General features: G+C 39.3%; 52 protein-coding genes and 1 tRNA gene (2 of these 53 cut by a window edge). 33 read left to right on the top strand and 20 right to left on the bottom strand.

Annotated features, from left to right (window positions below):
* Both PSF42_RS12215 and pabB read right to left on the bottom strand, forming a co-directional pair.
* Window positions 1-473, bottom strand: the 5' portion of a protein-coding gene (locus tag PSF42_RS12215; RefSeq protein WP_213912653.1) for a CoA pyrophosphatase. The gene continues 88 nt to the left of window position 1, outside the view; 473 of the gene's 561 nt are visible here — the first part of the coding sequence; it begins with the start codon at window positions 471-473; the stop codon falls past the left edge of the window.
* Complete coding sequence (gene pabB, locus PSF42_RS12210) at window positions 466-1,836, bottom strand: aminodeoxychorismate synthase component 1 (protein ID WP_125892998.1); 1,371 nt, start codon at window positions 1,834-1,836, stop codon at window positions 466-468. Before pabB ends, PSF42_RS12215 begins: the two co-directional genes overlap by 8 nt.
* A gap of 124 nt (window positions 1,837-1,960) precedes the next feature.
* On the opposite strand from pabB, the gene PSF42_RS12205 reads away from it, so the two are divergent.
* The gene (locus tag PSF42_RS12205; RefSeq protein ID WP_213912655.1) at window positions 1,961-2,140 is read left to right on the top strand and encodes a YoaH family protein; all 180 of its coding nucleotides are present in this window, start codon (window positions 1,961-1,963) and stop codon (window positions 2,138-2,140) included.
* Between the two features lie 180 nt (window positions 2,141-2,320).
* On the top strand, window positions 2,321-2,686 hold the full coding sequence (gene yebF, locus PSF42_RS12200) for a protein YebF (protein WP_125893000.1): 366 nt from the start codon (window positions 2,321-2,323) through the stop codon (window positions 2,684-2,686).
* Window positions 2,687-2,762: 76 nt separating this feature from the next.
* Here yebF and PSF42_RS12195 read toward each other — a convergent pair whose 3' ends face one another.
* Window positions 2,763-2,993 (bottom strand): DNA polymerase III subunit theta, encoded by a 231-nt coding sequence (locus PSF42_RS12195; protein ID WP_004253885.1) that lies wholly within the window; start codon window positions 2,991-2,993, stop codon window positions 2,763-2,765.
* A gap of 289 nt (window positions 2,994-3,282) precedes the next feature.
* Here PSF42_RS12195 and ftnA point away from each other — a divergent pair, with 289 nt between their 5' ends.
* The 4 genes from ftnA to PSF42_RS12175 all read left to right on the top strand — a co-directional run bounded on the left by ftnA (window position 3,283) and on the right by PSF42_RS12175 (window position 5,717).
* Entirely contained in the window at window positions 3,283-3,786 is a 504-nt protein-coding gene (gene ftnA / locus PSF42_RS12190) for a non-heme ferritin (protein ID WP_102138686.1), read from the top strand.
* A gap of 234 nt (window positions 3,787-4,020) precedes the next feature.
* Window positions 4,021-4,407, top strand: a complete 387-nt coding sequence (gene copC, locus PSF42_RS12185) for a copper homeostasis periplasmic binding protein CopC (RefSeq protein ID WP_125893002.1) — start codon at window positions 4,021-4,023, stop codon at window positions 4,405-4,407.
* A 1-nt stretch (window position 4,408) separates the two neighbouring features.
* The gene (gene copD / locus PSF42_RS12180; RefSeq protein ID WP_125893004.1) at window positions 4,409-5,305 is read left to right on the top strand and encodes a copper homeostasis membrane protein CopD; all 897 of its coding nucleotides are present in this window, start codon (window positions 4,409-4,411) and stop codon (window positions 5,303-5,305) included.
* A gap of 64 nt (window positions 5,306-5,369) precedes the next feature.
* On the top strand, window positions 5,370-5,717 hold the full coding sequence (locus tag PSF42_RS12175; RefSeq protein ID WP_272680077.1) for a DUF2511 domain-containing protein: 348 nt from the start codon (window positions 5,370-5,372) through the stop codon (window positions 5,715-5,717).
* Window positions 5,718-6,138: 421 nt separating this feature from the next.
* Here PSF42_RS12175 and PSF42_RS12170 read toward each other — a convergent pair whose 3' ends face one another.
* From PSF42_RS12170 to yebS, 3 genes are all read right to left on the bottom strand, one after another.
* Window positions 6,139-6,372, bottom strand: a complete 234-nt coding sequence (locus PSF42_RS12170) for a DUF1480 family protein (RefSeq protein WP_102138682.1) — start codon at window positions 6,370-6,372, stop codon at window positions 6,139-6,141.
* Window positions 6,373-6,520: 148 nt separating this feature from the next.
* Window positions 6,521-8,860, bottom strand: a complete 2,340-nt coding sequence (locus PSF42_RS12165; RefSeq protein ID WP_272680076.1) for a PqiB family protein — start codon at window positions 8,858-8,860, stop codon at window positions 6,521-6,523.
* Window positions 8,835-10,061 (bottom strand): membrane integrity lipid transport subunit YebS, encoded by a 1,227-nt coding sequence (gene yebS / locus PSF42_RS12160; RefSeq protein WP_125893010.1) that lies wholly within the window; start codon window positions 10,059-10,061, stop codon window positions 8,835-8,837. The genes PSF42_RS12165 and yebS overlap by 26 nt, the downstream gene beginning before the upstream one ends.
* A 132-nt stretch (window positions 10,062-10,193) precedes the next feature.
* On the opposite strand from yebS, the gene PSF42_RS12155 reads away from it, so the two are divergent.
* The 7 genes from PSF42_RS12155 (at window position 10,194) to PSF42_RS12125 (ending at window position 18,025) form a co-directional block, all read left to right on the top strand.
* The gene (locus PSF42_RS12155; RefSeq protein WP_213912660.1) at window positions 10,194-10,676 is read left to right on the top strand and encodes a GAF domain-containing protein; all 483 of its coding nucleotides are present in this window, start codon (window positions 10,194-10,196) and stop codon (window positions 10,674-10,676) included.
* 110 nt (window positions 10,677-10,786) lie between these two features.
* Window positions 10,787-11,476, top strand: coding sequence for an RNA chaperone ProQ (gene proQ, locus PSF42_RS12150; RefSeq protein WP_272680075.1), 690 nt, complete (start codon window positions 10,787-10,789; stop codon window positions 11,474-11,476).
* Between the two features lie 19 nt (window positions 11,477-11,495).
* Window positions 11,496-13,538 (top strand): carboxy terminal-processing peptidase, encoded by a 2,043-nt coding sequence (gene prc / locus PSF42_RS12145; RefSeq protein WP_125893016.1) that lies wholly within the window; start codon window positions 11,496-11,498, stop codon window positions 13,536-13,538.
* Between the two features lie 284 nt (window positions 13,539-13,822).
* Window positions 13,823-14,518 (top strand): cell envelope biogenesis protein TolA, encoded by a 696-nt coding sequence (locus tag PSF42_RS12140; protein ID WP_272680074.1) that lies wholly within the window; start codon window positions 13,823-13,825, stop codon window positions 14,516-14,518.
* A 419-nt stretch (window positions 14,519-14,937) separates the two neighbouring features.
* Window positions 14,938-15,819: a protease HtpX gene (htpX, locus tag PSF42_RS12135; protein WP_125893020.1), complete on the top strand. Its 882-nt coding sequence runs from the start codon at window positions 14,938-14,940 to the stop codon at window positions 15,817-15,819.
* Window positions 15,820-16,164: 345 nt separating this feature from the next.
* Window positions 16,165-17,547 (top strand): alanine/glycine:cation symporter family protein, encoded by a 1,383-nt coding sequence (locus PSF42_RS12130; RefSeq protein ID WP_125893022.1) that lies wholly within the window; start codon window positions 16,165-16,167, stop codon window positions 17,545-17,547.
* 199 nt (window positions 17,548-17,746) lie between these two features.
* A complete protein-coding gene (locus PSF42_RS12125) occupies window positions 17,747-18,025 on the top strand; it encodes a hypothetical protein (RefSeq protein ID WP_213912662.1) in 279 nt (92 codons plus the stop codon).
* Window positions 18,026-18,201: 176 nt separating this feature from the next.
* Here the strand turns inward: PSF42_RS12125 and PSF42_RS12120 are convergent, their stop codons facing one another.
* Window positions 18,202-18,423, bottom strand: coding sequence for a DUF2594 family protein (locus PSF42_RS12120; RefSeq protein WP_125893026.1), 222 nt, complete (start codon window positions 18,421-18,423; stop codon window positions 18,202-18,204).
* Between the two features lie 368 nt (window positions 18,424-18,791).
* Between PSF42_RS12120 and PSF42_RS12115 the strand changes: the two genes are divergently transcribed.
* From PSF42_RS12115 to PSF42_RS12100, 4 genes are all read left to right on the top strand, one after another.
* Entirely contained in the window at window positions 18,792-19,991 is a 1,200-nt protein-coding gene (locus PSF42_RS12115) for a sugar transporter (protein ID WP_125893028.1), read from the top strand.
* Between the two features lie 109 nt (window positions 19,992-20,100).
* Complete coding sequence (locus PSF42_RS12110; RefSeq protein ID WP_125893030.1) at window positions 20,101-20,433, top strand: DMT family transporter; 333 nt, start codon at window positions 20,101-20,103, stop codon at window positions 20,431-20,433.
* A 58-nt stretch (window positions 20,434-20,491) separates the two neighbouring features.
* On the top strand, window positions 20,492-20,779 hold the full coding sequence (locus tag PSF42_RS12105; protein ID WP_272680073.1) for a DUF333 domain-containing protein: 288 nt from the start codon (window positions 20,492-20,494) through the stop codon (window positions 20,777-20,779).
* A 285-nt stretch (window positions 20,780-21,064) separates the two neighbouring features.
* Window positions 21,065-23,347, top strand: a complete 2,283-nt coding sequence (locus PSF42_RS12100) for an FdhF/YdeP family oxidoreductase (protein ID WP_125893034.1) — start codon at window positions 21,065-21,067, stop codon at window positions 23,345-23,347.
* A 58-nt stretch (window positions 23,348-23,405) separates the two neighbouring features.
* On the opposite strand, the gene dsbB is transcribed toward PSF42_RS12100, so the two are convergent.
* Together dsbB and nhaB are read right to left on the bottom strand one after the other, a co-directional pair.
* Window positions 23,406-23,921 carry a disulfide bond formation protein DsbB gene (gene dsbB, locus PSF42_RS12095; RefSeq protein WP_272680072.1) on the bottom strand — a complete coding sequence of 172 codons (516 nt, stop codon included), beginning with the start codon at window positions 23,919-23,921 and terminating at the stop codon, window positions 23,406-23,408.
* 152 nt (window positions 23,922-24,073) lie between these two features.
* Window positions 24,074-25,624: a sodium/proton antiporter NhaB gene (nhaB, locus tag PSF42_RS12090; RefSeq protein WP_125893038.1), complete on the bottom strand. Its 1,551-nt coding sequence runs from the start codon at window positions 25,622-25,624 to the stop codon at window positions 24,074-24,076.
* Between the two features lie 221 nt (window positions 25,625-25,845).
* On the opposite strand from nhaB, the gene fadR reads away from it, so the two are divergent.
* The 4 genes from fadR to PSF42_RS12070 all read left to right on the top strand — a co-directional run bounded on the left by fadR (window position 25,846) and on the right by PSF42_RS12070 (window position 30,354).
* On the top strand, window positions 25,846-26,562 hold the full coding sequence (fadR, locus tag PSF42_RS12085; protein ID WP_125893216.1) for a fatty acid metabolism transcriptional regulator FadR: 717 nt from the start codon (window positions 25,846-25,848) through the stop codon (window positions 26,560-26,562).
* A 460-nt stretch (window positions 26,563-27,022) separates the two neighbouring features.
* Window positions 27,023-28,324 carry a D-amino acid dehydrogenase gene (locus PSF42_RS12080; protein ID WP_213912664.1) on the top strand — a complete coding sequence of 434 codons (1,302 nt, stop codon included), beginning with the start codon at window positions 27,023-27,025 and terminating at the stop codon, window positions 28,322-28,324.
* 61 nt (window positions 28,325-28,385) lie between these two features.
* Complete coding sequence (alr, locus tag PSF42_RS12075; RefSeq protein WP_213912665.1) at window positions 28,386-29,465, top strand: alanine racemase; 1,080 nt, start codon at window positions 28,386-28,388, stop codon at window positions 29,463-29,465.
* Between the two features lie 136 nt (window positions 29,466-29,601).
* The gene (locus PSF42_RS12070) at window positions 29,602-30,354 is read left to right on the top strand and encodes a MipA/OmpV family protein (RefSeq protein ID WP_125893045.1); all 753 of its coding nucleotides are present in this window, start codon (window positions 29,602-29,604) and stop codon (window positions 30,352-30,354) included.
* A gap of 115 nt (window positions 30,355-30,469) precedes the next feature.
* Here the strand turns inward: PSF42_RS12070 and PSF42_RS12065 are convergent, their stop codons facing one another.
* Both PSF42_RS12065 and gapA read right to left on the bottom strand, forming a co-directional pair.
* A complete protein-coding gene (locus PSF42_RS12065; RefSeq protein ID WP_272680071.1) occupies window positions 30,470-31,351 on the bottom strand; it encodes a D-hexose-6-phosphate mutarotase in 882 nt (293 codons plus the stop codon).
* Window positions 31,352-31,634: 283 nt separating this feature from the next.
* Entirely contained in the window at window positions 31,635-32,630 is a 996-nt protein-coding gene (gene gapA / locus PSF42_RS12060; protein ID WP_004911198.1) for a glyceraldehyde-3-phosphate dehydrogenase, read from the bottom strand.
* 355 nt (window positions 32,631-32,985) lie between these two features.
* On the opposite strand from gapA, the gene msrB reads away from it, so the two are divergent.
* Window positions 32,986-33,399: a peptide-methionine (R)-S-oxide reductase MsrB gene (gene msrB / locus PSF42_RS12055; protein WP_125893049.1), complete on the top strand. Its 414-nt coding sequence runs from the start codon at window positions 32,986-32,988 to the stop codon at window positions 33,397-33,399.
* Between the two features lie 114 nt (window positions 33,400-33,513).
* Complete coding sequence (locus PSF42_RS12050; protein WP_125893051.1) at window positions 33,514-33,819, top strand: YeaC family protein; 306 nt, start codon at window positions 33,514-33,516, stop codon at window positions 33,817-33,819.
* A 154-nt stretch (window positions 33,820-33,973) separates the two neighbouring features.
* On the opposite strand, the gene pncA is transcribed toward PSF42_RS12050, so the two are convergent.
* The 3 genes from pncA to sppA form a co-directional block, all read right to left on the bottom strand.
* Window positions 33,974-34,600, bottom strand: coding sequence for a bifunctional nicotinamidase/pyrazinamidase (pncA, locus tag PSF42_RS12045; RefSeq protein ID WP_125893053.1), 627 nt, complete (start codon window positions 34,598-34,600; stop codon window positions 33,974-33,976).
* A 22-nt stretch (window positions 34,601-34,622) separates the two neighbouring features.
* Window positions 34,623-35,642, bottom strand: a complete 1,020-nt coding sequence (gene ansA / locus PSF42_RS12040; protein WP_125893055.1) for an asparaginase — start codon at window positions 35,640-35,642, stop codon at window positions 34,623-34,625.
* Between the two features lie 167 nt (window positions 35,643-35,809).
* Window positions 35,810-37,666 carry a signal peptide peptidase SppA gene (sppA, locus tag PSF42_RS12035; RefSeq protein WP_125893058.1) on the bottom strand — a complete coding sequence of 619 codons (1,857 nt, stop codon included), beginning with the start codon at window positions 37,664-37,666 and terminating at the stop codon, window positions 35,810-35,812.
* A 470-nt stretch (window positions 37,667-38,136) separates the two neighbouring features.
* On the opposite strand from sppA, the gene PSF42_RS12030 reads away from it, so the two are divergent.
* Genes PSF42_RS12030 through PSF42_RS12020 form a run of 3 tightly spaced genes read left to right on the top strand, consistent with a single transcriptional unit; the run spans window position 38,137 to window position 41,672 of the window.
* Entirely contained in the window at window positions 38,137-38,688 is a 552-nt protein-coding gene (locus tag PSF42_RS12030; RefSeq protein ID WP_125893060.1) for an NAD(P)H nitroreductase, read from the top strand.
* An 11-nt stretch (window positions 38,689-38,699) separates the two neighbouring features.
* Window positions 38,700-39,743 carry a selenide, water dikinase SelD gene (selD, locus tag PSF42_RS12025; RefSeq protein ID WP_125893062.1) on the top strand — a complete coding sequence of 348 codons (1,044 nt, stop codon included), beginning with the start codon at window positions 38,700-38,702 and terminating at the stop codon, window positions 39,741-39,743.
* A 3-nt stretch (window positions 39,744-39,746) separates the two neighbouring features.
* Window positions 39,747-41,672: a DNA topoisomerase III gene (locus PSF42_RS12020; RefSeq protein ID WP_272680070.1), complete on the top strand. Its 1,926-nt coding sequence runs from the start codon at window positions 39,747-39,749 to the stop codon at window positions 41,670-41,672.
* Between the two features lie 65 nt (window positions 41,673-41,737).
* Here the strand turns inward: PSF42_RS12020 and xthA are convergent, their stop codons facing one another.
* A complete protein-coding gene (gene xthA, locus PSF42_RS12015) occupies window positions 41,738-42,550 on the bottom strand; it encodes an exodeoxyribonuclease III (protein WP_125893066.1) in 813 nt (270 codons plus the stop codon).
* A gap of 558 nt (window positions 42,551-43,108) precedes the next feature.
* Between xthA and PSF42_RS12010 the strand changes: the two genes are divergently transcribed.
* Window positions 43,109-43,984, top strand: coding sequence for a LysR family transcriptional regulator (locus PSF42_RS12010; protein WP_125893068.1), 876 nt, complete (start codon window positions 43,109-43,111; stop codon window positions 43,982-43,984).
* Here the strand turns inward: PSF42_RS12010 and PSF42_RS12005 are convergent.
* From PSF42_RS12005 to PSF42_RS11995, 3 genes are all read right to left on the bottom strand, one after another.
* Window positions 43,985-44,069 (bottom strand) — tRNA-Tyr (locus tag PSF42_RS12005). It abuts the gene before it with no gap.
* Between the two features lie 159 nt (window positions 44,070-44,228).
* Window positions 44,229-45,077: a formyltetrahydrofolate deformylase gene (gene purU / locus PSF42_RS12000; RefSeq protein WP_102138653.1), complete on the bottom strand. Its 849-nt coding sequence runs from the start codon at window positions 45,075-45,077 to the stop codon at window positions 44,229-44,231.
* 99 nt (window positions 45,078-45,176) lie between these two features.
* Entirely contained in the window at window positions 45,177-45,656 is a 480-nt protein-coding gene (locus tag PSF42_RS11995; protein ID WP_125893070.1) for a YchJ family protein, read from the bottom strand.
* Window positions 45,657-45,781: 125 nt separating this feature from the next.
* On the opposite strand from PSF42_RS11995, the gene rssB reads away from it, so the two are divergent.
* Entirely contained in the window at window positions 45,782-46,792 is a 1,011-nt protein-coding gene (gene rssB / locus PSF42_RS11990) for a two-component system response regulator RssB (protein ID WP_272680069.1), read from the top strand.
* A 159-nt stretch (window positions 46,793-46,951) separates the two neighbouring features.
* The gene (galU, locus tag PSF42_RS11985; protein ID WP_125893074.1) at window positions 46,952-47,872 is read left to right on the top strand and encodes a UTP--glucose-1-phosphate uridylyltransferase GalU; all 921 of its coding nucleotides are present in this window, start codon (window positions 46,952-46,954) and stop codon (window positions 47,870-47,872) included.
* A gap of 461 nt (window positions 47,873-48,333) precedes the next feature.
* On the opposite strand, the gene hns is transcribed toward galU, so the two are convergent.
* Window positions 48,334-48,744: a histone-like nucleoid-structuring protein H-NS gene (gene hns, locus PSF42_RS11980; RefSeq protein WP_125893077.1), complete on the bottom strand. Its 411-nt coding sequence runs from the start codon at window positions 48,742-48,744 to the stop codon at window positions 48,334-48,336.
* 531 nt (window positions 48,745-49,275) lie between these two features.
* Here hns and PSF42_RS11975 point away from each other — a divergent pair.
* Window positions 49,276-49,905: a thymidine kinase gene (locus tag PSF42_RS11975; RefSeq protein WP_125893080.1), complete on the top strand. Its 630-nt coding sequence runs from the start codon at window positions 49,276-49,278 to the stop codon at window positions 49,903-49,905.
* Between the two features lie 199 nt (window positions 49,906-50,104).
* On the opposite strand, the gene adhE is transcribed toward PSF42_RS11975, so the two are convergent.
* The gene (adhE, locus tag PSF42_RS11970) at window positions 50,105-52,810 is read right to left on the bottom strand and encodes a bifunctional acetaldehyde-CoA/alcohol dehydrogenase (RefSeq protein WP_125893083.1); all 2,706 of its coding nucleotides are present in this window, start codon (window positions 52,808-52,810) and stop codon (window positions 50,105-50,107) included.
* Window positions 52,811-53,294: 484 nt separating this feature from the next.
* On the opposite strand from adhE, the gene PSF42_RS11965 reads away from it, so the two are divergent.
* From PSF42_RS11965 to oppA, 3 genes are all read left to right on the top strand, one after another.
* Window positions 53,295-53,939 (top strand): YchE family NAAT transporter, encoded by a 645-nt coding sequence (locus tag PSF42_RS11965; RefSeq protein WP_004254112.1) that lies wholly within the window; start codon window positions 53,295-53,297, stop codon window positions 53,937-53,939.
* A 529-nt stretch (window positions 53,940-54,468) separates the two neighbouring features.
* Complete coding sequence (locus tag PSF42_RS11960; protein ID WP_272680068.1) at window positions 54,469-56,070, top strand: ABC transporter substrate-binding protein; 1,602 nt, start codon at window positions 54,469-54,471, stop codon at window positions 56,068-56,070.
* 93 nt (window positions 56,071-56,163) lie between these two features.
* Window positions 56,164-57,671, top strand: the 5' portion of a protein-coding gene (gene oppA, locus PSF42_RS11955) for an oligopeptide ABC transporter substrate-binding protein OppA (RefSeq protein WP_125893087.1). The gene runs 133 nt beyond the window's last position; only the first 1,508 of its 1,641 coding nucleotides appear in the window; it begins with the start codon at window positions 56,164-56,166; the stop codon falls past the right edge of the window.

The following is a 57,671-nucleotide window of genomic DNA, read 5'->3' as shown; positions in this document are numbered from 1 at the left end:
TTATGTCGCCCTGAACGCTTAATATCGACATACTTATGACGCTGTAATGAAAGCGCATCAAATAAGGGAACTTCAAAGATAGCAGCGACTTCACTCGGGTTGGCTTGGTATTGAATGTTATTTGGCACCAAGCCAACGATTGGCGTAACTTCATAGCCACCGTAACTTTGTAAAGGGCTTAATTGGCCCAGTACCGTGACTTTTTCTGGGGGGATAGCCACTTCTTCATAAGCTTCACGCAAGGCGGTATTCACGAGCGTGCCATCTTCTGGGTCACTTGCGCCACCTGGAAAGGCGACTTGGCCTGCATGGGAGCGTAAAAATGGAGAGCGTTGCGTGAGAAGTAGCGTCGGATTTGGTTTATTAATAATAGGCAAAAGAACAGCCGCCGATTTACCCGCCTTGCGTTCAGGCTGGCGGGTGGCCGGTAAAGTAAACTGAAAACGACTGATAAAGTTATTCAGTTCAGTCATCGGTATTGAGCGCTCCTAATAACGGTAAGATCAGGCTTAATTTATCAAAAGTTTCTTGGTACTCTTTGTCTGCTTGGCTATCTGCAACGATACCGCCGCCAGCCCAACAATAAACCTGCTTTTTATACGTCAGTAAAGTACGAATAGTGATATTGCTATCCATATTACCACTGAAACTAATATAGCCGATTGCGCCACAATAGCCATGCCGGCGATGGGGTTCTAACTCTTCGATAATTTCCATTGCGCGAATTTTAGGGGCTCCGGTTATTGAACCGCCAGGAAAGCACGCACGTAACAAGTCAGTTGCACGGTATGGGGTATCGAGTTTTGCCGTGATAGTACTGACTAAGTGATGCACTGCAGGAAAAGCTTCAACAGCGAATAATTCAGGAACACTGACAGTGCCAGGTTTTGCAACGCGGCCAATATCATTACGTAGTAGGTCGACAATCATCAAGTTTTCTGCGCGGTCTTTGACTGAGTTCGCCAGTTTTTCTGCTTGTGCAAGGTCATCTTGTTCATTATCTAGGCGAGGTAGCGTCCCTTTTATTGGACGAGTTTGGATATTCCCATCTTGTAAACTGATAAAACGCTCAGGCGAAATACTGATAACTGCGTTTTCGGGGAGACGTATAAATGAAGAGAAAGGGGCGCCGTTACGTTCAAGTAGCGCTAAAAATGCATTCCATTCATCTCCCTTATATTTAGCTTTGAATCTTTGCGCTAAGTTGATTTGATAACAATCACCATTATGTAAATACTCATGGATACGGGCAATATTATGATGATATGCCTCTTCTGACATATTTGACTGCCATGAGGTAGTTAATTGAAACTTGTTTTTACGCGGTTTTTTTTGGGTTTGCAGCCAAGCCAGTCGGGCATCAACATCATCATAACTAATTAATGTAGTTGTTTTATTATGGTGATCAACAATGAGTGCCCACAAGTAGATCCCAATAGCCATATCTGGAAATTGCAATTCTGTTGTTGCAATTTCAGGTAATTTTTCAATGCGTCGACCTAAATCGTAACTCCAAAGACCGAGGGCACCGCCGTTGAAGGGACATTCAGTCTCTTCCTGATGTTTCGGTTGGTATTTATCAAGCAATCCTTGAAGAAGTTCAAAAGGATCTGATTCAGAAACGATAGGAGCCTGATTTGGCTCTGAGATGGTTGTTTCAAACTGATTAGTCGTCAGCGTTGCAATGGGGTCAGCAACAATAATGTCATACCGATTATGGGGGTGTTTTGCATTACCTGAATGCAGTAACATCGCCCATGGTAGGTGTGCCAGTGGGGTAAAATAATCAATGGCTGTGCTTGGGCTATAAGGTAATTGGATTTTTTTGATAACCATAATGATGAGTCTAAATTTCCGCAAGTGAATCAATACAGATTAACATATATTCTTATCTTAATAGACGAAGAGATGTTAAAATCTTAATCATTGATTTTAGTCTTTTATACATGAGGTTTAAACCATGTTTTCTGGTATGCCAGCACTTAATCACCAAGAACAGCAAGAAGCAGTTGAAAAAATTCATCAATTGATGGCGGAAGGGATGAGTAGTGGTGAGGCTATTGCATTAGTCGCTCAAGAAATTAGAGAAAAGCACCAAGATAAAGAGCAGATCCATGTTCGTTTTGATGATGAAAATTAATAATTTGTAAACATACTATTAACATCCATGCATAAATCTGATAGATTAATATTAGTTAAGTCATTCTATTTATCAATGAAGACTAAATAATAACCAGAAGATAACGGGTATCTGATAGGCTGAAATAAGCCGCTAAACTAATCAAAAGTCTTTACCTATTAATAGGTATCGGAGGATGGTATGGAAGCGAATCAAAAAATTGCTGTGGTTTTAGGTGCTTGTGCGCTGGTTTTTAGCTCTTTTGCGTTAAGCGCAAATAGTGAAGAAGGTAAAGCTGCTCCTTTCGTCAGTTGTGGCACGTTAACTGAGCCACAAATTGCAGCACAAGTGAAAAGCGATTTTATGAATAATCGTTTACCTCGCTGGACAGATGAAAAAGCGGCTTTAGGCAAGAAAGCGGTTGCATGGGTCAATGATAGTGAAGTCACTAAAACCGAAACAGGTTATAGGGTCCCGCTAGTTGTTCGTGGTGCAAAATCTGACTTACATTATTCAGTTGCGGTAGACTGCCAAAATAATACTGTGACATATAATACGTCGAAATAAATTTTTTAATCTTGATAATCAAGGGGTAACCATTCAGGTTATCCCTTTTTTGCATCATTTTTGTGTGTTTGTAAGGCTAGCGATTTCGCGGCTCATAGGGCATACGTGCAAAATTCTGAGATAGTTGGCGGTAGTATACTAGTCGCTCCCTGAAGTATTCCCTTAAGTGTTCAGGTTGTTCTCGCTCAACAGCTTCAGCAATGATGGCAATGTTATAGCGTTCTTTAAATGCAACACCGGAAGCCAAAAGGTCGACATTGACCTTATCCATTTCATCTTTAGGCAATAAAGCAAGATTATGACTCATATTTGATCTCTACGGTTAAATTCATCCCTTATTATTGTAACTGGATAATGAGAAAAAATCTCAATACATTAATTGAAATAATGAAATATAAGGATTAAATTTATCTTTTTATATATTTAGTTATTAAGAAAAACAGGAAAAGATAATGAGATTGATTATTATTGTTTTTAACAAAAGTTATTAATTATCAGTAAATTGTGTTTTTTTGTTTTAAGATTGTTTTAGGGTTTTAATTATTGTAATACTGTGCATAATATACACATCAATGATTAACCGATAAGGCATAAATATGTTAACTACAGACATGGTCAAAAAATTAAACGAACAATTAAACCTTGAATTTTACTCAGCAAACCTTTATTTGCAAATGAGTGCTTGGTGTAGTGACAAAGGCTATGAAGGCGCTGCGGCGTTCTTAAAAGCACACTCGCAAGAAGAAATGGAACATATGCAGCGTTTATTTGATTATCTTAGTGACACAGGTGCACTGCCACTGTTAGGGCAAATTGCTGCGCCACCCGTTGATTTCAAATCAATTAGCGATGTATTCAACCAAACTTACGAACATGAGCAATTAATCACCCGTGAAATTAATAAATTGGCTCATTTAGCAATGACGACACAAGATTATTCTACATTTAACTTCTTACAATGGTATGTTGCAGAGCAACATGAAGAAGAAAAATTATTTAAATCAGTACTGGATAAACTGGATATGGTGGGTGAGTCTGGTAAGGCACTCTTCTTGTTAGATAAAGACTTGAAAAACCTGTCAGCGGCAACGCATGTTTAATCTAAACACCGCAGATAAATAGAAACATCGTTTTTATTTCAACTTGATATATAAGCTCCCTAGACTTATGGACACGAATACGGTAATTCAATGTTCATAAGTCTTTTTCTTTTCATTTTGTGTGAAAACTCACAGGATAGGGCGATAAAACCCATTTTTAAGCGGTAAAATGGTTTGTTTTCCGTATAATGATTGGCAATTATTCTAAATTCACCTGCAAATTAAGAGGTTACTATGCCAATTAACCCTATTAAATCTTCATGGCGCAAAATCAGCGCAGTTGCCGTTCTTTTTTTAGGAATGTCTTTCCAGCAAGCATTTGCACATGCGCATTTAAAAGACCAGCTTCCTGCTGAAGGTACAGCAGTAGAACAAGCGCCTGAGTCCATCACATTAAGCTTTTCTGAAGGTATTGAAGTTAATTTTACTAAAGTCAGCATTATTGGGCCTGAAAATAAAATAGTAAAAACCGGTAAAGCAACGTTAGATCCAACTAACGATACTAAAGTGATTGTTCCTGTGGAAGACAAACTCATTGCGGGAAAATATGACGTTAATTGGAGCGTCGTTTCTGTCGACGGACATAAAACAAAAGGAACGTATAGCTTTGCAGTGAAATAATATGTCACTAGAAGCTTTTTACACACTTATTCGCTTTGTTCATTTTATCGCTGCAATATTGATGTGCGGAATGTCAATATTTGCAGTGTTACTTAGCCGCGGGTCATTTAATTATTTACTAAGCCGCTATTTGAATAAAGGCATCTTCTTCTGCGCTATCGTTACTGTATTAACGACCTTTAGCTGGATGCTTGCGCAAGCAGGTTTGATGGGGGATGGTTGGGAAGATAGTATCGACTGGGCGATATGGCAAGGGGTACTCGGGACGTCATTCGGTCAAATATGGCGTTGGGAACTTTTGTCATCGGTATTATTACTCTTGGTTTTATTTGTAAAGCCTACCAAATTACGATTAACGTTAATATTAATCTTTTCGGTCATCTTACTTGGTCTGCATGCTTTTATTGGGCACGCAGCGATGCATGATGGCGCAATCGGGGTGCTTCATCGCATTAATCAGTTTGTTCATCTTATTAGTTCGGCCTATTGGTTTGGTGGTCTGTGGCCATTTTTAATTTGCATTCAATTTTTACGCAATAAAAAAGAAATGGCGGAAGGGATGGATAAACACATTGTGAATACCATGATGCGTTTTTCACGTTTGGGCCATATCGCTGTTGCACTGGTTATTATAACGGGTGTCATCAGTGCGGTAATTCTTTTGCCTGGCTGGCCATTAAACTACTCGGGGTCAGAATACCAATCACTACTTTGGCTTAAGATCATTTTAGTGGGTGGAATGCTTTTGTTAGCTATTATCAATCGCTATTACATCGTACCGAGCATTAGGCAAAAAGGGCGGGTGAATTACCTAATCATTAACAGTTGGGTTGAGTTATTGCTAGGCACTATGGCGATCCTTTCTGTGGCGATTTTTGCAAGCTACCAACCAATCTAGCGAAACTTTTATATTTAATTGATAATATGCAACGATATATTTAATGTTCAATAAGGTCATTATCATGAAACTTAAACTCATTATTTGCTCTCTATTATTGGGTGGAACTGTGAGTACGGCTTTTTCTGCACCGTTAACATCTGTGAGTAAAAAACAATTTGGTGCTGATTGGCCATTTACTCGTGAGGAGGTCATGTTAGAGTGCCGCCATAATGGGGCTTTGGTCGTCATTAACCCTGCCACATTAATGCAATATCCACTCAATGAAATAGCGACTGAGCTGATGAATAAGAAAGAGATCAAAGCGCAACCAATTGATGTACTCCTTAAGCCTATTGATAGCGCCAAGTCAGTAGAGGAAAGAATATTGCCGATAAAAGAAGCGGCAAAAAAATTGTGTGTAGGCAATTAAGTGTATTGCCAATTAAATTATCAGCCTATAAGGGATGTGGAGAATTAGAAAATTATCAATATTATTCAATGCGTTGATTGATTGAAAGGTTTGAGTTATTGCATGCATAGGTTCAACCTATTAAACAAATAGTTCAACTTTAGAAAATTAAGAAATAAATTGTGTTAATAATATGTAAAATTATTGATAATAAACATGGTAAGAACGTGCATTGAAGGCTAGTATTAGAGTGTACTTTGTTACGTCTCAATGGCAATTTTAGCGCACGGCTCTGCCAGAGCCATTTCCCAAGGCCCGGTAATCGGAATCTACCAGGCCTCTTTTTTTGCCTATAATTTTATTCGTTTTCATTTCATATCAGCTTATCAGTTCTTGTCTATTTATATACTTAGCCACTCGCCTAAGCTTACAAACAAAATGATTAAGCTAGTTTCATCACCCAATGATGATTTTCTTTGTCATAACGATCACGGTAGAGTAAGACTGGCTTCTCATCTAAAGTTGCCGGGATACTTGTATGTTCGTCCCATCCATCAAGTTGCATGCAGAAGTCAGTATCAGAATCACACGGAATACTAACGGTATCGCTTTTGTGGGAAGCCATAATCGCATCATTAATTTCATAGGAAGATATTTTCAATTTCACAATACACATAACTGCACCTCACTTTATCCATTTTAACCATATATAATCAGCCCAACGAAGTTAAGAATAGTACAAATGGAATTAATTTCCAAAATAATTTTTATGGTGTGTATTAGGAAAGGGTGCAATATGTGGTTAATATGCACCCTAATAGTGGTTATTTTTTAGGGATAGACGTTCCCCATGCCATGTAATCTTTAGGGGGTTCCAATTTTAGAATGAAATGCTGTTCAGGCTTAGCTTGTGGGGCTAAAGGTACTGACGGCGGGGTTGCGAAGGAGATACCACCACGCACAAACTGTTTGAAAGTTCCGCTTTTAGCAACGCCACCCGTTAAACCAAATGAAAAATTAAAACCGGAGGATTGCCAAAACTCGGTATTGCTGCGAATCAGATATTGGTACTCCTTGCCAATGCGTGTGGCAACATATACACGATCGGAAAGCTCTCCCAAATATAGACCGGTAACAACACCGACCTCTAGGCCTCTAAATAAAATAGGCGTGCCAACTTGAACGGAGCCGACATCACTCGCATCAAGGTAAATAGTTAAACCATCTAGATAACGCGAGTCTGTAATATTTGCAGCTTGTAACTCAAATTGATAACGGCTTTTATTATTACGTCCCGGTTCTGCGCTAATATAGGGTTGTAATATACTATCTAAATTATTTAAACCCGCGGGCGATAATTCAGGGGTTACAACAGCGAAACGACTTCCTAGTTTGGTAAAAGTGCTGACATATTCAGGGTATAGGATCGCCTTTGCTTGCACTTCACGTTTATCAGATGACAATTTTAATGATTCAATTTGGCCAATATTGATGCCCAAATAACGGATAGGCATGCCTTCTGAGAGTTTTGATGCATCAAATGTTGTTAAGGTAATGATGCTTCCTATCGCTTTAGCTGAGGTTTCATTTGGATAAAGTGTGTGTTGGCGAGCGGTATTGGCGACGCTACCATCAAGGTTATCAAAGCTAATAGCACCGCTAATGGCTCGGCTCAGTGGTGCAGCTTGAACGGTTAAACCGTTACTATTAAGCTGAACTTTTGCGCCACCTTCAGCCCAAAATACACTGTTTTCAGTGAGTAAGTGAAGATATTCATTTGAAATATTTACATTGATCGCAAACCCGGATTTAGTTGGTTTAATGGCAATGATTTTACCGACGGCAAATTGGCGATAAAGAACAACAGAGCCCGCTTGGATATCGGGTAGTGTCGTAGTGTTGAGGGTGATAGTGGTAGGCGGTAAAGCCCCCAAAATACCCGCTTTTGCATTATCATCACTACGATATAAAGGAAACGTTTCAGGGAGTTTTTCTTTGCTTTGTCCTGCAATTAAATGAATGCCGCCATCTAGCCATTCTTGAGGGGTAGCGCCTTGGAATTGCAGTCCATTAAGGCCTAATTGGATATCCATTCGGCTATTTGCGATAAATTTACTATCTTCACGGACAAGGTGCTTGAACTCATCATATATTAAGATACTAAAATTGACTTTCTCGGCTTCTAGGTGACGCTGTAACACTTCACCAATCTGGATACCTTTATAAACAATAGGTTGCTCTTTATCGACACCGTAAGTATCGTGTGCCCAAAGTGTTAGCATAAGGGGAGATTTGCCATCTTGTTCTTCGGTTTTAACGATTTTTTTACTACTTTGTAGAACAAATTTTTGCCCTTCTTCCGCTTGTGGGCTGTTTTGTGGTGAGTCAAAAGCAATGGCGCCATTTATAACGGCAGAAAGGCTTTCCATTTTTAGGCTCGCGCCAGACTTAAGGTCAAAATTGCCTTGAAGCCCTGATACATTCCAAAACTGGCTCTCTTTACGAACCAAGTGAACATAAGGTTTTTTTACTACCGCAGAAATGGAAACGCCTTTGTTATCAGGTAAAATAGTGTAGTCCGAAATATAACCAACAGGCACTTTCCGGTAATAAATAGGGGAGTTCTCATTCAATGAGCCTAGATCTGGGGCTGTAAGGTGAATAAGTAACTCACCTTTATCAATATTGAGTTGTGGGGGCGTATCTTGTGCAACAAAAGAGAACTGCTCTGTTCCTGTGCTGGGTAACATGCCAATGTAATTTCCACCAACCAGAGCATCAAGGCCAGAAACGCCAGCCAATGATGCTTTGGGGGTGACTAACCAAAATTTAGTGCCTGAATTTAGGGCCGGCCGCATATCTTTATTCACACTAGCGGTCACAATAATGGTTTTCATATTTTTGCTGATAGCAACGGATTGTACTAAACCAACTTCTACGCCTTGGTATCGGATAGGTGTTCGGTTGGCGACAACACCAGGTGCAGATGTAAATTCAATCGTGATATCTGTACCTCGTTCAGTCCAATGTTGAAACAAAAGCCAGCCTGCGATAAAAATAGCGACCAAAGGCAATAGCCAGAAAGGCGAAATTTGTTTGCGTTTACGCAATATGGCTTCTGATATTTCCTCAGAGGGTTCATTTTGCGGGTTTTGATTTTCCATAAGAATCCCAAATTAAACGGCTATCTAACCACTCAACAGCCAAAATTGTTAAAATAACGGCTGAACCAAAATACAGAGCGGCAGGCCCCATAGTAAAAGACATCAGCTGATCTCGATTAACAAGTGTCATCATTAAGGCAATGACAAATAAATCCAACATGGACCAACGACCAATCCATGAAACAAACTTAAGTAATTTCATACGTAGAATAGGATCAGTATTGCTTTTCAAATGGATAGAAAATAGTAGCAATATCATGATAATAATCTTAATAAATGGAACTAATATACTGGCGATGAATACAATAATTGCGATTGGCCAGTTACCTGTATCAATTAAAGAAACGACGCCAGAATAGATGGTGTCCTCTAAACGCTGTCCATTGAGATAAAAAATAGAGATTGGCATTAAATTAGCAGGAAATAATAACACCATGGCAGCAATTAGTGCGGCCCAGGTTTTTTGTAAGCTATGAGGTTCCCGAAAATGAAGAGGGCGATGGCATCGCCTGCATTTCCCATTCCAATTCGCAGGCCCAGTGTAATGACAGGCAGTACAAGCTAATGTGCTATCTTGAGCTTTTTTATTATTCGTGGGATAAAACTTATGCCATAGCTCATCTAGGTTCATATGGATGAGAATTAATAAGCTGAGAATCGACATGGTAATAAAAGCGACTAAACCATGCCCAATGAATACACTTGCGTAATCTTGCATTTTAATGGCGGCAATACCTAATGCTATCAGGTAAACATCTAACATAACCCACTCTTTGATATGCCCTAGCACTAAAAGGATAGGCCGGAGGTTCAAATTGATGCGCTGACCAATGGATAACAATAAAATTAAAATTGGTAATAACAAGGGGGCGGCAATAGCACAAAAAGCCACTATACTGGCTGTAAATGGGTCCCCCTGTTGGTTAATTAAGCGAATACCTTCAATGACATTTGCGTTGATTTGGCTTCCTAATAAATGAATAGAAATGAGTGGTTGCCAAAATGCAATAGGAGCAAGCATTAATAATGTGACAGCCAATATCGATAAACGGTTAAGTGACCAAGACCGCCCATCATTAAGTTGGCTCTGACAGCGAGGGCAAATAACGACTTGCCGTCTGCTGAATCGAGGAGTTAGTAGTTTCTGATTGCAATGATTACAGCGTTGAAAAAGCAAATCAGTGTGATTAATGTGGCTCATATTGACTCATTTTAGGTGGTTACCTAGATGTAATCTAGTGTAAAAGAATTTACCTCAAAGTGACAAATTGGTAATCTTAGGACTACGCTTACAAATATTTGATTAATTGCTTGATTATTACAAGAAATAATTATGGATAAAAAGAAGTATTATCTTGAACTTTCAGACAATCTCTCTGCTCTACTTGCAGGTGAGTATGATTTAATTGCAACCTTAGCAAATACCAGTGCGTTTTTATATGAATGTTTAGAAGGTGTTAACTGGGCTGGTTTTTATCTCAGTAATGGGCAAGAATTAGTACTGGGGCCTTTCCAAGGTAAGGTTGCGTGTGTGCGGATCCCTTTTGGTAAAGGCGTTTGTGGAACAGCCTTTACCAATAACCAAGTTCAGCGTATAGAAGATGTTCATGCATTCCCAGGTCATATTGCCTGCGATGCAGCTAGTAACGCAGAAATTGTCTTTCCTTTGGTCGTTAATGGGCAAACTATCGGGGTTTTAGATATCGATAGCCCAAATATTAGCCAATTCGACCAAGAGGATGAAAAAGGGTTACTGCACCTTGTAAGCCAGTTGTGTCAACACTTGGCAATGTGTTCTATGCCTAAATATCATTAAATAATGGTCAGTTAAATTAATAGTAACGTGGCAATTGTCAGCAACACGATTATAATGTCAGCTTGTTCATGCCCGTGAGGTTGGCAAAATCGTTGTTATCAGGAAATTTCATGGAAAATCAACCTAAGTTGAATAGTAGTAAAGAAGTTATCGCATTTCTAGCAGAGCGTTTTCCTCGCTGTTTTATCGCTGAAGGCGAAGCACGTCCGTTAAAAGTCGGAATTTTTCAAGATATCGTAGGGTGCTTAAAAGAAGAAGATGGTATTAGTAAAACGCAATTGCGTTCTGCATTACGCATGTATACTTCTAGCTGGCGTTATCTTTACGGTGTTAAAGAGGGCGCTAAACGCGTTGACCTAAACGGTGAAGATTGTGGTGAATTAGACGCAGAACATATTGCTCATGCGCGCCAACAGTTATCTGAGGCTAAAGCTCGTGTTCAAGCACAACGTGCTGAACAAAAAGCACAAAAACGCCCAGTTGCACAAAAAACGGGTGAAAAAACACCGCGTACTCAAAATGCAACTAAAGAAAGAGCGCCTCGCCGCCGTCCAACAGAGAATAAAGAACGTCCGCAAAATACACCAGCTAAAAACCCTCGCCGTAATACACCAGCTCCAGAGCAAAACCTGAAATCAGTGACTGACATCAACGCACTACAGATTGGCCAAACTTTGAAAGTGAAAGTGGGCACTAGTGTGATGGACGCTTCTGTGCTGGAAATTGCAAAAGATGGTGTCAGGGTTCAATTGCCAACAGGGCTGGCAATGATTGTACGCGCGGAACATTTAAAGTTCTGATACGGAGGTCAATCAGGTCATGAACAAACTTCTTAAAATTGCACTGGTGGTAAGTCTAGCAACTTTCGGCAGTGCGGTCGCTAATACTCAAGCAGTGGCTCCGGTCACTGCGGCTCAGTTACCTGTCTTAAAACAGAGTGTACAACACGGCACTGTGAGTGAAAGAGTCACATCTCGGTTCACTCGCTCACATTATCGTCAATTTGATTTAGACAATGCGTTTTCTGGGAAGATATTTGACCGTTATCTTAATATGCTAGATTTTGGTCATAATGTTTTACTCCAATCTGATATTGAGCAATACGCCAAAGATAAAGGCAAAGTCGGTCAGTGGCTTGAGGATGGCAAATTAGATACGTTTTATGACCTGTATAACCTGTCACAGGAAAGGCGTTTCGAGCGTTTTAAATATGCATTGGCTCGTTTAGAGCAACCTATCGATTTAAATGCGACTGATTCAATTGAAGTTGACCGTTCTAAATCACCGTGGCCCAAAGACAAGCAAGAACTTGATCGTCTTTGGGACCAAAAAGTGCGTTATGACTGGTTGAATTTAAAACTTTCAGGGAAAGATGATAAAGAAATCAAAGAGAAACTGACGAAACGTTATAACTTTGCGTTAAGGCGTTTAACGCAAGCGCAAAGTGAAGATGTGTTTCAATTGATCGTTAACTCTTTCGCCCGTGAAATCGATCCGCACACAAGTTATTTATCGCCTCGTAATACAGAACAATTCAATTCAGAAATGAGTTTATCATTAGAAGGAATTGGTGCGGTATTACAGCAAGATGACGAAAATACGGTTATTAACTCGTTAGTTGCTGGAGGCCCAGCAGCTAAAAGTAAAGAGCTAAAAGTCGGTGATAAAATTATCGGTGTAGGTCAAACGGGTAAGCCGATTGTTGATGTGGTTGGTTGGCGCCTTGATGATGTGGTTGCTTTAATCAAAGGGCCGAAAGGAAGCAAAGTTCGGTTAGAAGTCGTTTCTGATACTAAAGGGGCGAAGCCACATATTGTCACGATAGTTCGGGAGCAGATCCGGTTAGAAGACCGAGCGGTTAAGTTGACTATTAAGCAGCAAGGTAAAGATAAAGTCGCTGTTTTAGATATTCCTGGTTTTTATGTCGGTTTAACGAATGATGTTAAAACACAATTGCAAAACTTGGCAAAAGATAATGTTTCGGCATTGGTTATTGACTTACGTGGTAATGGTGGTGGTGCATTAACTGAAGCCGTTGCGTTATCCGGCCTGTTTATTCCGAAAGGGCCAATTGTTCAAGTTCGTGATAATAACGGTCAAGTTCGCCAAGATATCGATGATGACGATGTTATTTACTATAAAGGTCCTCTCGTTGTTTTAGTCGATCGTTTTAGTGCATCTGCATCTGAAATTTTTGCAGCGGCAATGCAAGATTACGGTAGGGCGATGATTGTGGGCGAGCCGACTTTTGGTAAAGGTACCGTTCAGCAGCACCGTAGTCTGAGCCGTGTTTACGATCAAATGCTAAAACCAGAATGGCCTTCATTAGGTTCTGTCCAGTATACCATTCAGAAGTTTTATCGGGTTAATGGTGGTAGTACACAACGTGAAGGGGTAACCCCTGATGTGGTCATGCCTACAGGCCAAGATCCAGCTGAAACAGGTGAAAGCTTTGAGGATAATGCATTGCCATGGGATAGCATCCCACCGGCAAAATATACGCCTGTTGGTGATGTTGCTTCTGATTTATCACCAATAAAAACGCAACATTTGGCACGTATTAGCAAAGATCCTGAATTCAACTATATTGATGAAGATATTGCGCGCTATAAAGTTAACAAAGAAAGTAAGAATCTTATTTCACTCAACTATGCTGAGCGACAAAAAGAAGATTCAGAAATTGAAGCGACAAAATTGAAACGTATAAATGAACGTAATACTAGAGAAGGTAAACCATTACTGAAATCAATTGATGATTTACCTAAAGATTACGAAGGGCCGGATCCATACCTCGATGAAACGGTGAAAATGGCAGTCGATTTGGCTAACCAACACACTAAGTTATTATCAAATAATAAATAATTTTCTCTTATTATTTTTCGAATTAAGCCAGCGCCTAAGCTGGCTTAATTTTTTGAGTCATTACAGTACCGATTTAATACATATCTTAAACGAAAAACGCAATATCAACTTATTGTGAATTTGGTGTTTTTAATAAGTAATGTCGAAATTTATGCGGTTTTATACTTTAGTTATTTTATTTTTTAAAATAACTAGCTGGAATTAATAATTATTTATAGGCTTCTTTACCTTTACTTAATTTATCCTAAACTTTGGTATAGTTTCCTTATCAACGAGGCAATATCATGCGTAAATTATTTATAGGATTAATGGCTGTTAGTGTAATGATGGTTGCATCTATTAATACAGCGAATGCAAGAAATTACCCATGCTCTGGAAGTAAAGGCGGAATTGACCGTTGTGACGGGGAGAAGTTTATCTGTAATGATGGGTCAACTAGCCGCTCAGAGCAAGTATGTACGAGAGAATTAAAAAATGATATTAACAGTAAAGTAAAAGCGGCTGGGGCAGTGATTGGCACAGGTGCAGTCAAGCAATCAAGTAAGTCATCGGTTTCTGATTCAATAAAAAATACGAGTGACAAAGCCAGTAAAACCGTTTCTGATAAAGTAGACAAGGCTAGTGATAAAGCATCTGGCAGAGCTAAGACAGTAAAAGAGAAGGCGAGCAAAGCTGCGGATAAAGAAGTTAAAGACGTAAAAGATAAAGTTAGCAAAGAGGCAGATAAAGGCTCCGCAAAAGCGGTGAAAGAGAAAGCATCTAAAGCTGCAGATAAAGAGTCAGCAAAAGCCGCGAAAGAGAAAGCATCTAAAGCTGCAGATAAAGAGTCAGCAAAAGCCGCGAAAGAGAAAGCATCTAAAGCTGTGGATAAAGAGTCAGCAAAAGCGGTGAAAGAGAAAGCATCTAAAGCTGCGGATAAAGAGTCAGCTAAAACAGTAAAAGAAAAAACAACAAGATCAACTAAAGAGAAAGCTAATTAGTCCGAAAATAAAACAGCAAATTACGATAGAGCAAAATAGTGCCACTTAATGTGGCATTATTTTTTAATAAAATGAAAGTAAAATTGAATATTCATTCGTTTGGTGAACAAAGTAAGTGATAAGATAGATAAATACACCAAATTGTTTTTGGTAATTGACGAGCTAGCTTTATCGTTTCAATAAAAAATAACTTTAAATTTAACTGGTTATAAAATGAACCTGTAAAAACAAGTGGTTAAAATTTTTCCTATAAAAAGTAATTATTTATTTAGTGTATATGAATGAGTTTTGCATGTGGCTATGTAAAGTTATGTTATTTTTTAGGGTTTTCGCGTTAATACACTTGAAATAGTGTGAAAAAACCTTATTTATAAAGTAAATTCTACGTATATTTGTTTTTACCAAGGAATACATAAAAAATGATGAGAATTGCTTTATTCTTACTCACAAACCTAGCTGTTATGTTTGTGTTTGGGATAATCCTAAGTTTAACTGGGATCAGAGGGAGTAGTGTTCAAGGCCTTATGATTATGGCGGGTCTGTTTGGGTTTGGTGGTGCTTTCATATCACTCTTAATGTCCAAATGGATGGCCCTGAAATCAGTGGGCGGTGAAGTTATTGAAACTCCACGGAACCAAACCGAACAGTGGTTAGTATCAACCGTTGCGCGCCAAGCACAACAAGTGGGTATTCAGATGCCACAAGTGGCTATTTATCATGCCCCAGATATCAATGCGTTTGCTACGGGCGCACGCCGTGATGCTTCACTTGTTGCGGTGAGTACTGGGTTATTAGAAAATATGAGCCGCGATGAAGCGGAAGCGGTAATCGCTCATGAAATTAGCCATATCGCAAATGGTGACATGGTCACGATGACCTTATTGCAAGGTGTGGTGAATACGTTCGTTATTTTTATTTCTCGTATTATTGCACAGGTTGCGGCAGGTTTTATGTCCAACAGTGATAACGAAAGTGAAAGTAGCAATGGTAACCCAATGGTCTATTTTGCGGTTTCCATGGTACTTGAAATCGTCTTCGGTATTTTGGCAAGCATCATTACGATGTGGTTCTCTCGTTACCGTGAGTTCCATGCGGACGCAGGTTCTGCAAAATTAGTCGGTCGTGAAAAGATGATAGCGGCATTGCAACGGTTAAAAACCAGCTATGAGCCACAAGAAGAAGGCCGTTTAATGGCGTTTTGCATCAATGGTCGTGGTAAAGCATTCAGTGAATTATTTTTATCACACCCACCATTAGACAAGCGCATTGAAGCATTACGTTCAGGTCAATATTTAAAGTAACCTAAATAATTATCTAAAGTACGTCTTATGTAGACAATGGTTTTAGTATCTGCCCAGTAATTGTTTAATTACTGGGCATTTTTATTGATGCAGGATGCACACATATCCCTTTCCAAATACCCATTCATATTCAACTAACTCAATTTTAATGGCGGCTCGCAATTAATTGTATTTATAACTGCAATCGATAAATCACAAGTGAGCTTACTCACAATCTTTTATTTTAAATGATGAATTATTGAAATTTTGTTCGCTTTTATTTTACTTTTAATCTTTATTAGATTGATAAGGAATTGTTATAAATTTTATTTGCATGTTAATTAATGTGAGTTGATTGGGGGTAGGATGGATTTGATAACGACGTGGTTAAGTGAACTAAATGGTGTGGTGTGGGGAGTACCAATGCTTGTTGGGATCTTAGGCGTTGGTATTTATATGCAAATTCGACTTGCATTCCTACCGATAAGGAAAATTGGAACAGGTTTTAAGTTATTGTTTCAAAAGAATGAATCACGAGGTGAGGGACAAATATCACCTTTTAATGCATTAATGACTGCGTTATCGGCAACGATTGGTACGGGGAATATTGCCGGGGTTGCAACTGCGGTTGTCATGGGAGGACCTGGCGCGTTGTTTTGGATGTGGATGACGGCATTGGTGGGGATGGCAACAAAATACTCTGAGGCGGTGTTAGCTGTCCGTTTTCGTGAAGTCGATAAATATGGCCAGTATATTGGTGGCCCAATGTACTACATTAAAAATGGATTAGGCCCTAAATGGATTTGGCTGGGAACACTGTTTGCCTTCTTCGGTGCATGTGCCAGTTTTGGTATCGGCAATACGGTACAAGCGAACTCAGTGGCTGATGTACTAGAAAGTAACTTTGGTGTGCATAAATGGTTGACCGCAGGGGCTTTAGTTTTATTAGTTGGTGCGGTATTGATTGGTGGGCTGCGACGTATTTCTGATGTTGCAGGAAAACTTGTCCCATTTATGACTGTTGCCTATTTTGGCGCAGGCATCATTGTGCTTGGTATTTATTTTACTGAGATCCCTGCGGCACTTTCTTTGGTTGTTACTTCGGCTTTTAACCCTGTTGCTGCTCAAGGTGGGTTTGCGGGGGCGGCTGTATGGGCTGCAATACGTTTTGGGGTTGCGCGAGGCGTGTTTTCCAATGAAGCGGGTTTGGGAAGTGCACCTATCGCCCACGCTGCTGCAAAAACACAAAATCCTATTCGCCAAGGGCTTATTGCGATGTTAGGGACATTCATTGACACTATCATTGTATGTTCTGTCACGGGATTAACCATCATTATTACTGGTGGTTGGCTGACCAGTGAAACTGGCGCGACATTAACTGCATCATCATTCCAAACAGCCATTCCTGGTGGAAATTACATTGTTGCTATTGCATTAGCCGTATTTGCATTTACTACCATTTTAGGGTGGAGTTTCTATGGTGAAAAATGTGTGCAATATTTATTTGGATTGCGAGCAATAAAGCCGTACCGAGTTTTATGGTTGATAGCTTTACCAGTTGGGGCAACGCAATCGCTTGATTTTGTTTGGTTATTAGCTGACACACTAAATGCAATGATGGCGATCCCTAATTTGATTGCTCTGTTACTTTTAAGCCCTGTTGTTTACCGGTTAACACGTGACCATATAAAAGATGTGAACGCAGATAGCATTGATATGGCAAAACAGTTGTACGACAATAAATCATAATTGATTGGCAATAAGCTTCATTTTAATGATGAAGCTTATTGTTTCTTCAATATCCCCCTCTTATTCATAAAGCTTATCGATGGGCAATATATAAATCATCTATTTTTATCGGTAAAATTACGGAATGGCGTTAAATGCGCTATGCTTAGAAGAGAAGTTGTAAACCATGCGTATTTTATAAATTAAACAAGGGGATAGAATGGATATTCTGGAGAAAACGTTATTGTTTGGTAATGATTTTTTGACAACGACAAACCCCGCTAGGTTAGTTCCATTTAAATTTGAGATTTATCATTCTGAGCAAGGTTTTTACCATCGGGTATATAAGCAAGTTGGCATATCAGGGGCTAACTTAGGGCAAACATTTCAAATGTGGGCTTTCGAAGAGCAGAAAAGCTGGGACAAACAAACCGCGGATACGACTGTTGATGAATATATTCAGCATTGCCAAGATATTTATAAGCGGAATAATGCATAAGTTGTAGAAAAAAAAGCCCCCTTCATAGGGTTCTGAAGGGGGAGCTAAATGAATAAAGAATGGTTTAATTCATGAATAAAGATAGATGATTTTCATGATTAAAACTTAGTTATTTGTGCAGTTTAAACCACGCAATAGTATATATATCCTTAAAATAGCATTTATCGCTAAATAATCTATTGGCGATAGCCTGTTTTTATTTGTTCTAACGTGTTTTTATAGGTTTCTGCCTGTTTTTCGTCTTCCATTTGTGCAATTTCACGTTGCATCTTGATTAAAATTTTACCTGCATCAGCCTGACCAATAGCTTTTAGCATATGCGTCAGCAAATTTTTTAGACAAGTAACTTCATCCGCTAAAGTATTAACGTTAGGTTCAGTAGGAAAATGGGTTTTCATTAAAAAGGTCCTTTAATCATAAAAAAATAATAGCAAGATTGTAGCATAGAAAGTAATACTATGTGTTTTCAGATAACTGAATGTTATAAATATTCAGATTAATGAGTTAAATTTGAACGAACAATTAAATAGTATGTAGGAGGGGGATCACCTCTAGGCTCGCTGTTTTTCTTACCGGTAAGTGGAAAGGAGCCTTTATGAGTAATGAAAAATTGTGATACAATTCACAAAAAGATTTATTGGCAACCAAAGTTGCTCAGTAACGTCTCAATCCTGTACTAAATACCAATGTCTTTTCGCAGCAATTTTTATACCCAATTAGGTGATTGGTATCTATTATTTGTGGGAAAGTGAAGGCTAAAAGAAATATGACGCAAGTTTCTAGAAAAACAGCTTGGATCCGTGTAATAGCATTAGCGGTTGCTGCATTTGTTTTTAACACAACAGAGTTTGTGCCTGTTGCATTACTCAGTGATATTGCAAAAAGCTTTGATATGACGGTCGCACATACTGGTTTGATGATAACAATCTACGCGTGGGTTGTGGCTTTGATGTCGCTACCTCTAATGTTATTAACCAGTAAAATAGAGCGTCGTAAATTATTAGGCTTCTTATTTGTTATCTTTATTATTAGCCATATTATTTCTGGTTTTGCATGGAGTTTTGATATTTTAATTGCAGGACGTATTGGTGTGGCTTTATCTCATGCGGTATTTTGGTCAATTACGGCATCGTTGGCTATTCGGGTTGCTCCCGCAGGTAAAAAAGCTCAAGCGCTTGGATTATTAGCGACGGGGACTGCATTAGCAACAGTATTGGGTCTTCCCCTTGGCAGAGTGGTGGGGCAATTCTTGGGTTGGCGAGCGACATTTTTAGGTATCGGTGTTATTGCATTGTTCACTATGGTTGTGTTGATCCGTTTTTTACCTCGTTTACCAAGTGAACATTCTGGCTCGCTAAAAAGTTTGCCTATGTTATTTCAACGACCGGCACTCGTTGGCATGTTTGCATTAACAGTGTTAGCAGTGACGGCGCACTTTACGGCTTACAGTTATATTGAGCCTTTTGTTCGAGAGGTTGCATTACAGAGCCAAAACTTTGCCACTTTACTCCTGCTAATTTTTGGTGGAGCCGGTATTGTTGGTAGCGTCATATTTAGCCGCTATAGCAGCAAATTTTCATTATCTTTTTTACCCGCAGCAATCGCATTTATGACGATTTGCTTATTATTGCTGATGCCATTAGGTAGAGATGTTTGGTCTTTGGTGATGTTATCCGTATTCTGGGGAATGGCAATGATGTGCATTGGTTTAGGAATGCAAGTTAAGGTGATTGATTTATCTCCAGATGCCACCGACTTGGCAATGTCAATTTTTTCTGGAATTTTCAACATTGGTATTGGTGCTGGAGCACTGTTAGGTAATCAAGTTATTGTCCATATGGGGATGACCCAGATTGGTTATATTGGTGGTGTGATTGGTCTTATCGCCTTCGCGTTATGTGTCTATTTGTTCAAGCGTTATAGTGTTACCCTCAGCGATAAAACAGGTACCGCTGTAAATCAGTAACTCGCATTTTCATTATGATGTAAAGATAAAAAGCTCTGTGTTATTTTAATGATAAACAGAGCTTTTTTGTTGTTATCTAAGTAACGCATTCTAATAATAAGGAAAGACAATGAAGGGTCTAGGTTTTTTATTGATGTCTATTATTGCTGAAGTCATTGCAACGACCACATTAAAAGCATCTGATGGTTTTAGTCGTTTTTGGCCGTCTTTGATTGTTATTATTGGTTATGCAGTTTCTTTTTGGGGGCTTTCACAGGTAGTAAAAACCATGCCATTAGGGATTGCTTATGCAATTTGGTCAGGTTTGGGAATTGTGCTGGTTTCCATCGCTGCAATTTATATTTACAACCAAAAACTCGATTTACCTGCAATTATTGGTATGCTATTAATTATTGTTGGTGTGTTAGTCATCAATTTATTTTCAAAAAGTGGTGGGCACTAAATCGTTGGTGCAGAATATTCAGGCAGCATGATTGGAGAAACAAGGAATGAGGCATCGGATGAGTCAATTTTTAAAACCCGTAATAGTAATATCACTTACTGGGTTTATATCTGTCATGTTATCTGCGTGTGGTAGCTCAAACGTAGATAAATCTGTGGAACATTCTGCGAGTCAGTACGCCAAGCAAGTAGTCAATTTAGGGCCAGGTGCGCAAGAAGCTTGCGTGTCAGCGGGAGGCTTGCCTGCACTGACATTAGAATTAAATGGCTCACAAACTGCAGTATGTCAATTTGCGAATGGTAAGCGTTGCGCTGTTGACATTATACAATCGGGTTCTTGTATATAATTTTATTATAAAGTTAATTAATCTTTTATTAATTATTAATATAAGATTAATTAACTCTCTATATTCCTTTGGTTGTAATCTATTTTAATACCCCGAATTATTTTTGTTTAATTATATTTCTCACTATTCATATACGGGCTATCTAAATATGAGCATCTATTTAGGTGTTTATTTTAATTATTGATATTTAATGATGATATTACTAATATTAAATAATAAAGAATATTTTCGATAATTATAAAACCACATATAAAGATGTTTACATTTATTAAAGAGTAATGCCAAATGAAAAAGAAAATTGAAGAGTATGATGGCCCAGCTGCTGGTTGGGGTGCTGTTAAAGCCGTTGCAGAAGCGTTACGTGGCCAAATGAAAATCGGGCACGATATCATTGCGATGTTTGAAATGAATAAGGTGGATGGCTTTGACTGCCCTGGTTGCGCGTGGCCTGATCCGGTACACACAGCGTCATTTGATATTTGTGAGAATGGGGCAAAAGCCATTGCTTGGGAAGCAACATCTAAAAAAACAACCCCAGAATTTTTTTCTAAATACACCGTTACAGAATTACTTGAGTGGGATGATTTTCATTTAGAGGATGAGGGACGTTTAACGCATCCTATGAAATATAATTCACAAACAGATAAATATGAACCAATCGAATGGGAAGATGCATTTCAGCAAATAGGGACACGTTTACAGAGTTATTCCAATCCAAATACCGTTGAGTTTTATACCTCCGGGCGGACTTCAAATGAAGCCGCATTCTTATATCAATTATTGGCTCGTGAATATGGCACAAATAATTTCCCTGATTGTTCAAATATGTGCCATGAACCAACGAGTGTTGGTCTTGCTGATTCCATTGGTGTCGGTAAGGCGACAGTATTGTTAGATGATTTTGATAAAGCGGATTTAGTGATTTGCATAGGCCATAACCCAGGAACTAACCATCCGAGGATGTTGAGTTCATTGCGTGAAGTTTCTAAACGTGGTGCAAAAATCATTGCAATCAATCCCTTAAGAGAGCGTGGTCTTGAGCGCTTTACCTACCCGCAAGACGTAGTAGAAATGTTAACACTAGAGTCTACACCTTTAGCAGGGCACTATTATAAGGTTCGTGTCGGTGGAGACACCGCGCTACTTAAAGGCGTCATGAAGTTGTTGATTGAAAAGCACCAAGCTGCTGTAGAGGCAGGAAACGAGCCTATTCTTGATACTGAGTTCATATCAACTCATACCCAGGGTTATGAAGCTTTAAAAAATGACTTACAGACAACAAGCTGGAAAGATATCTTAAGGGTTTCTGGTTTACCACGTGAGTCTATTGAAGAGATTGCTGACCTTTATATTGAGGCAAAAAGTACCATTATCTGTTATGGCATGGGGATCACTCAGCACGAACATGGCACACAGAATGTTCAGCAACTTGTTAACTTACTGCTACTAAAAGGTAATATTGGCAGGGAAGGTGCAGGTATTTGCCCATTACGGGGTCATTCGAATGTTCAGGGTGACAGAACCGTCGGTATTACGGAAAAACCATCAAAAAGCTTTTTAGACAAAATTGAACAACGATTTGGTTTTAAACCACCAAGTGAATTTGGCCATGCTGCAGTGGCGAGTATGCAAGCGATTTCTGAAGGCAAAGCCAATGCGTTAATCTGTATGGGTGGAAACTTAGCAGTTGCAATGCCAGACAAAGACGCTTGTTTTTCAGGTATGAAAAAGCTTGATTTAGCTGTCCATACAGCCACTAAACTGAATCGTTCTCATTTATTAACCGCTAAGCAGACATTCTTGTTACCGGTATTAGGGCGTAGCGAGATAGACAGACAAAGCAGTGGCGTGCAATGTGTTACGGTAGAAGATTCCATGTCGATGGTCCATGCATCAAAAGGTCTACTTAAACCTTGTAGCCCTTATCTTAAATCCGAGTGTGCGATTGTCGCAGGAATAGCGAAAGCGGCAATACCGAATAGTAAAGTTGAATGGGATGATTTTATCGGTAATTACGACTTGATCCGTGATGCGATGGAAGCAGTATTACCTGGTTTCGATGATTATAATGCGCGTATTAAAATACCAGGAGGGTTCCATCTGACTAACGCTGCTTCTGAACGTCGTTGGTTAACGCAATCAGGTAAAGCTAATTTTGTACCAACAGAAGGCGTTATTGAAGACCCGAATTCAGCCGTAAATAGCGAATTAATTTTGGCAACATTGCGTAGCCATGATCAATACAATACCACAATTTATGGTTTAAATGACCGATACCGTGGTGTGTTTGGGCAGCGAGATGTTGTTTTCATTAGTGGTGCCGAAGCCCAAAAACAGAAATTAGAGGCGGGGGATAAAGTAAATCTCATTGCATTAGATCGTGAGCAAAAACCGACAAAACGTCGTTTAGATAACCTCACTGTCGTGATTTATGATATGGCAGACCGTAGCGTTGCTACTTATTTTCCTGAAGCTAATAATTTAATTTCGTTAGATAATTTCGATCCGCAATGTGGTATTCCTGCGTATAAAAACATTCCCGTGAAATTAGAGCGCGTTATTCAATAAGTCGAATTTATTGTTTAGGAACCCCAAATGTTGAACGTAACATTTGGGGCCTTAATGACTATTTTTTGGCTGGGAAAAACTGGCTGATGATAACAATGATGGCTACTAAGAGATAAGCCGCGAAGATACCAATTAACCACTGTGGCATATCTAGCCCTAAGAATGCCCACTGCCTAACGGCACAGTCACCTGTCGCTTCAAACACTGCAGGCACCCATTCTTGTAATGGTAACCAATCAGGGAAATTAACAAAAAAATCGCAAGAGGCAAATGGGGAAGGATAAAGCTGTAGCATGGTATGTTCCCATGCAAGATCTAAACCGCGCCAAGCAGAGTAAACCCAAACAAGCATGGCAACCCAGCGTATCACCATGTTTCGCGGTGCTACTGCGCCAACTATGCCAGCAACCATAATGCCAAGTAATGCAACGCGTTCATAGATGCACATAACGCATGGTTGTAGCTTCATAACATGCTGAAAGTATAAAGCCGCACACTCGAGCATAAAGGCAATAAAGGCCATGAGTAGCCAAGCGCCTCTTCCTTGTGAGCAGTAGTTAAAAAATCTGAACATACTTAGTATCCTAATTGAGTAATGCGCCCATTTTGCCTCTATCGCACCGATAAAAAAAGTAATTAAAGTGAAATTATGCAATTTTTAGATAGGGCTTTACCTAATATTACAATTAGCCGTATTGGGGTACGGCTAATTGCTTTAAAGTATAGTTACTGAGCGAATGTTATCAAGCCAATACTTTCCATCCAATGTGTGATTGGTACTAGCCAGAATTCGACTCCTAATAGCCCAACAATTGTCATTACGATGGTATATGGCAGCGCCATCCAAACCATGCGACCATAAGACAAACGGATCAGCGGTGATAACGCGGATGTTAATAAAAACAAGAAGGCAGCTTGGCCATTAGGTGTCGCAACAGAAGGCAAGTTAGTCCCTGTATTAATTGCCACGGCTAAAAACTGGTATTGTTCCGTTGACACCAACCCGTCATTTGCCGCTTTTAAAGCTTCAGTAATATAAACTGTCCCTACGAAAACGTTATCTGATACAGCAGAGAGTAAGCCATTAAACAGATAAAATAAGGAGAGTTGCGATGATTCAGAGGATTGCAACACAAACTGAATAAATGGGGTGAATAATTGCTGGTCAATAATAACAGCAACAATGCTAAAGAAGACCGTTAATAACGCGGTAAAAGGTAACGCTTCTTCGAAGGCTTTACCTAATGCATGCTCTTCTGTGATCCCACAAAATGCGGTAGCAAGTACGATAACGGATAAGCCAATCAGACCAACTTCAGCTAAATGGAAAGCAAGGGCGACTATTAACCAAATACCAATTAATCCTTGAACGACTAACTGTGCAAGATCTCTTTTGGTACGTTTAGCGGTCTGTTTTTTATCGTGCTCAGTCAAAATTTGGCGAACAGAGTCTGGAAGCTCAGCACCGTAGCCAAATAGTTTAAATTTTTCAACAACAAAGCAGACGACTAAACCACAAACAAAAACCGGTATGGTTACAGGAGCCATACGGATATAGAAGGTAATGAAGTCCCAATTGACATGTTTTGCAATGATAAGGTTCTGTGGTTCACCCACCATGGTCATGACACCACCAAGCGCGGTACCAATACCTGCATGCATCATCAAGCTTCGTAAAAAAGCCCTAAACTGCTCAAGGGTCTGTTTCTGCTCTGCACTGTTAATGAAACCATCATTTTGTAGGTCAGTGCTGCTGGGTTGGTTAGAAGCATACTGATGATAGATAGAATAAAAACCAATTGAAACGCTAATGACCACAGCAATAACGGTTAATGCATCTAAAAATGCAGATAAAAATGCACTCGCGATACAAAAGGCAAGGGAAAGAATGCGCTTAGAACGCACGTTTATCAACAGTTTGGTAAAAACAAACAAAAGCAATTGCTTCATGAAATAGATACCCGCTACCATAAAAATCAGTAACAAGATAACTTCAAGGTTATTGCTAATTTCATGTGAAATTTGAGCCGGTGTAGTCATACCAATGAGAACGGCCTCTATGGCCAAAAGACCGCCAGGCTGCAATGGGTAACATTTAAGTGCCATTGCGAGTGTGAATATAAATTCAGCAACTAATAGCCAGCCTGCAACGAAGGGGCTGATAAAGAAAAAGACAATAGGGTTAATTATTAGGAATATAATAATTGCTAATTTGTACCAATCAGGCGAATTTCCCAGAAAATTTTTCAAAAAAGCTGTTTTTAAACTAAAATCCATTATGGTTCGTTATCCTCTTTTATGCGGATGTCGTGTACTGTGTTATACATACTACTCTTATCTCTTACAGATTTTAAGCACATTTGCTAATTGAGAGCGTATGAATTATATGGAAATTATATGATTTGCTTCACCCTTTATTTTTAGTCTAACTATATCAGGTGATGACAATCTGGTATGATTTGCTCAATATCCGTCTAAATGTTTGGAATAATAAAAATATGGTTATTAAAGCTCAAAGTCCGGCCGGTTTCGCGGAAGAGTATATTATTGAGAGCATATGGAACAACCGCTTTCCACCAGGTTCAATTTTACCCGCTGAGCGTGAGCTTTCGGAATTAATTGGTGTAACAAGAACAACCTTACGTGAAGTGTTACAGCGTTTGGCTCGTGACGGTTGGTTAACCATTCAGCATGGTAAACCAACGAAAGTGAATAACTATTGGGAAACGTCTGGCCTAAATATTTTAGAGACACTGGCTAGGCTTGATCACGATAGAGTACCGCAACTCATTGATAATTTATTGGCAGTACGTACCAATATTGCGGCAATTTTTATTCGCACTGCCTTTCGAAATAACCCAGAGAAATCAATAGAGGTGTTAGCTGGGCGGGAAAAAGTGGAAGATAATTCAGATGCATTCAGTGATTTGGATTATAACATTTTCCGTGGGCTTGCATTTGCATCCGGTAACCCAATTTATGGTTTGATTATTAACGGTTTAAGAGGGTTGTATACCCGTGTTGGCCGCTATTATTTTTCAAACCCTGAAGCGAGGCGCTTAGCGTTGAATTTTTATCAACAATTAAGCCATCTTTGTCGTGAGCAAGCCTATGATCGTATTATGGATTGTGTGCGTAACTATGGTAAAGAAAGCGGAATAATTTGGCATAGTATGCAAAGCAATATGCCTTCTGATTTAGCTCAAAGCCGCTAGTTAACGGGTATTTAATCCAGTTAGGCCAGCATATTGTATTATATCAGTATGCTGGTTTTTTATCATTAATCATTGACAGATTTTGGCCAAATAGCCATTGTTCACTTGAATGAAGTGAAAAACCAATCTTTGTTTATTTATTGGTATTTAATACCGTCAAATTCCCTCTTCTTAGTTTAATAAAATAAATCTGTTTTATTGGGCACCTCACGTGAATCGATAGAAAATTCTAAATTAAAAAATAATTAAAACTGCATTTTTTTTATCTTATTGAATTTAAATTAATTAATTTTCTGTTTGAATTTTGAACTGGGATTTAATATCGGCATGTAAATCAAATGTGACGAAATTTAAATTTTTTAACTGTATTGTTAAAAGTGTTAATTCACCACATTGGCAAATAATTTCTAGAATATTATCCTAAAAGAAATGGTGCAGACTTTTATTTTGTGGGGAAGCGATGAAAATTCTAGTGTTAGGCGCAGGCGTGATCGGTGTGACAACCGCGTGGTATTTAGCACAAGAAGGGCACGAAGTGCTAGTGGTGGATAGACAACATGATGTGGCAGAAGAAACAAGCGCCGCTAATGCAGGGCAAATATCTCCTGGATATGCAACCCCATGGGGTGCACCTGGGATCCCCCTTAAAGCAGTGAAATGGATGTTTGAAAAACATGCCCCTTTAGCGATACGTCCAGATGGCACGCTATTTCAGCTGCGTTGGATGTGGCAGATGTTAAAAAATTGCGATATCCAACATTATGCAATGAATAAAAGCCGTATGGTTCGTATTGCAGAATACAGCCGTGATTGTATTCGTCAATTAAGAACGGATACGGGTATCGAATATGAAGCCCGCCAAGGGGGGACTTTACAGCTTTTTCGTACTGCTGAGCAGTTTGATAATGCGGCTAATGACATTGCGGTCTTACAGCAAGAAGGGGTTCCATACGAATTACTGACATCAAATGAACTCGTTAAAGCCGAGCCTGCGTTAGAATTTGTTAAGCATAAGCTTACCGGTGGATTGCGGTTACCGAATGATGAAACGGGGGATTGTCAGCAATTTACTAAAAAACTAGCCAAAATGGCACAAAACTCAGGCGTTAAATTCAAATTTGGTGGCCATGTTGAGCAGATTTTAACTGAAGGTAATAAGGTGACTGGCGTCAAAATTGATGGTGAAATTTTGCAAGCAGACCGCTATGTCGTTGCAATGGGCTCTTATTCTACCTCAATGTTACAAAGTCTGGTTAAAATCCCAGTCTACCCGCTTAAAGGTTATTCATTAACCATGCCGATTATTGATGATCAGCGTTCGCCAACCTCCACCATTTTGGATGAGACATACAAAATTGCAGTAACGCGATTTGATGAGCGTATTCGCGTCGGTGGAATGGCTGAAGTCGTTGGGTTTAATTTGAATATACTGAAAAAACGCTGCGAAACATTGAAAATGGTGGTACAAGATTTGTATCAAGGCGGCGGTGATATCGAACAAGCACAATTTTGGACGGGCCTGCGTCCAATGACACCAGATGGTACTCCAATAGTGGGGCCGACAGCATACGGTAATTTATATTTAAATACTGGGCATGGGACACTGGGTTGGACAATGGCTTGTGGTGCAGGGAAGTTGCTGGCAGATATCATTTCAGGGAATACACCAGAAATAGCGTCTGATGATCTATCGGTATTTAGATATCTTGATGGTTTTAATACCAAGTTGGTTACGCAGGGTGATTTAACACCAGCGCGCTAAGTATTTGATGTTTTTGTATCATTGTAATTTTAGAATTAATTAAATGTATTAAGGAATTTAAATGCCGCGTCCAATAAGTGCTGTTATTCATCTACAAAATTTACAACATAATTTGTCTGTCGTACGGCAACATGTTGGAAAATCAAAAATTTGGTCAGTTATGAAAGCAGACGGTTATGGTCACGGCATCAAGCAGATTTGGCCTGCACTAAAAGAAACGGATGGCTTTGGGGTATTAGATTTTGATGAGGCCATTTTATTGAGAAAAGAAGGGTGGAAAGGGCCAATTCTATTGTTAGAGGGTTTTTTCCAGCCTCAAGACTTGCAATTGATTGATCAATATAATTTAACGACAAGCGTGCATAGTGAGTGGCAATTATTTGCCATTGAGAATGCTCAATTATCATCACCGATTTCAGTCTATATTAAGCTAAACAGTGGAATGAATCGGTTAGGTTTTCCACCGAACGATTACGAAAATGTCGTACGACGGTTATCTAAAATGCCGAATGTACGTAGTTTAACGTTAATGAGTCACTTTGCTAATTCAGATACCAAAACCGGCGTTGCTGAGCCTTTTCAACAAATCCAGCAATTTGAACACTTATCTTTAGAAACCTGTATCGCAAATTCAGGGGCAACACTGTGGCATAAACATACGCAATATGATTGGATCCGTACGGGGATTTTACTGTATGGTGCGTCTCCAAGTGGAAAATCTACTGATATATCTGGGTTGGGCTTGAAGGCAGCGATGACATTGCAATCAGAAGTGATTGCTATCCATGAAATTCCAGCAGGTCAATCAATTGGTTATGGCAGCCGGTTTACATCAACTAAACCGATGCGTATTGCGACAGTGGCGTGTGGTTATGCCGATGGTTACCCTCGGCATGCTGCAAATGGAACACCAGTATGGTGCAAAGGAAAGCGTTGTGCACTACTGGGGGCGGTTTCGATGGATATGCTGACCATTGATATCAGTGATTGTGACGATGTTAAACTGGGTGAGCGAGTGGAATTATGGGGGCAAAATTTACCTGTTGATGAGGTGGCACAAGCAGCTGGCACCATTGGTTATGAGCTACTTTGCGCACTCGCGAAAAGAGTTCCTGTTTCTTATGAAAATAAAGTAGAATAAATATTAATCAGTCACGCTAAAAATAGTGAAAATTTGGCTTTAAGTGTGATTTTGGTTAAGAATGTTTGGATTGTAACTATATTAATATACATATAGTATGTGATCTATTTCTCATTATTTTTAGGTTAAATATAATATGTCAAAAGCAATTAAATTAACGACATTTGCGGTGGCTTTGAGTGTGTTATCTGGGACCGCTTTTGCTGGAACGTGGTCTGTTGGTGGCTCGGTATTAGCGCAATCAACACCTTATAAAGGAATTAAGAGCCGTGATTATGTCACGCCAGTACCTATTGTTAATTATGACAGCGAGAATTTCTATTTTCATACATTAGCTGCGGGTTACTACCTATGGAACGATAAGCAAGACCAACTCTCATTAGATGCTTATTATTATCCACAATTTTTTAAACCTAAAGACAATGATGATAAAGCGATGCGCGAGTTAGACCGCCGCCGTGATACGGTGATGACGGGGCTGACTTATCGTCATAAAGCTGATTGGGGTACGCTGAGAACGAATATTTCTGGTGATATTTTAGGTATCAGTAATGGTATTCGTGGTGAGTTTGCCTACCTATATGGCTTTGAAGGTGACAAATGGTCAATCACTCCGGGCCTTGGTATTAAATGGGATAGTAAGAACCAAAATCGTTATGAATATGGCGTGTCTTCAAAAGAATCACGTAATAGCGGTTTAAAACGCTATAACCCAGGTTCAAGTTGGACACCATATGTTGAAGTGACAGGAAATTACCGCTTTGATGAAAATTGGACGGTATTCGCAATGGGCCGTGTTGACCGCCTGCCAAGTGAAGTGAAAGATAGCCCAATGGTAAATAAAGATGTTTCTGCCATTATGTGGACGGGCGTCACTTACACATTCTAAGTTCGTTATAGAACAGTAAATTAAATAGCCCCTGATATCATGATGATTGTCAGGGGCTAATTTTATCTATCTAGAAATTTGATGAGCTTAGATTTTATATGTTTAGAATGAATAATTAATCTTGCGGCTTATTATCGCGGCTGACCATCACTAATGAAAGGCGGGCAGGGTGCTGCGCATCACTTTTCATTGGGACGTTGATCCTTGCTGTTTCTACACAAACCATCTGTTTGTAGCCATTATTTGGCATATCGCCCATACTGCATGATAATTCCGCCCAAGGGTTCCAACAAACAACATCACTATTATGGTAATGGTGAATTTCTATTGTACGGGCCCATCCATCATCACGTAAGAGGCTATATTCTTCTGGCTCTGAATAAATACGGTCGGTATGTTTATTAAACTTTAGTGGCTCATTTTCATAAACTTCTTTATCTGCAACTTTATCGAAATAGTGGCCACCTAACCCATAGACAGTGGCTTTTTGAATATCACTGATATTAAAATAGCTATGTAATGCGGCGGTCGTTTCGAAATCCCCATAACTTTCTAGTTCAAGCTCGCACGTTTCACCTAGTTTCATTCGTAGGATCAGAGTGAACTCATGGGGCCATAATTTACGGGTATATTCTGTATCTGTTAATGTGAAGGTTAAAATAACACCCTCTTCATGTTCATTATGTGCAGTAAATTGCCAAGGTAGAATTCGAGCAAAACCATGACTAGGGCTGGCAACAGGACCGAACCAAGGCCAACAAATAGGAATACCGCCACGAATAGCAACACCTTCTTTAAAAGCGCTCTCAGAACTTAGCCATAAGCAAGGTTTTTGCCCTGCAGGTTGCCAATCAATAAGTTGGGCGCCTTGTAAACTGACGGCCCCACGCACCTTAGGATGCGAGATAACAATGAGTGGAAGCTCATCAAGTTGGCGTTGAGTGATATAAGCGGAGATTTGTTTGATGACCGGTAATGCAAAAAGTTTATCGTGCATGGTATTAGGCCTGTGTTAATGGAACAGAGTGAATACTCGTCATACATTAAACTGCAGCATTGTTGACGGTGTTCGTTCACTTGAATTATTTAGAGTATCTGCCCAGCATACTTAAAGCCGCAGTGAATAGTATTCATTCTAAAATAAGTTGTGTTTATAGCGTATCCAATGAGAGATCAACCATAAGCGATATAGCAGAAAATATGAAGTGTTAATTGTTATTGGATACGGTACAAAAGAGCCGCCAATTGGCGGCTCAGTTAGACAGATTACGCGACAGCTCTTATTTAGAGATGTGAGCGATCAGGTCTAATACTTTGTTAGAGTAACCCGTTTCGTTGTCATACCAAGAAACTAATTTAACAAAGTTGTCGTTCAGTGCGATACCAGCTTTAGCATCAAATACTGAAGTCAGTTTTTCACCGTTGAAGTCAGTTGATACAACGTCATCTTCAGTGTAACCCAGAACGCCTTTCAGCTCGCCTGCAGCTGCTTCTTTGATAGCATCACAGATTTGAGTGTAAGTTGCTGGTTTTTCTAAACGAACAGTTAAGTCAACAACAGAAACGTTAGGCGTAGGTACACGGAAAGACATACCAGTCAGTTTGCCATTCAGTTCAGGGATAACTTTACCTACAGCTTTAGCTGCACCTGTTGATGATGGGATGATGTTTTGAGCAGCACCACGACCACCACGCCAGTCTTTATGCGAAGGGCCATCAACTGTTTTTTGAGTTGCAGTTGTTGCGTGAACAGTCGTCATCAGACCTTCAACGATACCGAATTTGTCGTTGATAACTTTAGCCAGTGGAGCTAAGCAGTTAGTTGTACAAGATGCGTTAGAAACGATTTCTTGACCTGCGTAAGCTTTGTGGTTAACACCCATAACGAACATAGGAGTATCATCTTTAGAAGGGCCAGTGAGAACAACTTTCTTAGCGCCTGCTTGGATATGTTTACGTGCAGTTTCATCAGTTAAGAAGATACCTGTTGCTTCAGCAACGACGTCAACACCGACTTCGTTCCATTTCAGGTTTGCAGGATCTTTTTCTGCTGTTACACGGATTTTTTTGCCGTTTACAACTAGGTGACCATCTTTAACTTCAACAGTACCGTTGAAACGACCATGAGTTGAGTCGTATTTCAGCATGTACGCCATATATTCTGCATCGAGGAGGTCGTTGATAGCAACGATTTCGATGTCAGAACGCTCTTGTGCAGCACGGAAAACGATACGGCCAATACGACCAAAACCATTAATACCTACTTTGATAGTCATAGTATTTCCACCAGCTATTTATTCGTGAATTAAGTTGTAGTTAAAGTTACCAAAACCTTGCCAGCCGTCAAGCGGAATCGTGTCAATTATTGAAAAAAATCAATTCTGATACCACCAATTGCTTATTTGTCAGCCACTTCAGCGGCAAATACAGCCGCACGTATTATCGGGATTGTACGGCATAATGAAACCATCTATCAGTGATATATGTGATACGGTTCACAAATCAAAACGGAAAGTAAGATGCTTCTTAGTTTAGAATAGTTTTACAGAAAATGTTGTTAATTTTTTGTTGATTGAAATTGATGTATGATAACCATTAAACCGTCTAGTTATTTAAATATGTAGGTATGACATGTCAAATAAAGATAACCAACCTATTGATATTTCAGAGTTAAATGAGATGCAGCGTTACGTTACACAGCAAGCCGGTACCGAGCCCCCCTTTAGTGGTCAATTATTGCATAACCGTAAAGACGGTGTGTACGAATGTTTATGTTGTGGTACACCTTTATTTATGTCTGAGACCAAATTTGATGCAGGATGTGGTTGGCCAAGCTTTTATCAACCGGTTAATGAAGAGGCTATCAAATACATTGAGGATTTCTCTCATGGAATGCATCGTATTGAGGTTCGCTGTCAACACTGTAATGCGCATTTAGGGCATGTATTTCCAGACGGCCCTCAGCCTACTGGTCAGCGTTACTGCATTAATTCAGCATCATTAAGCTTTATTGATGATGATAGTGGTGAAAAGACGCGTGGATAAAGAGCTGAAGGTTGCTGAAGCTATTGTATAAGAATAACAAAAACGATTCAGCTATTAGCTGAAATCGAGAAAAACAAAATAACGTGCTAATTGTGTATTTGAAGGAGCCTTACCGTGAGCGTTGAAGTTAATCCAGAACAACTTGAACAATTGTTGGCAATGATGACCCCGGAAATTTATGAACGCCTAGTAACCGCCGTTGAACTCGGTAAATGGCCGGATGGGGTGATGTTAACACCGGAACAGAAAGAACATAGTTTACAAATGGTATTATTGTGGCAGTCACGACATAACCATGACCCAGAGCATATGACGGTAGGGACTAATGGTGAAATTACGATGAAGAGCAAACAAGAGCTAAAAATGTTGTTCCAAGGTGAAATGCTGGCGACCTTAAAACCGCAACATAATGATGAATAACGGTTATTCTACAAAATAGTTTGGTTATTCAATGTGGCGCGGCATAGTGACAGTGTCACTGAACAAGTTTTCTCATATTGTTATTGAGAATATATCCATTGGAAATATAGCCATTGGAAATAGAGCATTGAGAAAACTTGTCCATAAAAATGCGCTAATGTAGGTCGGTTAAGGTAATTAGCCTTGCACCTTGTTCTTGCATTTCGGCTAAGGCGTCTTGGCTGTCATTAGCCGCTAGATTAACACCCCTACACCCATCAACGAGAACATCCACGGTATAGCCTAGTTTTAATCCATCTAGTACAGTAAATTTGACACAATAATCCGTCGCAATTCCCATAATAATTAAATGCGAAATGTGGTGTTCTTGTAGCCATGCATGAAGACGAGTTTGGCTAATTTTATCATTATCGAAAAAAGCACTATAGCTATCAACCTGTGGGTTTTCCCCTTTGGTGAAAATTTCACGAATAAGCGATTGATTTAAATTTGAGTGTAACTCAGCACCGTGTTCACCTTGAACGCAATGAATCGGCCACCAAACTTGTGTAATGCCGTTTAATTCACCGACTTCACCAATTTGCGTGTTTGAATTAGCTGCAAAGCTAAGGTGTGTCGCGGGATGCCAATCTTGACTTGCAATGATGTCTATCTGTTTTTGTTGGCAAATAGCCATCGCTTTATTTGCAACATCAATAACATGTTCGCTTTCATTTACTGCCAATGTCCCGCCAGTGCAAAAGTCGTTTTGTAAATCGACTAACAGTAAAGCTGTTTTCATTGTGTCCTCAGTATGTTATCTATTATTCATCAGCATAGCTCAACTCACCGCGTAAATTATTCTGCATTAGCTCACGGATTAACGCAGGGGTATAATTTTGGCTAAGTAAGTAGTGCAACTTACTTAAGGCGGCTTCAAAAGTCATGTCGTATCCACTGATCACTCCAGCTTCTGCAAGCGCGTGACCTGTGGCATAGCCTTCCATATTAACACGACCAGAAATGCATTGTGTCAGGTTCACCACAATAATTCCCCGATTCGTTGCCTCGCGAAGTATACGGAGTAATTCGGGTTGCTGAGGGGCATTACCGACACCGTAAGAGCGCAATATTAGTGCCTTAACGGGTTGCTGAAGAATATTGCGAACAATCTCAATGGAGAGTCCAGGGTAAAGTGTCACCACGCCGATAGGTTGAGGTGTAATTTGGTGGCTTTTAAATTCACCGATACCAATAGGAGCTGGGCATGTATTAAATGTGCGAATATTGATGCCCGCTTCCATTAGTGGTGAGCAGTTAGGCGAACTAAACGCATCAAAGCCGTCAGCATGGGCTTTAACGGTACGGTTACCGCGATATAATTTATTATTAAAAAATAGTCCGACTTCATTAACGGGGTAGTTTGCCGCTAAATATAATGCATTTAATAGATTCGTCTGCCCATCAGAACGCAATGCTTCCAAGGGAATTTGTGACCCTGTCACTATCACCGGTTTTTTCAAGTTTTCAAACATGAAAGATAACGCGGAAGCAGTAAAAGCCATGGTATCAGTGCCATGTAAAATGACAAACCCATCATAAAGTGGGTAGTTTTCACAAATGTCATCAGCGATAAGCTGCCAATCTTCAGGGGTAATATCAGATGAATCAATCAACGGCTGATGCTCACGGATCGTAAACTCAGGCATTTCTGGGCGGTGAAACTCGGGCATTTGAGCTAACTGAGCTTGTAAATGACCGGAAACCGGCACATATCCCTGTGGTGAATGGCGCATGCCAATTGTTCCGCCAGTATAGACAACATAAATGGATTTTTTCTGCATCTTATTACCTAATTTATCCAACTTATCGAAGGAGAGTGATTATCAGGATTTTGACGTATTTGTTAGCGTATTACTATCGTTAACTTACGAATAATTAGATTGATATGAGGTTATTGATAGGTTTGTGAGAGAAATCCCCTTCATTGGTTATGAAGGGGATTTTGCGATCAATTAATTTCTGCGCAATTTAAGCAAAATGCATAACGGTTTTGCGGGTCATTCATTTTTAAGAAAAATTGAGCTTGCTGGCGGATGTCCGTCGCGACTGCAGGGGGTAAAAATACGTGTAGTACATCTGGCATTACGGCTTGGACGCTAGTTGTTAATTCAAGTAGCAATTGATCCATAAAGGTCAGTTCGGGCTTCATCCAATCTAACTTAACATCAGTGAGTTTAGCGAGCTCAGCGGCTTTATCTACCGCATTATCAAAATCACCTAGCTGGTCGACAAGGCCATTTTTCAATGCATCTTGCCCGATCCACACACGGCCTTGCGCAATTTTATCTATCTCCGCAGGTGTTTTATGGCGAGCTTTAGCGACTAAGCCAATAAATGTTTCATAGCCATTTTCAATGGTGATTTGCATCATGTCTGCAAATTGTGGGCTGATCCCTTTCGTCAACGAAACATCAGCTAATGGTGACGTTGATACACCATCAGTATATACACCAATAGAATCTAAGGATTTTTCAAAGGTATTGATCACGCCAAATATACCAATTGAACCAGTCAATGTGTTTGGACTGGCAATAATATAGTCCGCAGGCGTTGATACCCAGTAACCACCTGATGCCGCCATACCCCCCATAGAAACCACAACAGGTTTGCCCGCTGCATGAGCAGAAGCCAGTTCACTGCGGATCAAATCAGAAGCACTGACGCTTCCACCCGGGCTGTTAACACGTAAGACAATCGCTTTAATATTATCATCAAGGCGAGCATCGCGGATTTGTGCTGCGATGGTATCGCCTCCGGCAATTCCTGCTGTTTGCGGGCCATCCATGATGGCTCCTTGAACAACAATTACAGCGATATTGCCACCTTGACTTGTATTGGTATCTGCTATTTTAGCGGAATAATCATAGATACTAATATTATTGAATTGTTTATCTTCTTTATTCCAACCAAAGTGTTTACTGAGTAAGTCTTCAACTTGTTCGTTGGTATAAAGTTTATCAACCAACTTTTGTTTTAAAGCATACTGCGCGCTATCGCCTTTGACTGATCGTAATTGTTCTAATATAGCATCAGCCCCAGGGAAAATTTGTGCGCTGGTTGTATTACGGTTTTTGGCGATTTCTGCGAGGTAATTGTTCCAAAGGGCATCTAACCACTGTTTATTGGCTAAACGTGCCTCAGGGGACATATCATCACGCATTAACGGCTCAACTGCAGATTTATAAGTACCTACACGGAATATATGGCTACTGACTTTGAGTTTTTCTAATAGTGTCTTGTAATATAGGCCATTAGTTGCAAAACCATACACGCCAACAGCCCCTTGTGGGGTGAGGTAGATATCATCAGCGTAACTAGCAAGGTAGTATTGTGACTGATTATAACTGTTACCGATGGCGTAAACCTGTTTTCCAGAATGTTTAAATTCGTTGATCGCCTTACCGATATAAGCTAATGAGGGCTGATCAGCGCCAACTAAATTATCTAGGCGTAATACCATCCCTGTGATCCGGTCATCATTTGCAGCGGTGCGGATGGTGTCAACGATGTCGAATAGTGAATTTTCTTGCATGCGGCTATTTGAAGTCCCCAGCAGTTCACGACTCATGCGACCAAATGGGTCGGGAGCAGAAACTTGGTCTACAATAACGCCCTGCAAATCTACATATAAAGCACCAAAATAATTTTTTTCGGGTTGAGTATCTGTTTGGTAAAGGGCAATCGACCCAATAACGACAAAAAATAATACTAAGAAAATAGCGTTGAAAACGAATTCCCTAATAAAGTTTAGTGCTCGCCAGCTGATTCTAAAGATGGTAGCGATGATGTCCCATAGTTGACGCATGTTTTCTCCTATCCTGCATATTTTGCACCAAAGGGTGTTGGCTTCATTGGTTTGCCGTTGATTAATGGCACAAACTATTTTTGGATATTACATAAATATTTCTTTCTACAGTTGGACTATTTCCACCTGCAGCACGAATTAACAACAATATACTCAAAAGCAAATCCGTTACCCGATCATCACATCGAACGCTTGATATCTAAGTTATATCAATACAATTAGTTGCAATTGTGGGCTATCTTTATGCATAACAAAATTAAGATACGCACGGTACAATGTTTCAATGATATTTTTCACGTATAACAAATGATACAATTCAATGAATTTATAACGTAATTTTACCTGGCGGATCATTGTTATTGTTGTATTAGTGTAAGCGATTTTCCTTTAAGCTTAAACAATAGATAGCATGGGTATAATTATCTAATTTAATGATTATCATATCAGTTTACTCTTAAACGGAGACAAAAATGGATGCTCTAACCCTTTTGTTGAACCGCCGTTCAGCTTCTAGACTCACAACACCTGCACCGCAAGGCGAAGAACTTAATAACATACTTGCTGCAGGGATGAGAGCACCCGATCACGGTGCGTTAAAACCGTGGCATTTTGTTGTTATGCAAAATGAGGGGATTAAACGCTTCAGTCAGTTATTAGAAAAAGCAGCAATTAAAGGGCAGTTAGGCGCTGAGGTAGAAGAAAAAGCACGTAATGCACCTTTTCGTGCCCCATTAATTATTACGGTGATCGCAAAATTAAAAGATCACCCCAAAGTACCACAATGGGAACAATTAGTTGCTGCGAGTTGTACTGTGCAGGCGATGCAAATGGCTGCGGTAGCTCAGGGTTTTGGCGGTATATGGCGGTCAGGGGCATGGACAGAAGATGCCGTGGTTCGTGCAGGACTAGGTTGTGGAGATAACGACCGTATTGTTGGGTTTCTTTATTTAGGAACACCAGAGCTTAAAGCACCAACAAAAGTACAAACGCCCGACATGACCGGTTTTGTATCTCACTTCTAAAGAGAATAATAATGACTGAAAAAATTAGATTAACGCAATATAGTCATGGCGCAGGCTGTGGCTGTAAAATTGCACCGAAAGTATTAGAACAAATCTTACACACAGAACAAGCAAAATTTCATGATCCCCACTTGTTAGTCGGTAATGAAACGAAAGATGATGCCGCTGTTTATGATTTAGGTAATGGGATTGGCATCATCAGCACAACTGACTTTTTCATGCCGATCGTTGACTCTCCGTTTGAATTCGGCCGTATCGCCGCAACGAATGCGATAAGCGATATTTTTGCAATGGGCGGAAAACCCATCATGGCAATCGCCATTTTAGGCTGGCCTATTGCTAAATTACCGCCAGAAGTGGCTCGAGAAGTGATTGAAGGTGGCCGAGCTGCCTGTGCAGATGCCGGTATTTCATTGGCTGGGGGGCATTCCATTGATGCGCCTGAACCTATTTTTGGGTTAGCGGTAACAGGTGTGGTGAATACTGAATATGTGAAGAAAAATAGTGCGGCGACAGCAGGTTGTGAACTGTTTTTAACTAAGCCTTTAGGGATCGGTGTGTTAACAACCGCAGAGAAAAAAGGCGTGTTAGCACCTGAACACCAGCACCTTGCGTCTGAAACCATGTGCCAAATGAATAAAATAGGCGCTGTCATTGCACCTTTAGAGGGGGTTACTGCGATGACAGATGTGACCGGTTTTGGGTTATTAGGTCATTTAAGTGAGATTTGTGAAGGCTCTAACGTTCGCGCTGAAATTTCCTTCAATAAAGTTCCTAAATTAGCGGATGTCGAAAAATATATTGAAGCCGGCTGTGTTCCCGGCGGAACAACCCGTAACTTCGACAGCTATGGTCATCTTATTGGCCCTATGAATGATATGCAGCGCCAGCTACTGTGTGACCCGCAGACCTCTGGGGGGCTACTCATTGCAGTAAAACCTTCCGAAGTGTCTAAAATTAAAGAGATTGCACAGCAGCAAGGTGTTTTGTTACAGTCTATCGGTAAATTATTACCCCATCAGGATAATGTTCCTTTAGTCGAAGTGATAGATTAATTTATGCGTTTGTTTATTGCGGAAAAACCGAGCCTAGCAAGGGCCATTGCAGATGTATTACCCAAACCTCATAAACGAGGTGATGGTTTTATTCAATGTGGTGATGGCCAAACCGTAACATGGTGTATTGGGCACCTTTTAGAACAGGCTGAGCCGGATGCCTATGAGCCTCGGTACGCACGTTGGAATCTTCAGGATCTGCCAATTATCCCTGATAAATGGCAGTTGAAGCCCCGTTCCGCAGTAACTAAACAATTAAAAACCATTGAAACATTGCTGAGGCAAGCCTCAACCGTCGTTCATGCAGGGGACCCTGATAGAGAAGGTCAATTGCTGGTGGACGAAGTGCTTGATTTTTTAAAGCTCGATCCTGAAAAACGCAAAGAAGTAAAACGTTGTTTAATTAATGACCTTAATCCTCAAGCGGTTGAGCGGGCAATTGACCGTTTAAGAGAAAATCGCGAGTTTATTCCTCTTTGCGTCTCTGCCTTAGCAAGAGCACGAGCAGATTGGCTGTATGGCATCAATATGACTCGGGCTTATACGCTATTAGGCCAACGGGGGGGGTATCAAGGTGTTCTTTCTGTTGGGCGAGTGCAAACGCCAGTTTTGGGGCTAGTCGTCAGGCGAGATGAAGATATCGAAAACTTTGTCCCTAAAGATTATTTCGAGGTAAAAGCTCACATTGTTACGCCAAAGGATGAGCGCTTTGTCGCAATATGGCAGCCGAGCGACTCCTGTATTGATTACCAAGACGAAGAGGGGCGTTTATTCCATCGGCCGCTCGCAGAGCATGTAGTATCACGTATCGAGGGCAAACCTGCCATCGTGACGCAATATCAGGATAAGCGAGAATCTGAAATTGCACCGTTGCCTTTTTCTTTATCATCTTTACAGATTGAAGCCGCTAAAAAGTATGCATTGAGTGCGCAAGAAGTGTTGGATATTTGCCAGCGCTTGTATGAAACGCACAAGTTAATTACGTACCCGCGTTCAGATAGCCGCTATCTGCCTGATGAACATTTTGCAGGGCGGCACAGTGTATTGAATGCAATTGCGGTACATCAACCAGATCTCACTGAATTTGAATTGACAGAGTTGGATAAAAAAAACCGTTGTTGGGACGACAAAAAAGTGGATGCCCACCATGCAATCATTCCAACAGCGAAAACGGCAGCAACAAAGCTAACTGAAAATGAAAGTAAAATTTACCAACTGATTGCACGTCAATATATTATCCAGTTTATGCCTGATGCGGTTTACCGTAAGTGCACGATTGATCTCGAAATTGAAAAGGGTAAATTTATTGCAAAAGCGCGGTTTCTTGCTGAAGCTGGCTGGCGAGTTGTTCTAGGCAATAAAGAGCGTGATGCTGAAAACGATGGTATGCCGCTACCCGTTGTGAGTAAAAATGATGAGCTTTTGTGTGAAAAAGGGGAAGTGGTTGAGCGGCAAACACAGCCCCCACGCCCTTTTACGGATGCGACCTTATTATCCGCGATGACAGGAATTGCGCGTTTTGTGCAAGATAAAGCATTAAAAAAAGTATTGCGAGAAACGGATGGATTAGGCACCGAAGCAACGCGTGCAGGGATCATCGATTTACTTTTCAAACGTCAATTTTTATATAAAAAAGGGCGCTATATCCATTCCTCTCCAGCGGGTAGAGCCCTGATCCATGTCTTACCTGATATGGCGACGTTGCCGGATATGACGGCCCATTGGGAGTCAGTGTTAACCCAAATTAGTGAAAAACAATCCCGCTACGATGACTTTATGCAGCCGCTTAACGAAACCTTGATGCAATTAATTCACCATGCGCGCCAGTTTACAAATTTGAGGGCATTTCGAGAGCTACCGGCCCCATCAGTAAAAACAGGGAAAAAACCAGCAAAAACGGGTAAAAAAACGAAAAAGAAAGAAGATTAGTTGAGTCTGGTAAAACAATAAAAGGCGCGTAAAGCGCCTTTTTGCATTATACCTCGTGAGGAAAATTATTTTGTTAGGTCAAATTCAGACCATACAGGTGCGTGGTCTGACGGTTTTTCCATTCCTCTAATGTCATAATCAATCCCCGTAGCGATACAGCGTTCTGCTAGCTTATTTGATGCAAGCAGTAAGTCGATACGTAAACCTCTGTTATCATCAAAGCCTTTAGAACGGTAGTCAAACCATGAGTAACAATCAGAAACATCAGGGTTTTTTGCACGGTATGTATCAACTAAACCCCAGCCTAATAATTTGGCTAACCACTCACGTTCCTCGGGTAAAAAAGAACATTTCCCGGTTTTTAACCAACGTTTGCGGTTTACATCACCAATACCGATATCAAGATCCGTTGGGCTGATATTCATATCACCCATAATGAGTAACTGTGACTCTGCAGTTTGCGTTGATGTAATATAACTTTGTAAATCTTGATAAAATTTTTCTTTTGCCGGAAATTTAGTGGGGTGGTCACGGCTTTCCCCTTGCGGGAAATAACCATTTACCACAGTCAATGGGCCTCGTTCAGTTTGAATGTCAGCCATGATAATACGACGCTGTGCGTCATCATCGTCAGTAGGGAAGCCTTTACGGACAGCAAGAGGCTCATTTTTAGTCAAAAGCGCAACACCATAATGCGCTTTTTGACCGTGATAAAAAACATGATAGCCGAGCTGACTAACTTCTTCATAAGGAAACATATCATCATGGACTTTTGTTTCTTGTAAGCCAATAACCTCAGGTTGATGTTTTTCTATGATTGCAGCGAGTTGGTGAGGGCGAGCTCGAAGGCCATTGATATTGAACGATATGAATTTCATGGTTTTTTATCACCTAGTTTTATGATTATTATGCTTATTCTACCAGATGGTAGCAATACTGTAACCCCACGAAGCATATTTCAACGATTAGGTTATTTATAAGTGGTTATGATAAAAATAGACATGAGATGACCTATTGTTAATATAGAGTCAAAACTCAGTACATAATATAAATATAATAATATATATAAACAATCAAAAAATATCATAGTTAGTCAAATTTATTCTATGTACTAGAGTTTGATTTCCTATTGAAATTAAATTAATAATTTTAATATTAACTAGTTTTATTTTCATTTAAAGTCAATTGGTTATTTATATTTTAATGTGATTTAATAGTGGAGTCATAAAAAATAATCAATCTAAACAGTATAATATATTGCTTTGTAATGATGGAAATTATAAAAATACTTTTATGAAATATTGTTAATCATTCAATAAAAAATCAAGATTGACTTTTTATTTTATAGATTAATTTATGGGCTAATCAATATAATTATTAATGAGAAAGTTAAGTATGTTGATTAACATTTTAATAAACGGAATGGGGTCATAGATATGTTCTTTTCAAGAAAATTAGAGGCGTTTATGGCGGTTGTTGAGAATGGCTCGTTAAGTAAGGCTGCAAGAGTGATGAACCGTACGACACCTCCCATCGCAAAGTCAATCAAAGACTTTGAGACAAGCCTAGGTAAACGGCTTTTTAAACGAGAAAAATTTGGAATGACATTAACTAAGGATGGCCAAGAACTTTATAATGATCTAAGAGATCTTTATTTACAGGAGAAGGAAATAACGAAAAAACATTTTTCGGGTTATATAATCAATGAAGCTAATATTTATTATGACTGGGGGAAGGAAAATCATTTAATTAATTTATATCAATCAGCACATCAAAATAATGTACAAGTAAATATATTAAGGTTTAATTATGATGAAGTAGATGAAATTGTCGATTATGATGGGAATACACTTATACTTAGTTCAGAACAGGTGGTTAGTGAGCGATTTTCATTACAAAAAATAATAGAAAACTCACCATTAGGTATTTATTGCAGAAAAGAGCTGTATGAAAAATTTAATTATGACCTGGTGACACTATTACAAAAAAGTACATGGTTATGTGATCCTGCATTTTATAAAAGTTCATTGATGAGTGACTTATTGGCAAAAATTGAAACAGTTGATAATAAAACGAGTGTGAGACAAATGGATAATATAGGTTGTTGCCAAAGTTTCATTCAAGAGGGTGATTTCATTGGTATTATAGATCATTATCCAGAGGAAGAGTTGGTTGATAAATCATTGATTTATATATCATTGAACAAAATATTAGGAAAAAGTGTGTGTTATATCTATAAATCAAAATCACACTCAAGTGTGTTAAATCGCTTTATGGGAGTTGTGGATAAACTAGGAGGTGAAACTAATTGATGGTGGTGGGAGAAGGATTCGAACCTTCGAAGTCTGTGACGGCAGATTTACAGTCTGCTCCCTTTGGCCGCTTGGGTATCCCACCAGGTTTTAAATTGCTGTAATCGTTGACAGCGGGCGGCATCATATCAAATGACGCGCCGCTGTAAAGCATTAATTTTCAATAAAATGGTTGGTTGCTGTTTTTTTATTCTTAATGCCTGTTAAATCAACAAATCGTTGTTAAATAAGCCACTATTTTGGCTTATAAAATAATAGTGCGATTACCATATACAAATACACGTTGAGCTAAGACCCAATAGAGTGCATGGCTGAGGACATTTTTTTCGACATCACGCCCTGCACGCATCATATCATCCGCTGTGAATGTATGGTCTATATTAATTACATTCTGTGTAATGATTGGACCTTCATCGAGGTTGTCATTAACAAAGTGCGCAGTGGCTCCAATAATTTTTACGCCACGCTCATAAGCTTGGTGGTAGGGGCGGGCACCAATAAATGCGGGTAAAAATGAGTGATGAATATTGATGATTTGGTTTGGATAATGTTGCACAAATGCAGGTGTTAATACGCGCATATATTTAGCTAATACAACATAGTCAGGCTGATATTGGTCAATCTGCGCTGTCATTTTTTCGTCATGTTGTTCGCGAGTTAGGCCTTCATGACTAATATGGTGGAATGGGATATCAAATTGTTCGACTAAGTTCTTTAGTGTATCGTGGTTCCCAATAACCGCCGCAATTTCAACATCCAACCCATCATAAGCACTTTTCATGAGTAGGTCGCCCAGACAATGAGCTTCTTTTGTTACCATGACGACAATACGGCGTCGACCCGCTGTGTTTAATTCGCGTTGAGACCCAACTGGTAATGCATCATCAAGGTCAGCTAATAATGTCTCATCGTTGAAAATACCTTCTAGCTCAGTTCTCATGAAGAAGCGGCCAGTGTGGTGATCAACGAACTCATTATTTTGTACGATATTGAGTTGATGCTTATAACAAATATTGGTGATTTTCGCGATTAATCCTTTCGCGTCAGGGCAAATTGTCCTGAGAATTTTCTTCTGTACAATTTTGTGTTGCATGAAACAGCCTAATCCTTAACTAACAAAGCGATATAAAAAAGAAAATGACGGGTTGAGTATTACGTGTGCCTTTTTAGACAGACATCAAATAAAGGGTGACTAGTCTGGATGTCCACACTTTTTATATTTTTGACCAGAGCCACAAGGGCACAAATCATTGCGACCAACTTTGGGCGTAATGCCGTCTATATAATACCAACACGAATCCATCTTAATAAAACGTGAACGTTCATGAATAAGCTGCTTATGATCAGCTTTTTCATCAATAAAGCAAGCCGAAAATTCGACATAGGCTTCATTGGATTTTTTGGCATAAGAAGAACTAATAACACGAAGACCAAGCCAGTGTGTCATCGAAAAACTATTTGTAATTTCCTGATACCATTCTTGAGCCTGGCAATCAGGGTGCCATGTTTTAATTAGATAATCGGCATTTTGCTGTACATAAGCGCTATATCTTGAGCGCATAAGCTGCTCTGGCGTCTGTGGGATTGATTTTCCTTGTAAAAAAGGGGCACAACATTGTACAAATTGTGCTTCGTTACCACAGCAACACTTATCTTCTGCTTGTGATTTCATAACACTCCCTATAAAAATAAGTATAAGATTGAAAAGTCACTATACTTAAATGATGATGAATAAATGATTTTATCGTATGAATAATTGTATTGTTAATTAAACTAGGCTCTTGCAGTAGGTATCTTATGAAAAATAGAAAAGTACTCATAATAGAAGACGAAATCACCTTCTGTACAATTTTAAAAAACTACCTAGAAACACTGGGTCTTGAGATCTATACCGCAGATAATGGCCAATTAGCAATAGAGATGTTAACTGAAGAACGCATCAATCCCGATATTATTCTATGCGACCTAAATATGCCAGTTATGGATGGTGAAACGTTTATGCGCGAGCTAGTTGCGCGTAATATTGATATTCCAGTCATTGTGATCACAGCAACAACAGATTTTACGCAGTTAGACCGAATGTTTCGTTTAGGTGCAAAAGATGCTTTGTTAAAACCAATCAAAAATTTAGATGAAGTTAAAGTGACACTCCTTTCGGCACTGTATCCTGAGCAAAATAGCTTCACAGCGCTGAATGGGGAAGACGCTAATCAAATTTCTGTGTTAATGCAAGAACATACGCAAGATATGTTGGCAATATTGAAACAGTTACAACCGCCAGTACATCAAATTATAAATAGTTATCGAATTAACTATCGTCAGCTTAATGAGGCTAATCGCTTTGGCTTATTATTAGACTTAGCGGCTATTTCAGACAGCCAAATAGGGTTTTACTGCATTGATACTGAGCGTTCTTCGCAAGAAGGTATTATGGCTGCATTTTTGATTCGTGTGGTGTTCAACGACCTCTTAAAGAGTGCGGTAAGTTATCCAGACAAAAAACTACCCAATATTGATAGGATCATTAATCAAATAAATTACCTACTGGAAGACTCAGGGTTTAATGGGCAGTTTCCATTATTATTAGGGTATTTTAATACACAAAATAAATCGATTATTATGGCGAGTGCGGGCTTAGAAGCGGAAATAACGACAGAAAATACACATGTTAAGTTACCTAGAAACCTGCCTTTAGGTACGCTAAAATTTTATCAATCTAATCATTTAGAGGTAAAAGGAAATGCTTGGCAGTGCTTAATTCGTAATAATAGTCAGAAAATAAAACTTATGTTTAATCCCGAAACATAATTAATGCCTAAAATGTGTATTCCTGTAATCTAAATAACCCTATTCGGACTCGTCGCTATTTATTCATGAATATTTCCTGATATACTTCTGCGCACTTAAAATGCCTCTTGGTACTTTAGTAAATTTTGAGAGGCTAAGATGATATCTGGAGTGATAAATATGACACAGCGCAAGGTGCGTAAAGCGGTAATTCCTGTTGCGGGTTTAGGAACTCGTATGCTTCCTGCAACAAAAGCTATTCCAAAAGAAATGTTGCCTATAGTTGATAAGCCGCTGATTCAATATGTTGTTAATGAATGTATTGCTGCGGGGATCAATGAAATCGTTTTAGTGACCCATTCATCAAAAAATTCCATTGAAAACCACTTTGACACAAGCTTTGAATTAGAAGCTATTTTGGAGGCGCGTGTTAAACGCCAGCTATTAGATGAAGTTCAATCTATTTGTCCAAGCCACGTAACGATTATGCAAACACGACAAGGAATAGCAAAAGGATTAGGGCATGCTATTTTGTGTGCTAAACCGTTAGTCGGTGAAGAGCCTTTTGCAGTTATTTTGCCTGATGTCATTTTAGACCGCTACAGTACCGATTTAACTAAATTTAACTTGCGAGAAATGCTAGAACAATATGAGTCTACAGGGGCAAGTCAAATTTTAGTTGAGCCAGTCCCAGAGGAAGATGTATCTAGCTATGGTATTGTGGATTGTAATGGCGAGATGTTAGCGCCTGGGGATAGTAAAAGAATTATTCGTATGGTTGAAAAACCAAAACGTGAAGAAGCTCCATCTAATTTATCTATTGTTGGCCGTTATGTTTTATCTGAAAAGATTTGGGACGCATTAGCCAAAACAGCGCCAGGTGCAGGGGATGAAATTCAATTAACTGACGCCATTGCATTAATGATGGAAAATAACGAGCCAGTAGAAGCTTACCACTTATGTGGTAAAAGTCATGACTGTGGAAATAAATTAGGTTATATGAAAGCGTTTGTTGAATATGGAATGCAACATGATGCACTGGGAGATGAGTTCACTCAGTGGTTGAAAAAATTGTCAGTCTCTCTGAATTCAGAAAAATAAAAATTTCACAATGAATTTTTATTAAAGGCTAACTTAATTTGTTAGCCTTTTTTATACGTAAAAAATAGATTATTAACAATAAACATCAGTATTAAGGGGGGAACACTCTGTTTTAGGCTGTTTAATCTACACACTCTATAAGTGTATAGCGTGCAAAAATTAACATATAAGGGGATTGCATAAATAAAATCACTGATAATATTTAAGTTTATCTAATTAAGCTTACATATCTTTACTGCTAATTTTTATTTATCATGATTATTTGGTTGATTGTGTAATACACAGTAGTGGCTTAAACAGCGCTGTTTATTGAGCATGGGTGGTAGCTATGAGCTTTTCGTGGTGAAGGGGGATATAATAGCTAAGCGCTTTTTCTTATTACAGGTTAATATAAAATAATATATATAGGTTTAAATAAAAACACCCTTATAAAAGGGTGTTTAGAATACATGTTAAGGCGATTAGATTAAGAAATCATCTAAAGATTTGCCTTGTTCTTCAATGGCAATTTTGATTACAGCTGGAGTACGGCCTTGGCCTGTCCAAGTTTTGGTTTCGCCATTTTCATCAACATATTTATATTTAGCTGGACGTGCAGCACGTTTAGCACGGGTGCCAGTGCTTTTACCTGAGTCCATTGTTTGCAGAAGGTCATTTAAATCTACGCCTTGCTCAAGGATCATTTCACGAACTTTTTCCAATTTACGGTTACGTTCTTCTAATTCCGCGCGAGCTTGGTTTTCTTCGTCACGACGTTCTTCAACAACGACGGTTAACTTTTCCAGCATTTCTTCTAAAGATTCTAAAGTTACTTCGCGAGCTTGAGCACGAAGAGTACGGATGTTATTTAACGCTTTTAATGATTCGCTCATTTTCCTGGTCTCAAATTATTAGTTGGCATGTGTACAGTAATAATAGAATGCTATTTTAAATTCTGCAATAGCTAAATTACTTCCTTAGTTTAAAAGTAATCTTTAACGATTGCAATTTTTTTACAAAAGAAAAATAAACTTTTCGTAGATATATATATAGCTATTATCAATAACTGAACTAAACGAAAAATAGCAATAAGCTAAAAATTTTAGCGATTAAATTATTCGAAAAAGAAGAGGGGAGTCTCATTTTACTTTTACTCGGAATGAACTGAAGGGATAGATTCCTTAAAATTTCTTTTTTTGATGATGTTTTTTAGGAGAATGTGCTTTAATTGAAACTGTTTATAGTTAATATCAAATTGGTTTTTATTGCATATAAGCTAAGCAATATTTGCAATAAGGTAAGAGCATGGTCGGAAAAAAAGTTAAATTTTCAATAAGTAAAGGACATGCACACCATTATTGTTAATCCTGAAGTCTGTTTTATGGTAAAATTATTCTGTATATTAATTTTGAGGGAACAGCCAAATGGCTCAGCTTTATTTTTATTATTCAGCTATGAATGCGGGAAAATCAACGTCATTATTGCAATCATCGTATAACTATAATGAAAGAGGGATGCGTACGGTTATTTTTACTGCAGAGATAGATAACCGCTTTGAACAAGGCAAAGTCTCATCACGTATCGGTTTATCAGCAGAAGCGTTACTCTACTCAGCGACAACAAATATGGCTGAGCTGATAAAAAAAGAAAATAGCGTACAAAAAGTGCATTGTGTTCTTATTGATGAGTGTCAGTTTCTAACAAAAAAACAAGTTGAAGAATTATGTGACATAGTCGATAACGAGGATATTCCCGTTTTATGTTATGGATTGCGTACTGATTTTGCGGGGCAATTATTTGAAGGTAGCCAATACTTGCTTGCTTGGGCTGATAAGTTAGTCGAGCTAAAAACGGTCTGTTATTGTGGCCGTAAGGCGAGTAAGGTATTACGTATAGGAAGTGATGGGATACCTGTATATAAAGGCTTACAAGTGGATATAGGCGGCAATGAAAAGTATATTTCTGTTTGTCGTAAGCACTATTCAGAAGCAATAAAACAAGCCCAATTGATGAATGAGGGGGTTATACCTAAACAGGCACTTCACTTTCGATAAATCGAAGTAGCTCGGTATAGGGAATTAAATAGCTCTCTGTTATCAACTTATTATGGTCATCTACGGGCTAGACTCAGCGAGTAGAACCGTTGTATATAATATTAATTTTATGTGTCCTTGCAGTAATTCATTTTTTAATAGCTAAACAAAAGGCACTGCAATTATTGCAGTGCCTTTATTTTAAATAATGTGTGAAACATTATTTCTTAGTATTTTTCTTTTCAACTTCTTTTTTTACAGCTGTTTTTTTCTGAGGCGCTTTTTTTTCCTCTTTTTCAATCACGGGTGCGTCTTGATGTTCAACAAACTCGCGACCATAATAAGAATCCAGTAATAATTGTTTAATTTCAGAGATTAAAGGATAACGCGGGTTAGCACCTGTACATTGGTCATCAAATGCATCTTCAGACAGTTTATCCACGCGAGCTAAGAAGTCAGCCTCTGTCACCCCCGTCTCACGGATAGATTTAGGAATACCTAAATCGGCTTTTATTTCCTCCAACCATGCGAGTAATTTTTCAATTTTCTCACCTGTACGATCACCGACTTTAGTGAGCCCTAAGTGATCCGCAATTTCTGCGTATTGGCGGCGTGCATGAGGGCGGTCGTATTGGCTAAATGCAGTTTGTTTTGTTGGGTTATCATTCGCATTAAAACGGATGACGTTACAAATCAACAATGCATTAGCAAGCCCATGAGGGATGTGGAACTCTGAACCAAGTTTATGCGCCATAGAGTGACATACACCAAGGAATGCGTTTGCAAATGCAATACCTGCAAGTGTTGCTCCGTTATGGACACGTTCTCTTGCTACAGGGTTTTTAGCCCCTTCATGATAACTCGCTGGCAAGTAATCTTTTAATAAACTCAGTGCTTTAAGTGCTTGGCCATCAGTAAACTCGTTAGCCAAAACAGAAACATAAGCTTCTAACGCATGGGTGACCGCATCTAAACCACCGAAAGCCGTTAAAGATTTAGGCATATTCATGACTAAGTTCGCATCAACAATTGCCATATTTGGCGTTAAGGCATAGTCTGCTAATGGATATTTTTGGCCTGTTTTATCATCAGTCACTACCGCAAATGGCGTGACTTCAGAACCTGTTCCCGAAGTCGTTGTGATAGCAACTAATTTAGCCTTAACGCCCATTTTAGGGAAGCGGTGGATACGTTTACGTATGTCCATAAAACGTAATGCTAATTCTTCAAAATGCGTTTCTGGGTGTTCGTACATAACCCACATGATTTTAGCCGCATCCATCGGTGAACCACCACCTAACGCAATGATCACATCAGGCTGGAATGCTTGCATTTGGGCTGCACCTTTACGAACAACCGTTAATGTTGGGTCTGCCTCAACTTCAAAGAAAACGTCTGTTTCGATGTGATGTTTTTTGAGAACGCTAACCACTTCATCAACATAACCATTATTGAATAGATAACCATCAGTTACGATAAAAGCGCGTTTAGCACCGTCAGTTGCGATCTCTTCAAGAGCGATAGGGAGGCAACCACGGCGGAAATAGATTGAGTTCGGAAGTTTATGCCACAACATATTTTCAGCTCTCTTCGCCACAGTTTTGGTATTGATTAGGTGTTTTGGACCTACGTTTTCAGAGATGGAGTTACCACCCCAAGAACCACAACCTAGGGTCAGAGAAGGGGCTAATTTAAAGTTGTACAGGTCACCGATACCACCTTGTGACGCAGGTGTATTGATTAAAATACGCGCTGTTTTCATTTTTTGGCCAAAATAGTTAACACGATCATGTTGGTTATCTTGGTCTGTATATAAGCAAGAGGTATGTCCAATCCCCCCCATTTCAACTAATTGTTCTGCTTTTGCAACCGCATCTTCAAAATTCTTACCACGATACATCGCTAATAATGGTGAAAGTTTTTCATGTGCGAATGGTTCTGACTCATCGATGGTTTTGACTTCACCGATTAAGATTTTAGTTGTCTTTGGAACCGTAATACCAGCCATTTCTGCAATTTTATAGGCAGGTTGACCAACAATCGCAGCGTTTAGGTTACCATTTTTTAATATGATATCTTGAACGGCCTTAAGCTCTTTTCCTTGTAGCAGGTAGCCTCCATGGCTTGAAAAACGTTCGCGAACTTGATTATAGATTTCATCTACGACCACAACGGATTGTTCAGATGCACAAATAACGCCGTTGTCGAATGTTTTTGACATCAAGATGGATGCAACGGCACGTTTAATGTCCGCTGTTTCATCAATGACCACTGGGGTATTACCAGCACCAACACCAATTGCAGGCTTACCTGAGCTATAAGCTGCTTTGACCATGCCTGGTCCACCTGTCGCTAGGATCAGGTTAATATCAGGATGGTGCATTAAAGCGTTGGATAGCTCAACAGAAGGGGAATCAATCCAGCCAATAATGTCTTTTGGTGCACCCGCTGCAATAGCGGCATCAAGCACGATTTGTGCCGCGCGGTTAGTTGCATTTTTAGCGCGAGGGTGCGGAGAAAAAATAATCGCGTTGCGTGTTTTTAAACTAATTAGTGACTTAAAAATTGCGGTTGAAGTTGGGTTTGTTGTTGGCACAATACCACAGATAATACCAATCGGCTCAGCGATAGTAATTGTTCCGAATGTTGGGTCTTCAGATAGCGTGCCGCAGGTTTTTTCATCTTTATATGCGTTATAGATATACTCAGAAGCAAAGTGGTTTTTGATCACTTTATCTTCAATAATACCCATTCCAGATTCTTCGACAGCGAGTTTTGCTAGGGGGATACGTGCGTCAGCGGCAGCGAGGGCAGCGGCTCTAAAGATTTCATCAACTTGCTCTTGGGAGAAAGTTGCGAATTCGCGTTGAGCTTTTTTGACACGAGCAACGAGTTCATTGAGTTCGGTAACGTTAGTTACGGACATATAGATTACTCCTGATAAATGTTAAACTTTTTAAGCCAATGAGCAAAATGCATCTATAGAACTAGGGAATGCTTGGAGATGAAAGTATAGATGTTATCTATAATAACGCTGCTCATGATCGCTTATTGGCTTAAAAACCTTATTCAGTGCTGAGTTAATATCCTCATTATCTCTGCCTATCAGTTAAGAGTAGATTAACAAAACGGGAATTTAATAAAGTGATCTAAATCACGAAAACATCAAGCTGACTCCTTTCAGCATGTGTATATCTGCACAAGTTGAATAAATGTTGTTCATCTATTACTTAATTTAATATTATCAAAACAATATGCGAAGATAATTTATGTATGCCTAACTAAATACTGAGCAAATTTAGCAAGTTAAAGAAAATACTGTTTTGCTCAAGGAAATTAATAACATCAGTGGTAAAATTATAAAAGATATCAATGAATCTCTAAAGAGAACTGCTTAAGGAAATAAATGGGTGAGTAGCGCATTACTTGATTTATCGGGTTATATAAAATTCTTTATTGGCTTGTTTGCACTTGTGAACCCAGTTGGCATTTTGCCTGTGTTTATTAGTATGACAAACTATCAAAGTAATGCCGGGAGAAATAAAACTAACACGATTGCAAATACATCAGTTGCTATCATTTTATGTACATCATTATTAATTGGTGACTCAATCCTGCAATTGTTTGGTATTTCAATTGATTCTTTCCGTATTGCTGGCGGAATTTTGATAGTCACCATTGCGATGTCGATGATTAGCGGTAAAATTGGTGAAGACAAACAGAATAAGCAAGAAAAAACAGAAACTGCGGTTAGGGATAGCATTGGTGTTGTTCCTTTGGCCTTACCTTTGATGGCAGGGCCCGGGGCAATAAGTTCTTGTATCGTTTGGTCATCTCGTTGGCATGGTTGGCAAAACTTTTTAGGTTTAGCCTTAACGAGTATCGCCTTTGCTTTTTGTTGTTGGTTATTATTTCGTTCAGCGTCTTTATTGGTTCGGTACTTAGGTCAAACAGGGATCAACGTGGTGACGCGTATCATGGGTCTCTTACTGATGTCGCTGGGGATAGAGTTTATTGTGACCGGGGTTAAAGCGATATTCCCAGGCTTATTGTAATCTAATTTCTTCTCTTTTTGTGGCTGCAAACCAAAGCTATTTGCAGCCATATCTATTGTTCGTTCCTATCGTATTACACACATCAATTCTGCTTTTCAGATAGTTTTAATTCGCTTATTAAAATTTTAGTTATCAATAATCACACATTAAAAAAATGATCCCTGTAATTATATGTGGCATTTTTTACTAAAACAGGGATAAAAAGTAAGGAATTGTGAGCTACGTAAATTTATTCACTATTCTAATTGGCGTTTGTTAATGATATGTTTTGGGTGTGAGTTTGAAGTCTATTTTGTGTCACATGATTGTTTTTTTATAATGCATTGTAATTTAAGAGTAATTTAATTTTTTCAACTGGTGTTTTTTAAAATTTCCAAAATTTCAGCTGGGAAATGTTAATAAATTGTTTTTAGTGTTAGGGCGTAAAGTGGGTTGCCTATAAGGAAGTAACAGTCTTAGGGCTTAAATATCAGCGTAAATAAGGTTGCTAATGAGGTTATAGCGCCATCAATGAATCGTGAGGGATAGGATGTTCAAATCAACACTTGGTTATGGTGTGCTCTCGTTATTATTTGTTGCGTTACAAGCAAATGGCACGGAAAAAGTAAAACAGGTAATCACAATTAATAATGGCTCAGAGGTGACATCTCTTGATCCCCATAAAGTGGAAGGGGTGCCAGAAAGTAATGTGATATTAAACTTATTAGAAGGCCTAGTGTATACAGATATAGACGGAAAGGCAGTGCCAGGCGTTGCCAAAAGTTGGACCAATCAAAACTACACTTCTTGGATTTTTACTTTGCGGGAAGATGCAAAGTGGAGTGATGGCTCACCGGTAACCGCTGAAGATTTTGTCTATAGTTGGCAGCGTTTATCTGACCCCAATACAGGCTCTCCTTACTCAAGTTATCTACAAAATGCGTATATTTTAAATGCAGATGCGATTTTAGCAGGGAAAATGCCTGCAACAGCGCTGGGTGTGAAGGCGCTTGACTCGCAACATTTACAGGTTACTTTAAGCCACCCAGTACCTTATTTTGTTGATATGCTTTCACATACTTCTATGAAACCCGTGAAAAAATCTGCAATTGAACAGTATGGGGACAAGTGGACACAGCCTCAAAATTTTATTGGGAATGGGGCATACGTATTGGATAAATGTGTGGTGAATGAACGTATTGTGGTCAAACGAAATCCATTTTATTGGGATAATCAAAATAGCCGTATTGAACAAGCGACCTTTTTAGCAATTAGCTCCGAAGTGAGCGATATTAATCGTTACCGTAGTGGTGAAATTGATATTTCAAATTCTGCAATCCCACCTGTTTTATATAAAAAAATGCAGCAAGAAAGGCCCAATGAATTATATGTTCGACCCTATTTGTGCACATTCTATTATGAAATAAATAATCAAAAAGCACCGTTTAATGACCCACGAGTACGCGAAGCAATAAAATTAGGATTAGATCGAGAAATAATTACCCATAAAATTATCGCGCAAGGGCAAAAAGTCGCTTATGGTTTTACGCCAAGCTTTATTAATAATGGTGACTTTACATTGCCGGAATGGGCTAATTTATCAGCAGAGCAACGTTATCAGCGTGCTAAAGATTTACTTTCACAAGCGGGTTATAACAAAGAAAACCCATTGAAATTTGATTTATTGTATAACACTTCAGATCAAAACAAGCAGCAAGCGATTGTTGCGGCATCGATGTGGCAGAAAAACATTGGTGCGCAAGTGACGTTGCAAAATCAAGAATGGAAAACATCATTACAAAGTCGTCATGAAGGACATTACGATGTTGCTAGGGCAACGTGGTGTGCAGATTACAACGAGCCTACTGCATTTTTGAATATGATGTTGTCTCAAAATAGTAATAATACCGCTTTTTATAATAATTCGGACTTTGATGCCTTACTTGAGCAAGCGTTGACAGCTCCAGATCCTTCATCTCGCCATGCAATTTACCAACAAGCCGAAGCCTTGCTAGACAAGGATTCGGCTATTGTTCCTGTTTATTATCGCGTGAGTGCTCGAATGATAAAACCGAGCGTGCGTGGATTTAAAGGCAATGACCCCCTTGATTATACGGATATTAAACGGTTATATATAAGTGAACCTAATTAATAATATCTAAATAATTATAAAAAGTGTTCACCTACTGGGTGAACATGTATCAACACACAATCATAATAATTATGTATGGGAGTAACCGATAAGATGAGTAAATTAATCAATAAATCGATTATTGCACTTAGCGTAACGGCTGGGCTGGCAATAGGCTCTATAGCAACAAGTTTTGCAGCAACGGTTCCCGCAGGTGTTGAGCTGGCTGAAAAACAGGTAATGGTTCGTAATAATGGTTCCGAGCCTCAATCATTGGATCCACATAAAATCGAAGGGGTGCCGGAATCTGCTTTAGCGAGGGACCTTTTTGAAGGGATCACGATTGTAGGGCCTGATGGTGAAATATTACCGGGTTCAGCAACAAGCTGGGAAAATAAAGATTTTACGGAATGGACATTTAAAATTCGCGAGGGTGCCAAATGGTCTAATGGTGACCCTGTCACCGCAGAAGATTTTGTGTACAGTTGGCGACGATTAGCGGATCCTGATACTGCATCACCTTATGCCAGTTATTTACAATATGCCCATATCAATAATATTGACGATGTTATCTCTGGAAAGAAAAAACCTGAAGAACTTGGTATTAAAGCTCTCGATGACAAAACCTTAGTTATTACTCTTAGTGAAGCTGTTCCTTATATTCCGAAACTATTAGCACACTCATCTATGTCCCCAGTCAATAAAAAAACCATTGAACAACATGGGGCGAAGTGGACGCAACCCCAGAACTTTGTGGGTAATGGAGCATATAAATTGAAGGATTGGACGGTCAATGAACGTATTGTCTTAGAGCGTAGCCCAACCTATTGGGACAATGCGAATACGGTTATTGACCAAGTGACTTTTTTACCTATTTCTTCAGAAGTTACAGATGTTAACCGCTATCGTAGTGGTGAAATTGATATGACATACAGCAACTTACCTATCGAGCAGTTTAAAAGCTTACAAAAAAACATGCCGAATGAGTTACGGGTAAGTCCATACTTGTGTACTTACTATTATGAAATTAATAATGAAAAACCACCATTTAACGACCCACGTGTACGTGAAGCGTTAAAGCTTTCTATGGATAGAGATACGATTACGTACAAAGTTAAAGCTCAAGGGGATATTCCTGCGTATGGTTTCACTCCACCATTTACCAGCGGAATGAAATCAGAAAAACCAGATTGGTACGCGAATATGACACAAGAGCAGCGTAATGAAAAAGCGAAACAGTTGCTAGAAGAAGCGGGATATAACAAAGGGAATCCGCTAAAATTCAATTTATTATATAACACCTCAGACTTACATAAGCGTATCGCGATTGCAGCGTCTTCTATGTGGAAGAAAAATATTGGCGCGGAAGTGAAACTAGAAAACCAAGAGTGGAAAACATTCCTAGATAGCCGGCATCAAGGCAACTATGATGTTGCACGCGCGGGGTGGTGTGCGGACTATAACGAGCCTTCATCCTTCCTCAATATGTTACTTTCCTACAGCAGTAATAATACCGTTCATTATAAAAATACCGATTTTGATGCCGTGATGAAAAAGACATTGCAAGTCAAAACGGATGATGAACGCGCAGAACTCTATCAACAAGCCGAAAAATTACTCGA

The organism is Providencia sp. PROV032 (genome assembly GCF_028484875.1).
Taxonomy (GTDB): Bacteria; Pseudomonadota; Gammaproteobacteria; order Enterobacterales; family Enterobacteriaceae; genus Providencia; species Providencia rettgeri_E.
Note: the sequence above shows the minus strand (reverse complement) of the source record. Positions and strands in the feature narration are given on the sequence as shown.

What these genes read in the sequence shown, in the direction of transcription:
- pabB (WP_125892998.1), bottom strand. Translation starts at nt 1,836, where the DNA reads ATGGTTATCAAAAAAATCCAATTACCTTATAGCCCAAGCACAGCCATT.
- PSF42_RS12205 (WP_213912655.1), top strand. Translation starts at nt 1,961, where the DNA reads ATGTTTTCTGGTATGCCAGCACTTAATCACCAAGAACAGCAAGAAGCA.
- yebF (WP_125893000.1), top strand. Translation starts at nt 2,321, where the DNA reads ATGGAAGCGAATCAAAAAATTGCTGTGGTTTTAGGTGCTTGTGCGCTG.
- PSF42_RS12195 (WP_004253885.1), bottom strand. Translation starts at nt 2,993, where the DNA reads ATGAGTCATAATCTTGCTTTATTGCCTAAAGATGAAATGGATAAGGTC.
- ftnA (WP_102138686.1), top strand. Translation starts at nt 3,283, where the DNA reads ATGTTAACTACAGACATGGTCAAAAAATTAAACGAACAATTAAACCTT.
- copC (WP_125893002.1), top strand. Translation starts at nt 4,021, where the DNA reads ATGCCAATTAACCCTATTAAATCTTCATGGCGCAAAATCAGCGCAGTT.
- copD (WP_125893004.1), top strand. Translation starts at nt 4,409, where the DNA reads ATGTCACTAGAAGCTTTTTACACACTTATTCGCTTTGTTCATTTTATC.
- PSF42_RS12175 (WP_272680077.1), top strand. Translation starts at nt 5,370, where the DNA reads ATGAAACTTAAACTCATTATTTGCTCTCTATTATTGGGTGGAACTGTG.
- PSF42_RS12170 (WP_102138682.1), bottom strand. Translation starts at nt 6,372, where the DNA reads ATGTGTATTGTGAAATTGAAAATATCTTCCTATGAAATTAATGATGCG.
- PSF42_RS12165 (WP_272680076.1), bottom strand. Translation starts at nt 8,860, where the DNA reads ATGGAAAATCAAAACCCGCAAAATGAACCCTCTGAGGAAATATCAGAA.
- yebS (WP_125893010.1), bottom strand. Translation starts at nt 10,061, where the DNA reads ATGAGCCACATTAATCACACTGATTTGCTTTTTCAACGCTGTAATCAT.
- PSF42_RS12155 (WP_213912660.1), top strand. Translation starts at nt 10,194, where the DNA reads ATGGATAAAAAGAAGTATTATCTTGAACTTTCAGACAATCTCTCTGCT.
- proQ (WP_272680075.1), top strand. Translation starts at nt 10,787, where the DNA reads ATGGAAAATCAACCTAAGTTGAATAGTAGTAAAGAAGTTATCGCATTT.
- prc (WP_125893016.1), top strand. Translation starts at nt 11,496, where the DNA reads ATGAACAAACTTCTTAAAATTGCACTGGTGGTAAGTCTAGCAACTTTC.
- PSF42_RS12140 (WP_272680074.1), top strand. Translation starts at nt 13,823, where the DNA reads ATGCGTAAATTATTTATAGGATTAATGGCTGTTAGTGTAATGATGGTT.
- htpX (WP_125893020.1), top strand. Translation starts at nt 14,938, where the DNA reads ATGATGAGAATTGCTTTATTCTTACTCACAAACCTAGCTGTTATGTTT.
- PSF42_RS12130 (WP_125893022.1), top strand. Translation starts at nt 16,165, where the DNA reads ATGGATTTGATAACGACGTGGTTAAGTGAACTAAATGGTGTGGTGTGG.
- PSF42_RS12125 (WP_213912662.1), top strand. Translation starts at nt 17,747, where the DNA reads ATGGATATTCTGGAGAAAACGTTATTGTTTGGTAATGATTTTTTGACA.
- PSF42_RS12120 (WP_125893026.1), bottom strand. Translation starts at nt 18,423, where the DNA reads ATGAAAACCCATTTTCCTACTGAACCTAACGTTAATACTTTAGCGGAT.
- PSF42_RS12115 (WP_125893028.1), top strand. Translation starts at nt 18,792, where the DNA reads ATGACGCAAGTTTCTAGAAAAACAGCTTGGATCCGTGTAATAGCATTA.
- PSF42_RS12110 (WP_125893030.1), top strand. Translation starts at nt 20,101, where the DNA reads ATGAAGGGTCTAGGTTTTTTATTGATGTCTATTATTGCTGAAGTCATT.
- PSF42_RS12105 (WP_272680073.1), top strand. Translation starts at nt 20,492, where the DNA reads ATGAGTCAATTTTTAAAACCCGTAATAGTAATATCACTTACTGGGTTT.
- PSF42_RS12100 (WP_125893034.1), top strand. Translation starts at nt 21,065, where the DNA reads ATGAAAAAGAAAATTGAAGAGTATGATGGCCCAGCTGCTGGTTGGGGT.
- dsbB (WP_272680072.1), bottom strand. Translation starts at nt 23,921, where the DNA reads ATGTTCAGATTTTTTAACTACTGCTCACAAGGAAGAGGCGCTTGGCTA.
- nhaB (WP_125893038.1), bottom strand. Translation starts at nt 25,624, where the DNA reads ATGGATTTTAGTTTAAAAACAGCTTTTTTGAAAAATTTTCTGGGAAAT.
- fadR (WP_125893216.1), top strand. Translation starts at nt 25,846, where the DNA reads ATGGTTATTAAAGCTCAAAGTCCGGCCGGTTTCGCGGAAGAGTATATT.
- PSF42_RS12080 (WP_213912664.1), top strand. Translation starts at nt 27,023, where the DNA reads ATGAAAATTCTAGTGTTAGGCGCAGGCGTGATCGGTGTGACAACCGCG.
- alr (WP_213912665.1), top strand. Translation starts at nt 28,386, where the DNA reads ATGCCGCGTCCAATAAGTGCTGTTATTCATCTACAAAATTTACAACAT.
- PSF42_RS12070 (WP_125893045.1), top strand. Translation starts at nt 29,602, where the DNA reads ATGTCAAAAGCAATTAAATTAACGACATTTGCGGTGGCTTTGAGTGTG.
- PSF42_RS12065 (WP_272680071.1), bottom strand. Translation starts at nt 31,351, where the DNA reads ATGCACGATAAACTTTTTGCATTACCGGTCATCAAACAAATCTCCGCT.
- gapA (WP_004911198.1), bottom strand. Translation starts at nt 32,630, where the DNA reads ATGACTATCAAAGTAGGTATTAATGGTTTTGGTCGTATTGGCCGTATC.
- msrB (WP_125893049.1), top strand. Translation starts at nt 32,986, where the DNA reads ATGTCAAATAAAGATAACCAACCTATTGATATTTCAGAGTTAAATGAG.
- pncA (WP_125893053.1), bottom strand. Translation starts at nt 34,600, where the DNA reads ATGAAAACAGCTTTACTGTTAGTCGATTTACAAAACGACTTTTGCACT.
- ansA (WP_125893055.1), bottom strand. Translation starts at nt 35,642, where the DNA reads ATGCAGAAAAAATCCATTTATGTTGTCTATACTGGCGGAACAATTGGC.
- sppA (WP_125893058.1), bottom strand. Translation starts at nt 37,666, where the DNA reads ATGCGTCAACTATGGGACATCATCGCTACCATCTTTAGAATCAGCTGG.
- PSF42_RS12030 (WP_125893060.1), top strand. Translation starts at nt 38,137, where the DNA reads ATGGATGCTCTAACCCTTTTGTTGAACCGCCGTTCAGCTTCTAGACTC.
- selD (WP_125893062.1), top strand. Translation starts at nt 38,700, where the DNA reads ATGACTGAAAAAATTAGATTAACGCAATATAGTCATGGCGCAGGCTGT.
- PSF42_RS12020 (WP_272680070.1), top strand. Translation starts at nt 39,747, where the DNA reads ATGCGTTTGTTTATTGCGGAAAAACCGAGCCTAGCAAGGGCCATTGCA.
- xthA (WP_125893066.1), bottom strand. Translation starts at nt 42,550, where the DNA reads ATGAAATTCATATCGTTCAATATCAATGGCCTTCGAGCTCGCCCTCAC.
- PSF42_RS12010 (WP_125893068.1), top strand. Translation starts at nt 43,109, where the DNA reads ATGTTCTTTTCAAGAAAATTAGAGGCGTTTATGGCGGTTGTTGAGAAT.
- purU (WP_102138653.1), bottom strand. Translation starts at nt 45,077, where the DNA reads ATGCAACACAAAATTGTACAGAAGAAAATTCTCAGGACAATTTGCCCT.
- PSF42_RS11995 (WP_125893070.1), bottom strand. Translation starts at nt 45,656, where the DNA reads ATGAAATCACAAGCAGAAGATAAGTGTTGCTGTGGTAACGAAGCACAA.
- rssB (WP_272680069.1), top strand. Translation starts at nt 45,782, where the DNA reads ATGAAAAATAGAAAAGTACTCATAATAGAAGACGAAATCACCTTCTGT.
- galU (WP_125893074.1), top strand. Translation starts at nt 46,952, where the DNA reads ATGACACAGCGCAAGGTGCGTAAAGCGGTAATTCCTGTTGCGGGTTTA.
- hns (WP_125893077.1), bottom strand. Translation starts at nt 48,744, where the DNA reads ATGAGCGAATCATTAAAAGCGTTAAATAACATCCGTACTCTTCGTGCT.
- PSF42_RS11975 (WP_125893080.1), top strand. Translation starts at nt 49,276, where the DNA reads ATGGCTCAGCTTTATTTTTATTATTCAGCTATGAATGCGGGAAAATCA.
- adhE (WP_125893083.1), bottom strand. Translation starts at nt 52,810, where the DNA reads ATGTCCGTAACTAACGTTACCGAACTCAATGAACTCGTTGCTCGTGTC.
- PSF42_RS11960 (WP_272680068.1), top strand. Translation starts at nt 54,469, where the DNA reads ATGTTCAAATCAACACTTGGTTATGGTGTGCTCTCGTTATTATTTGTT.